At 43.9% G+C, this 43,544-nt stretch carries 31 protein-coding genes and 11 pseudogenes (1 of these 42 cut by a window edge); 20 read left to right on the top strand and 22 right to left on the bottom strand.

The genetic code is table 11. From position 1 onward, the window contains the following. From UA76_RS07865 to UA76_RS07880, 4 genes and pseudogenes are all read left to right on the top strand, one after another. On the top strand, positions 1-417 hold the 3' end of the coding sequence (locus UA76_RS07865; RefSeq protein WP_157617602.1) for a bifunctional metallophosphatase/5'-nucleotidase. Its footprint begins 1,332 nt before the window's first position; the window shows 417 of its 1,749 coding nt (coding positions 1,333-1,749); its start codon lies off the left edge, out of view; its stop codon occupies positions 415-417. A 438-nt stretch (positions 418-855) separates the two neighbouring features. Beyond that, positions 856-1,805 (top strand): annotated as a pseudogene (locus tag UA76_RS07870) (TerC/Alx family metal homeostasis membrane protein). A 294-nt stretch (positions 1,806-2,099) separates the two neighbouring features. After that, on the top strand, positions 2,100-2,291 hold the full coding sequence (locus UA76_RS07875) for a DUF1127 domain-containing protein (protein ID WP_047044678.1): 192 nt from the start codon (positions 2,100-2,102) through the stop codon (positions 2,289-2,291). Between the two features lie 136 nt (positions 2,292-2,427). After that, positions 2,428-3,126: a DUF1223 domain-containing protein gene (locus UA76_RS07880; RefSeq protein ID WP_047044681.1), complete on the top strand. Its 699-nt coding sequence runs from the start codon at positions 2,428-2,430 to the stop codon at positions 3,124-3,126. Between the two features lie 59 nt (positions 3,127-3,185). Here the strand turns inward: UA76_RS07880 and UA76_RS07885 are convergent. Further along, positions 3,186-3,742: pseudogene (locus UA76_RS07885) on the bottom strand (PhnA domain-containing protein). A gap of 214 nt (positions 3,743-3,956) precedes the next feature. Here UA76_RS07885 and UA76_RS07890 point away from each other — a divergent pair. Then, on the top strand, positions 3,957-5,039 hold the full coding sequence (locus UA76_RS07890) for a site-2 protease family protein (protein ID WP_047044684.1): 1,083 nt from the start codon (positions 3,957-3,959) through the stop codon (positions 5,037-5,039). Positions 5,040-5,077: 38 nt separating this feature from the next. Here UA76_RS07890 and UA76_RS07895 read toward each other — a convergent pair whose 3' ends face one another. Beyond that, positions 5,078-5,869 (bottom strand): M48 family metallopeptidase, encoded by a 792-nt coding sequence (locus UA76_RS07895; RefSeq protein ID WP_047044686.1) that lies wholly within the window; start codon positions 5,867-5,869, stop codon positions 5,078-5,080. An 84-nt stretch (positions 5,870-5,953) separates the two neighbouring features. Here UA76_RS07895 and UA76_RS07900 point away from each other — a divergent pair, with 84 nt between their 5' ends. The 5 genes and pseudogenes from UA76_RS07900 (at position 5,954) to UA76_RS07915 (ending at position 10,040) form a co-directional block, all read left to right on the top strand. Further along, complete coding sequence (locus UA76_RS07900) at positions 5,954-6,379, top strand: hotdog fold thioesterase (protein WP_047044687.1); 426 nt, start codon at positions 5,954-5,956, stop codon at positions 6,377-6,379. A gap of 8 nt (positions 6,380-6,387) precedes the next feature. Next, positions 6,388-6,617, top strand: a pseudogene (locus tag UA76_RS22950) (DUF3389 family protein). Between the two features lie 159 nt (positions 6,618-6,776). Then, a pseudogene (locus UA76_RS07905) lies at positions 6,777-8,479 on the top strand (SgrR family transcriptional regulator). Then, positions 8,472-8,723, top strand: coding sequence for a hypothetical protein (locus UA76_RS07910; protein ID WP_047044689.1), 252 nt, complete (start codon positions 8,472-8,474; stop codon positions 8,721-8,723). The pseudogene UA76_RS07905 and the gene UA76_RS07910 overlap by 8 nt, the downstream one beginning before the upstream one ends. Before the next feature lie 429 nt (positions 8,724-9,152). Then, entirely contained in the window at positions 9,153-10,040 is an 888-nt protein-coding gene (locus UA76_RS07915; protein ID WP_047044690.1) for a LysR family transcriptional regulator, read from the top strand. A 51-nt stretch (positions 10,041-10,091) separates the two neighbouring features. On the opposite strand, the pseudogene UA76_RS07920 reads toward UA76_RS07915, so the two are convergent. Beyond that, positions 10,092-12,775: pseudogene (locus tag UA76_RS07920) on the bottom strand (bifunctional acetate--CoA ligase family protein/GNAT family N-acetyltransferase). A gap of 219 nt (positions 12,776-12,994) precedes the next feature. Here UA76_RS07920 and UA76_RS07925 point away from each other — a divergent pair. Both UA76_RS07925 and UA76_RS07930 read left to right on the top strand, forming a co-directional pair. Further along, a complete protein-coding gene (locus tag UA76_RS07925; RefSeq protein ID WP_047044694.1) occupies positions 12,995-13,552 on the top strand; it encodes an SPOR domain-containing protein in 558 nt (185 codons plus the stop codon). A gap of 167 nt (positions 13,553-13,719) precedes the next feature. Beyond that, positions 13,720-14,709 (top strand): D-alanine--D-alanine ligase, encoded by a 990-nt coding sequence (locus UA76_RS07930; RefSeq protein ID WP_047044696.1) that lies wholly within the window; start codon positions 13,720-13,722, stop codon positions 14,707-14,709. Here UA76_RS07930 and UA76_RS07935 read toward each other — a convergent pair. After that, positions 14,706-15,662, bottom strand: coding sequence for a tyrosine-type recombinase/integrase (locus UA76_RS07935; RefSeq protein WP_047044699.1), 957 nt, complete (start codon positions 15,660-15,662; stop codon positions 14,706-14,708). The genes UA76_RS07930 and UA76_RS07935 overlap by 4 nt on opposite strands. Positions 15,663-15,767: 105 nt before the next feature. Here UA76_RS07935 and UA76_RS07940 point away from each other — a divergent pair, with 105 nt between their 5' ends. Then, complete coding sequence (locus UA76_RS07940; protein WP_047044701.1) at positions 15,768-16,142, top strand: DUF3319 domain-containing protein; 375 nt, start codon at positions 15,768-15,770, stop codon at positions 16,140-16,142. Between the two features lie 6 nt (positions 16,143-16,148). Next, positions 16,149-16,460, top strand: coding sequence for a stress response translation initiation inhibitor YciH (yciH, locus tag UA76_RS07945; protein WP_047044704.1), 312 nt, complete (start codon positions 16,149-16,151; stop codon positions 16,458-16,460). 237 nt (positions 16,461-16,697) lie between these two features. Here the strand turns inward: yciH and UA76_RS07950 are convergent, their stop codons facing one another. The 10 genes and pseudogenes from UA76_RS07950 to UA76_RS07990 all read right to left on the bottom strand — a co-directional run bounded on the left by UA76_RS07950 (position 16,698) and on the right by UA76_RS07990 (position 26,223). Continuing rightward, positions 16,698-17,189: a tetratricopeptide repeat protein gene (locus tag UA76_RS07950; RefSeq protein ID WP_047044706.1), complete on the bottom strand. Its 492-nt coding sequence runs from the start codon at positions 17,187-17,189 to the stop codon at positions 16,698-16,700. 396 nt (positions 17,190-17,585) lie between these two features. Further along, positions 17,586-17,738, bottom strand: coding sequence for a YoaH family protein (locus UA76_RS22955; RefSeq protein ID WP_075202551.1), 153 nt, complete (start codon positions 17,736-17,738; stop codon positions 17,586-17,588). A 79-nt stretch (positions 17,739-17,817) separates the two neighbouring features. Further along, positions 17,818-19,022 (bottom strand): annotated as a pseudogene (locus UA76_RS07955) (conjugal transfer protein TraF). Between the two features lie 60 nt (positions 19,023-19,082). Beyond that, positions 19,083-19,955 carry a DUF2861 family protein gene (locus UA76_RS07960; protein ID WP_047044709.1) on the bottom strand — a complete coding sequence of 291 codons (873 nt, stop codon included), beginning with the start codon at positions 19,953-19,955 and terminating at the stop codon, positions 19,083-19,085. Then, a complete protein-coding gene (vxrB, locus tag UA76_RS07965) occupies positions 19,955-20,614 on the bottom strand; it encodes a response regulator transcription factor VxrB (RefSeq protein ID WP_047044710.1) in 660 nt (219 codons plus the stop codon). The genes UA76_RS07960 and vxrB overlap by 1 nt, the downstream gene beginning before the upstream one ends. After that, a pseudogene (gene vxrA, locus UA76_RS07970) lies at positions 20,589-22,065 on the bottom strand (sensor histidine kinase VxrA). The gene vxrB and the pseudogene vxrA overlap by 26 nt, the downstream one beginning before the upstream one ends. 178 nt (positions 22,066-22,243) lie before the next feature. Further along, the gene (gene pntB / locus UA76_RS07975; RefSeq protein ID WP_047044713.1) at positions 22,244-23,650 is read right to left on the bottom strand and encodes a Re/Si-specific NAD(P)(+) transhydrogenase subunit beta; all 1,407 of its coding nucleotides are present in this window, start codon (positions 23,648-23,650) and stop codon (positions 22,244-22,246) included. Between the two features lie 11 nt (positions 23,651-23,661). Then, positions 23,662-25,215, bottom strand: a complete 1,554-nt coding sequence (locus UA76_RS07980) for a Re/Si-specific NAD(P)(+) transhydrogenase subunit alpha (protein WP_047044715.1) — start codon at positions 25,213-25,215, stop codon at positions 23,662-23,664. Positions 25,216-25,556: 341 nt separating this feature from the next. Next, a complete protein-coding gene (locus tag UA76_RS07985; protein WP_047044718.1) occupies positions 25,557-25,835 on the bottom strand; it encodes an HlyU family transcriptional regulator in 279 nt (92 codons plus the stop codon). Between the two features lie 22 nt (positions 25,836-25,857). Continuing rightward, the gene (locus UA76_RS07990) at positions 25,858-26,223 is read right to left on the bottom strand and encodes a late competence development ComFB family protein (protein ID WP_047044721.1); all 366 of its coding nucleotides are present in this window, start codon (positions 26,221-26,223) and stop codon (positions 25,858-25,860) included. Between the two features lie 226 nt (positions 26,224-26,449). Between UA76_RS07990 and UA76_RS07995 the strand changes: the two genes are divergently transcribed. Then, on the top strand, positions 26,450-27,685 hold the full coding sequence (locus tag UA76_RS07995) for a GGDEF domain-containing protein (RefSeq protein WP_047044723.1): 1,236 nt from the start codon (positions 26,450-26,452) through the stop codon (positions 27,683-27,685). 123 nt (positions 27,686-27,808) lie between these two features. On the opposite strand, the pseudogene UA76_RS08000 reads toward UA76_RS07995, so the two are convergent. Next, positions 27,809-28,725, bottom strand: a pseudogene (locus UA76_RS08000) (Solitary outer membrane autotransporter beta-barrel domain); the annotation flags it as partial. A 119-nt stretch (positions 28,726-28,844) separates the two neighbouring features. Further along, positions 28,845-29,792 (bottom strand): GGDEF domain-containing response regulator, encoded by a 948-nt coding sequence (locus tag UA76_RS08005; protein WP_047044725.1) that lies wholly within the window; start codon positions 29,790-29,792, stop codon positions 28,845-28,847. 140 nt (positions 29,793-29,932) lie between these two features. Between UA76_RS08005 and UA76_RS08010 the strand changes: the two genes are divergently transcribed. Then, complete coding sequence (locus tag UA76_RS08010; RefSeq protein ID WP_047044727.1) at positions 29,933-30,370, top strand: DUF3069 domain-containing protein; 438 nt, start codon at positions 29,933-29,935, stop codon at positions 30,368-30,370. Positions 30,371-30,416: 46 nt separating this feature from the next. Here UA76_RS08010 and modC read toward each other — a convergent pair. From modC to UA76_RS08030, 4 genes and pseudogenes are all read right to left on the bottom strand, one after another. Continuing rightward, positions 30,417-31,531, bottom strand: a pseudogene (modC, locus tag UA76_RS08015) (molybdenum ABC transporter ATP-binding protein ModC). Next, positions 31,524-32,219 (bottom strand): molybdate ABC transporter permease subunit, encoded by a 696-nt coding sequence (gene modB, locus UA76_RS08020; protein WP_075202552.1) that lies wholly within the window; start codon positions 32,217-32,219, stop codon positions 31,524-31,526. The pseudogene modC and the gene modB overlap by 8 nt, the downstream one beginning before the upstream one ends. An 11-nt stretch (positions 32,220-32,230) precedes the next feature. After that, positions 32,231-33,040: a molybdate ABC transporter substrate-binding protein gene (gene modA, locus UA76_RS08025; RefSeq protein WP_420340905.1), complete on the bottom strand. Its 810-nt coding sequence runs from the start codon at positions 33,038-33,040 to the stop codon at positions 32,231-32,233. Positions 33,041-33,083: 43 nt separating this feature from the next. Next, positions 33,084-34,558, bottom strand: a pseudogene (locus tag UA76_RS08030) (cobyric acid synthase). Positions 34,559-34,709: 151 nt separating this feature from the next. Here UA76_RS08030 and UA76_RS08035 point away from each other — a divergent pair. The 3 genes and pseudogenes from UA76_RS08035 (at position 34,710) to glgC (ending at position 37,132) form a co-directional block, all read left to right on the top strand. After that, on the top strand, positions 34,710-35,075 hold the full coding sequence (locus UA76_RS08035; RefSeq protein ID WP_047044732.1) for a YgiW/YdeI family stress tolerance OB fold protein: 366 nt from the start codon (positions 34,710-34,712) through the stop codon (positions 35,073-35,075). 99 nt (positions 35,076-35,174) lie between these two features. Next, a pseudogene (locus tag UA76_RS08040) lies at positions 35,175-35,689 on the top strand (hypothetical protein). Positions 35,690-35,917: 228 nt separating this feature from the next. Then, positions 35,918-37,132 carry a glucose-1-phosphate adenylyltransferase gene (glgC, locus tag UA76_RS08045; RefSeq protein ID WP_047044734.1) on the top strand — a complete coding sequence of 405 codons (1,215 nt, stop codon included), beginning with the start codon at positions 35,918-35,920 and terminating at the stop codon, positions 37,130-37,132. Positions 37,133-37,195: 63 nt separating this feature from the next. Here glgC and UA76_RS08050 read toward each other — a convergent pair whose 3' ends face one another. Beyond that, positions 37,196-40,342, bottom strand: coding sequence for a chitinase C-terminal domain-containing protein (locus tag UA76_RS08050; RefSeq protein WP_047044736.1), 3,147 nt, complete (start codon positions 40,340-40,342; stop codon positions 37,196-37,198). A gap of 922 nt (positions 40,343-41,264) precedes the next feature. Here UA76_RS08050 and UA76_RS08055 point away from each other — a divergent pair. Beyond that, complete coding sequence (locus UA76_RS08055; protein ID WP_047044739.1) at positions 41,265-42,413, top strand: iron-containing alcohol dehydrogenase; 1,149 nt, start codon at positions 41,265-41,267, stop codon at positions 42,411-42,413. A gap of 73 nt (positions 42,414-42,486) precedes the next feature. On the opposite strand, the gene UA76_RS08060 is transcribed toward UA76_RS08055, so the two are convergent. Next, positions 42,487-43,428 carry a response regulator gene (locus tag UA76_RS08060; protein WP_337588520.1) on the bottom strand — a complete coding sequence of 314 codons (942 nt, stop codon included), beginning with the start codon at positions 43,426-43,428 and terminating at the stop codon, positions 42,487-42,489. Positions 43,429-43,544 lie beyond the last annotated feature (116 nt).

Here is a 43,544-nt window from a genome sequence, read left to right on the forward strand (position 1 = left end):
ATCGGCATGTATCAAGTCACAGGGGCAACACTTGCTCTGGTACTAGAAGGGGCCATTAATAATGCATTTAACAACGGCGTCGAAGGTACTGGGTCTGGTTCTTATCCTTACACACACAATCTAAACTTCGAGTATATCGCCGATGCGCCAATGGGCAGTCGCGTCACTAACCTGAAGATTTATAACGAAGAAACGGGTTGGGAACAGGTTCAACCAGAGCAGATTTATCGTGGCGCTTCATCCGCGTATACCATGAAAGGTAAGGAAGGTTACGACGCAGTTGTAAATGTGGAGTCTGATCCCGTGGTGACTAACTTATCCATGGCTGACTGTTTCATTGAACTGCTCACAGACCAGCCAAACAGGCTCAACCAATCTTCTCATATGGTAAATAGTATATGGCATAAAGGTTGCTAGTTTTTTCTTCGATTAACTTAAATCGGAGACAGACACAATGTGGAGTAAAGATTGGTTAGATATCGGAGTCGTTTTTCTTTGGATTAGTGTTTGGGCGTTACTCGTCTATTTCATGCCCTTAGCTGGCGTTTAGGTTTCAAATGGAGCAATTATTTTGCTCCATTTTTATTTTTTCACTAGACGAACTCAAAAAGCAGGAATAGAATCGCGCCTGTTTGGGGAGTAGTCGCCTTTGGTTTACTTATCGTCATCTCGTTAAGCGTTCGCTTATCCGGTAAGTATAAGGTAAGAAGTTGTTCTTATCTTCGACAAGACCAACGCAATCATGGTTTCGTTTTGTTCTCATCCTGCATTAATGCAGCGGGAGTACGATGCGAAGCGCGTTATGTTTGCGAAAGGTCTGACTTACCAAAATAGATCTTTCGCCTTGGAGGATCTATGACTCTAACTCATTACCTATTATTTGCTGTCTTCACTTTCTCTTTAGTTTGCATTGATATTTGGCAAACAAGAGGCGGCGCTATCTCGCTAAAAAAAGCTATTACTTGGAGTGTATTCTGGTTCGGTCTAGCGTTTGTATTCGCCGGAGTACTTTACCTTTACTGGGATTGGTTCGTACCTGGCAGTGATTACACGCCGCAAGCAGCTACCTTGTCGTTTGTTACTGGCTACCTGCTAGAGAAGTCTCTGAGCGTGGACAACTTATTTGTATTCGCAATTATCTTCCATCAATACGCAGTGCCAGAACATTTGCGTCCGAGAGCGCTACTTTGGGGTGTAATTGGTGCTTTGGTGCTAAGAGCAATCATGATCGCAGTGGGGGCACAACTGCTAGAGCAGTACCATTGGGTACTCTATGTGTTTGCTGCATTCTTGATTTGGACTGGTATCCAGTTAGCGACAGATAAAGCGATAGCCATGTAAGCCCGCTTCCTGAAAAGCTTGTAAGACGTTTAATGCCAGTGTCTGAGAATTACGATGGCAACAAGCTGTTTAGTAAAGAGAACGGTAAACGTGTCGCAACGCCAATGTTTATCGTGATTGGTGTTATTGCTTGTATGGATGTCATGTTTGCATTGGACTCAATACCGGCAATATTTGCTGTAACCCGTGAACCATACTTAGTACTCGCAGCTAACGTATTCGCACTGTTAGGTTTACGTTCCTTGTACTTTGTACTTCAAAACATGATGGATAAGTTCGTTTACTTAAAGCCAGCACTGTCCTTCATCATGGTATTCATCGGTGTAAAAATGTGTTTGATAGGCACACCATATGAAGTACCAACTTGGTTGTCCCTGTCAGTGCTTCTACTGACTATGACAGTTGCGGTTATCGCTTCTATACAAAAACAGAAGTCATTAAAACAATCACCTGACTTAGGTTAACTCAGCTAATGGAAGCCCTCTAGTCATTGGAGGGCTTTCCTGCATTTTCTTGTAAAATATTTGTATCAAACTCAATCTATAATGTCTTTCGTATGTATATAAATTCACTATTTAACGAGTTTTAGTCGAAAATAACCCTTAAGAATGAATATAGCAAAACTGCATGAGTTAATAGATTGTAAAATAAGAAAATCTAATTCGAATATCCAAGATTTGTCATTATTTAAACGTAAAAAAATGGCCTAATATTCATTCATCAAAGCGAATTACGAAAAGATTTATAGAGAGGCAATCATGGCACAAGCAATGCACATCGAAACAATCGCTGCACCAACCTCTATGGATAAGAAAACCTACTCGGTTAACTTCAAAGGACTGATTGCACACTTATTAGATATTCTATTTGTCGACAATAGTCAGCCTCGCGCTTACTACTCAAGCGACCTATCTGATCACATGCAGAAAGACATTGGCCTAACACGCTAATTGAATATCAAGAATTTGAAAAGCCAGCTTATCTAAGCTGGCTTTTTTGTGTCTGCAGTTTTTAAACACAACGAAAGTAAATCTAATTTGGTGCGGTCAATATCTTTAATCGTGGTAAGACGGAAAGGATGCACCAATGACAGCTTTACTCGCTCTCTCTGTTGTTAGCTCAATATCGACAGGTCAAATATGGACGAATCAAGGACAGCCCGCTCAAGTGATCGAGCTATTTACCTCTGAAGGATGCTCAAGTTGTCCGCCTGCCGATAAATACATCTCCAAACTTCAAACCAACAGTGGTCTGTGGTCGGAAATAATCCCAATTGTCTATCACGTGGATTATTGGGACTATTTAGGCTGGAAGGATGAGTTCGCCAAGCCAGAATATTCACAATTACAGCGGCTTTATCAGGCGTATGATGTAGTAGGTAGCGTCTATACACCGGGATTTGTCGTAGACGGGCAAGAGTGGCGAGGTTTTTTCAATTGGATAAACCGAGATCTTCCTGCAAATAAGCAGAAGGAAGCTCATCAACTGACCTTAGTGCGAAAAGGCAACGAGTTCGAATTAAAGTACAATGCAGATGCTACGCTAGATGCCACCATCGTTTTCATTGTGAATGACCAAACAACGATAATTAAAGCTGGCGAAAATCGCGGTAAAACCTTAGAGCACGATTTCATTGCGTCATCGAGAAAGCAGGGGCGCTCCAATGAAGGCCGATGGACGTTTGAATACAATGGAAACTTAAGTGACATCGATGCGGTTGCCGCGTGGGTTTCGCCAGCTGGCAGTTTTGAGAGAATTCAAACGGTAGCAGGGCGCATTGAATAGAAGTAACAAAAAGGCGCTCTATTGAGCGCCCTTGTCTAATTAGTTCGGGTAGGATGCCGTTACTTCTTACGACAGAACTCAGCGATTACGTACATAGACTGACCGCCGTTTGCTTTACCTGAAACCAGTTTAGGGTCATCACCAATGCTGATACCACGAATTACCGTGCCTTGCTTGATTACTTGGTTAGTACCACGAACAGGAAGGTCCTTGATTACCGTTACGTCATCACCTTTTTTAAGTTCAACGCCGTTGCAATCGAATGGTTTGTCGTCTGCAGACATACCTTTCATTGCCCAGTTCATTTGTTCTTCTTCCATGTACATCATGTCTAGCGCGTCTTGCGCCCAGCTTTCTGCGTTTAGACGAGTCAACTGACGCCAAGCCGTTACTTGAACTGCTGCTACTTGGCTCCACATGCTGTCGTTAAGGCAGCGCCAGTGGTTGATGTCTTGAGCTCATCGATTTCGCCCAAGCATTTGTCACACACCATGATAGCTGTATCTACCGTTACGTGACTATGCGGTGGTACCGCGTAAGCCGTTAGTGGGTTATCCGAACCACACAATTCACATTTCGATCCACAGCGCTCTAGCATAGTTGCTTCAGAAGACATAAAAGACTCACAATTATTAGGTTTAAATTACGCGCCTATTATCCACTTTCTCTTATGAAATAAAAGTAATAAAGGCAACTGAATTGGAATAAGAGTAAAACAACGTCACACTGTCACCTACTATTTGCACGCGTTTATGGATATCAGCCCTTTATCACTAATCATAGACATAGGATAATGCGCAGCAAGTTAATCTCGCTTACTTGGTAGCACATTGGAATTACTCGCAACACAACTGTTTGGAAAACCCCTCAGATTAGAAGGCTCTTTGGCTGGCTGGCAGCAACTGTATTGGGACAATACCTTAGTCTCTCAAATCGATGAATCGGACAATAGCACCGATAGTACTCTACATGCTTTTAGGCTATTGCAAGGGGAAACACCTATTGAGTGTCATCTAGAAGCTCAGCTATCTTGGCAGCCATTCCACTTAGGATACAGGGTGATGGTGAATGGCGAGCAAGTTGAAGATGGGGTAAGGGTTGAAAAGGATATCGAGAGACAAACACCGACGGTAGAACCGAAAGCTGAGCGCCGATTTAGCCTGATAGGACTCGTTTCATTAGGACTTAAGGCACTAAAGAGTGCCAAGATGATCAAAGTGGTTCTCGCTTCAGTGAGTCTTGCGGCGTATTCGTGGCTATTCTCGTTTCAGTTTGCACTGGCGCTCATTGCTTGCCTGGTATTTCATGAATATGGGCATATCAAAGCGATGAAGTATTTTGGTATGCGAACAAAGGGGATTTACCTTGTTCCTTTCGTTGGCGGACTCGCATTAAGCGATGAAAAGATTAACACTCGTTGGCAGGACGTCGTTATCTCAATCATGGGGCCATTCTTTGGGTTAATGCTCTCTATTGTATTGATGATTCTTTATTGGATAACGGGTTCTATGTTCTTTGCGGGCTTAGCTGTATTCAATGCGTTCTTAAACTTATTCAACCTATTACCAATACTGCCTTTGGATGGTGGCCACATTCTCAAAAGTATCAGTTTCTCGATGAACAGTGTCACTGGTATCGTGCTTTGTACAGCTGGTGCCGCGCTGGGTGTAGCAATAAGCTATTGGCTTGGTCTGACACTATTTGGATTTTTGCTAATCATGGGGACAATTGAAATCGTTTTAGAATGGAAGCAAAGGTATTTTAGCCATCTGTTGCCGTTAAACCGATATGCTCAACTGGTGACTGTTGGGTGGTATTTAGGTACGGTAAGCGCGCTAATTGGCATTATTTGGTACTTTGCATCAAAGGGCGACACCCTGTTGCAACTGCCGCTGATGATTCTCGGTACCTAATGAAACGAAGATGGGGAGCTAAATAGCTCCCCATTTAATTAGGCTTTGCAGTTTGGCCTAGATTCATCTGAATTCGGTAGTACCGTCATCTCTTGTTCTAAGTCAGAAATCCGAGTGCTATGAGAAGGGTGGGTCGAAAGTAGTTCAGGCGGTTGTTGTCCATTGGAAGCTTTCGCCATATTCATCCAAAGTGACACGCTCTCACGTGGGTTAAACCCAGCTTTTGACATCAACTGTAACCCAATGATATCGGCTTCTGATTCTTGCGTTCGGCCATACGGAAGTATAACGCCGTATTGCACACCAACTCCAAGCGCTGCCATTGTCATGTCGCGGTACTCGGCATAATCGGAAGCACCAAGCGCGACACTTGTGATCTGCAGGCCAGTACTGGCAAGTTGCGATTGCGACAATCGTTCATTACTGTGATCCGCTAGAACATGTGCAATTTCGTGGCCAATAACGGTTGCGAGCTGATCTTGGTTAACCGCTACGTTCAAAAGCCCCGTGTAAACGCCTATCTTGCCACCTGGCAAAGCGAAAGCATTAACTTGATCACTTTCAAATACCACCACTTCCCACTCGTCAAAAGCACTTTGTTTTGGAACATGTGCAGTGATTGTGTCAGTTACACATTGCACGTAGTTAATCACCGCTTTATCCTTGCTCTGCGGTATCTCCTTTTTCATCTCTTCGAAAGATTGAGCGCCCAAGTTACTCATATCTTGATCAGAAAAAAGGGTGAGTTGATTTCTTCCTGTTGGCGATGAACTGCATCCAACCAATGCTGCGCAAAGAGAAAGGGTAAGTAATTGAATTTGAGGCCGCATTTGATACTCCATGTCTTACTACAGGCTCGTCAGGTTTGCTTTATTGTATAACTTTATCTGTCGAGAACTAAAACGGAAACCACTATGTCAATATGGAAGCGTGAATTCGATCTCGCGACACTTAACGCTACATCAAAGAATACGCTCATTGAGCACTTGAATATCGAATACTGTAACGTCACCGAAAATAGTATTTCAGCAACCATGCCCGTGTGCAGTTTTACACATCAACCTTTAGGCATGTTACATGGCGGCGCTTCCGTCGTATTAGCAGAAACTTTGGGCTCTGTTGCCGCTAATATGTGCGTAGAAGACGGCGCTTTTTGTGTGGGCCTTGATATTAACGCCAACCATGTTCGAGCTATGAAAAGCGGAACTGTGATTGGAACAACGTCGCCGATTCATTTAGGCGTATCGACTCAAGTTTGGCAGATAGAGATTACGGATGAGCAAGAGCGTTTAGTCTGCACGAGTCGTCTAACCATTGCCGTCAAGCGACCAAAGAAGTAGGGCACATTATGGTCATCGAGTTTGAATACGGAAAAATCATCGTCACGCCACATGAAGTGGTGGTGCGCCTTTCTGCCCCTCACAGCGCTAGTTTGCATGCTCATCCAGACGCGCTAACACTGATAGGCAAGGGGCCAATGTACTATTGGCAAATGCCAATGATACCAAATGGTCGATTAAATTGTCAGAACAACAGCTACAAACACTATCCGACGAGCTATGTATCCCTTTTGAATAAACTCCTTTCGAATAATTTGCTATTGAATGGATTGTTGTCGAGTAGAAAGCCATTGAGTAGCTTTTCTCCATAAAGATCAAAGTTTCGATCGTATTGCTTGCTCTTATTTCAAAAATGGGGAAACTATCAGTATATCGCAGTTATTGAGATTTCCCCTTTATGAGCAGTCCTCGTCTTCGCGTTCAATTTGAAACCTTATTCGAACACTACAATGGTAAAGATTCTGGAGCCCAGCTCGATGATATTACCGAGATTCTGTTTTGTACTCGCCGTAATGCTCGAATCGTACTCAATAAAATGGAAGAAGAGGGCTGGATTGAGTGGCATCCCGCAGCAGGCCGAGGCAAGCTCTCGCAACTGATTTTTAAGCGAAGCCGGAGTGATGTCAGTGAAAATCTGGCCCGTCGTTATTTAGAAGAAGGCAAAATTGAGCAAGCGCTGAACGTTTTAGATCGTGATACCGCCAAGTTATCACAAGTTGTAGAAAGCTATTTGGGTGTATCGCATCACCATGGTGAACAGGTTGTCAGGCTGCCTTATTACCGTGCGCTTTCAATGCTTAACCCACTTAAGCCGATGCGCCGCTCAGAGCTCCATATTGCACGACAAATATTCAGTGGTTTGACACGACTCGATGAAAACGATCAACTGGGCCCTGACTTAGCTCACAGCTGGGAAAGTCTCTCTCCGCAGCATTGGCGTTTTTACATTCGACCTGGTGTACGCTTTCACAACGGCCAACCTTTAACGGTTGATGACATCATTGAGAGTATCAAAGAGTTCTCCTCAACACGGTTGTTTGGGCACATCGAGAGTTTAAGTGAACCAAGTGATTGGGTGTTGGATATCAAGCTTAACAAGCCAGATTTACAGTTACCGCTCTTGCTGACGGAATCTTGCGCAAAGGTATTACTGCCTAAAGCTGACCGCAGTGACCAGTTCGATACATTTCCGATCGGAACTGGGCCATACAAAGTTATGCAGAACGATGAGAAACGCCTCGTAATCCAAGCAAACGACAATTACTTTGGCTTCCGTCCGCTTATCGACCGCGTAGAGGTATGGGTCATTGACGAAGTGCACTCTTCAATTGTATTCCCTAGTTTATCGGCCCGATAAAGCCGGACACAACCACTGTGACTGAAGATGTTGCCCTCGATCCGGGTTGCACGTTCTTGTTATTGAATAGACGCTCTGGATTAGCCAAAGACTGTCGTTGGGCAGAATATTTTTCACAACAGCTCAGTTCATTGAATCTCTTTAGACATATCCCATTCGATAAGCTCAATGAAATAGGTGTCATCCCAGCTCACGGCTTAAAACCCGGATGGAATCACCACCAGCAGTTCGGATTACCTAAGTCTGCGCCACACAAAGCGAAAGTGACGGTGGCCTACCACGGGCAACATCCGACGTTCCCGACACTGGTAGATACGATTAAGACCATTTTGAAACAGGATCAACTAGAGGTTGAACTGATCAAGTACGATCTCACTATAGAAGAGCCAGATAACGTGGATATATGGGTGAAACCGATGGGCATTGCTACCGATAGAGACGATGCCTTAGCTGGCTGGCTACTCAACTACAGCGATATTGAGCAACTGAGCCAGCCGGACACGTTCGAACAAATGGTTACGCTAATCGACGAATGGCGAAGTGGGGATATCGAAACATTCCCAGCCACGCAAATCGGAACGACGCTCGCAAATACGTATCAAATCATTCCAATGTTCCATTGCTGGCTAGGTGTGAGTAAAGACCAATGCGGTTCGTTACAAAACGCAAAGTGTAACGCGCTTGGATGGTTCGATTTTAGTCAGATTTGGGTTAAACCTGAAATCGGAGCCTTAAATGGCTAAACCAAACAAGAAGGGGCCAAGTCGTACCGTCGATATATTCTGTAAGAAGTGTCGAACTCAGCTATTCAAATATCGAAAAGGCGGAAAAGGCGCACTCGTTAAGTGCTTTATCGAACGTATCGTCACTGACTACACAAGCGGTGAATGCCTATGCCCAGGCTGTGAGAGTGAATTTGGGCGTAAAACATTAATAAGAGGCACAGCCGCCATTAAGTTCTCAGGTGGTAAAGTCACCATGAAGTGAATCTGTAAATTAACATTAATGCAACAAAATCAGCGCCCTAATCCTCACGATAAATGTTGATTTTGTGGCCTTTGATCTAGATCCATTAATTCGCGCAATTAATAAATAAATTGTATCTTTCATCGCTACAACTGTTACAATTTGTTTCACTTGATACAACTTATGTTAATGATTGATTTTAAATAGGAGAAACTCATGGGATCCAGTTTGGTAATTGCATTTATTATTGCTTCAGTAGTAATGATTAAAAAAGAGATGGCCGCAGCCAAATAGCATTCCATACAGTCTCCAATTGTTGTAGATTTGGATAGTAGAAGCAAAAGTCAGCGATTATGCTGACTTTTTTATTTTTAGCGGTTTCTCGACGGTTCGCTTAAGAAATTGATTTAGGCTACGCTTTTTATAACAAACCACGGAATAAGGTTCGGCATGCAAAGTCCCATTACGTTAGAAGCACTTCATATCATTGATGCCATTGATAGACGTGGCAGCTTTGCCGCGGCAGCGCAAGAACTCAATCGCGCCACATCTTCATTAAGCTATCAGATTCAAAAGCTCGAACAAGATTTAGACATCACGATTTATGATCGCTCTGGGCACAAAGCTACTTTGACTGAAGCTGGTCAATTGATTCTAGAGCGTGGGCGCATCATTCTTTCCGCCACTGAAAAGCTGGTCACCGACGCGAGTATTCTTGCTAACGGTTGGGAACTAGACTTAACGATTGCGTTCGACGGCATTATTCCTGTTAACAATTTCTTTCCATTAGTCGATGCACTTGGCCAACTGAGTAAAACACGCATCCGTCTGCAAGAGGAGATATTAGCGGGTTGCTGGGAATCTCTTGCGACAGGTCGTTCTGATCTACTTGTTTGCCCGCGGGTCGATTCCATGCCACAGGATGTCAAAGCCGAAACGATAGGCAGCATGTCTATGATGTGGGTTGCTGCTGAATCTCACTATGTACATAAACGCAGTGGTGAGTTTAATGAGCAAGCTAGAGAGAAGTATCGAGTGATAGCGATTGCCGATACGGCTATCGATCAGCCCGCCATTTCGATTAACGTTATGCAAAAACAGCCTAGGTTAACCGTGACCAACTTCGCTGCCAAAGTTGATGCGTTAATTGAAGGGTTGGGGATAGGGACGTTACCGATTCAAATTGCAGAGCCTCTCATCGCATCTGGAAAACTCAAACAAATAACAGATACCGATCCACAGCCTATTGATATTGTCTTGGCCTGGAAGCGCAATACCATGGGTGAAGCGAAATCTTGGTGCATTCAGTATCTAAAGAAAAATTGGGCATTAAAATAGCCAGCGTGTGCTGGCTATTATCAGAAAACGAGATTGTTTGACTGCCGCTGATCAATCGTTGAGCGGTAAAACCATATCTGCGGTCCCATCTTCAAACTGAATGTCGAGCTTAAAACCGAGTTTTTGTGCCAGTGTAAGCATGCCTCGGTTGTTAGGCATTGTCATTCCTGATAACTGCTTGGTACCTTTCGCCTTACAGTAGCCGATGATTTTACTCATCAGAACTTTACCTAACCCTTTCCCTTTTAAGTCAGAGCGAATCAGAATCGCAAATTCCGCATCTGAGTTGTCCGGCGTGATCAGTGCCCTTGAAACGCCAATGATCTTATCTTCTCCATCCTCATTGATAACGGCGACAAACGCCATTTCGCGGTCATAATCTATTTGAGTGAGGTTGGCTAGCGCTTCATGATTGAACTCGCCCACATCGCTAAAGAAGCGCTTGTACAAATCTTCTTTAGAGACGTTATTGATAAAGTCAGCGTGATTAGGTTCATCCTCAGGCAAAATAGGGCGAAGCAAGGCAACATCGCCATCCTTGAGTACGACTTGTTCTTCAAACTCAACGGGGTAAGGGCGTATCGCTAAGCGTTCATGAGCATGACCTTCATATTTTCGTAAAGTCAGGTCGGCATCAATTATCGTAAATTTGCCGCCATTAGCGAGTACTGGATGTATATCCAGCTCATGCATTTGGGGGCAACTTACCACCATTTGTGAGATACGCACTAAGAATTCTGACAGCCCTTCAATGTTCATTGGATCAGGCAATTTCTGTGGACGAATCTTGCCACCTTTAATCGCTCTTACAATTAGGTAGCGTGCGAGCGTCATGTTCAGTGGTGGCAGAGCAGAGGCAGCGTCAATGGATTCATCCCACTCTGAACCACCCTGACCAATGAGTATGATGGGGCCGAACGTATCGTCAGTTTTTACCTTGATACGGATCTCTTCGCCACCGGCGAGTTTCGCCATTCCTTGAACCAATAGTCCATGAATGTTGGCTGACGGGTAGGAGAGTTTAGTTCTATCAATAATAGCTTGTGACGCGCTGGCAACTTCTGCACTGTTACGTAAGTTGAGCATAACACCTTGCACATCAGACTTATGAGCAATGTCTGGCGAACGCAATTTAACCGCGACTGGATAGCCGATTTCTTCGGCAATGTGTACCGCTTCACTTGCGTCAGACGCAATCCATGTTGGCAGCACATCGAAGTTAAAACACCTTAAGAAATAACCAATCTGGTGAGTATCTAAGGTTACCAGTTCGTCACCCTGTAACTTAATATCAATCCAGTCTTTAGCTTTAGTCAGCTCAGTACTGTGTATTTGTTCAGCGGTGGTCGGTGTTTCCATCAATTGCTTTTGATTTCGTCGGTACTCGACCAAGTGCATGAAAGCGACCACAGCACTTTCAGGGGTGCGATAAGTAGGAATGCCCGCTTGAGTGAATATGTTTCTGGCCGGTTTGGCTGTCAGTTCTCCAGACCAATTCGTCAAAATATTGAAGCGTTTATGACGAGGGTGAGACTTAATGGCTTCAACAATGGCTTGCGCGGTTAACTCTGAATGAGCGACTGCAGATGGGCTATGCATAATCAAAATGGCGTCTGCACAATCACTGTTCATCACTGCATTCAGTGCCATCACGTAACGCGTATGATCAGCATCACCAACAAGATCGATTGGGTTTCGGTTACTCCAACTACTCGGCAATATGCTATTAAGTTTGTCTATGAGCTCCGCATCGAGCTTGGCCATCTTACCACCGCGCTCTAGTAGCGTATCCACCGCCATAATCGCTGGGCCACCACCATTTGTAATGATCGCCAAACGTTCACCGCGCAATGGGACTGAATGAGTTAACGTCTCTACCGCAGCAAACAATTCATGGTTGTTTTTAACTCGCAGCATACCGGTGCGGCGAATCGCGGAATCATAAATGATATCAAGCGTATTGTTACCCCCGTATGCGCTTTGGCCGCTTTCTTGCCTGCTCGAGTTCGACCACCTTTTAGAACCAATATCCGTCGGTTGCGGGATGCCGCACGCGCTGCTGACATAAACCGCCGCGCATCATCAATGGTGTCGACATACAGTAGGATCGCTTCTGTTTTTGAATCGGTACTAAGGTAGTCTAAAAGGTCGGCAAAGTTGATGTCGGACGCGTTACCAATTGATATAAATGCTGAGAAACCAATGTTCTTATCATTGGCCCAATCCAATACTGTGGTACAAACTGCGGCAGATTGAGAGATAAAGGCGATCTTTCCTTGTTGAGCCGTCACTGGGGAAAACGAGGCATTAAAGTTAATCCACGGTAATATCAAGCCAAGACTATTTGGGCCAAGAATTCTCATCTTGGCTTTTCTTGCAATCTCTACACATTGAGCCTGCAGAGATAGTCCAGATTCATCGATGGTGTGCATGTCAGAGGACAGCACAATTACGTTCTTCACTTCTTTCTCTGCAAGCTGCTTAAAAAGTTCTAGATTTCTCGAAGCATGGGTACAAAGCACGGCAATATCAGGCACTAAAGGTAAGTCAGACACCTTTTTATAGGCGAGTACACCACAAACTGTGCTGTATTTGGGCGTAACAGGCATGATTGCGCCTTCAAACCCGCCTTGGAGAAGGTTTTTAATGACGATATTCCCCGCACGAAAAGGCTGAGAAGAGGCGCCAATAACAGCAACAGACTTGGGCTTAAACAGTGACGTTAATAAGTTCATAACTTACCTAGCTTAATGTTGATATAGCACTACACTAAACCAAAAATGGTTCGATTAGTGTGATTATGGATCGGCAAGCTTGTTCAATTGGCTTACTTGCCATCAGGTTTGTGCCGTGAGTCACACACTATTGATATATAATTGGTGAGTGTGCTTGATTCTATGCCGCTCTAACGGCATGATTTAAAGTAATTTCTATTCAAGGTGTTTGGCGATTTCATGAAAAAAATAACGATTATTAGCTTTTCTGTTTTACTAGGTGCTTGTGCATCTGGTGAGTACGTAACAGATGTAAGTTCAGAGAGCTACCGCGAAGACTATAAAACCGAACAAGTAGAGCAGCCTGTAATGACAGAGCAGGGTGTAGCAGAAGGAATTTCTGAAGAAAACGTGGCGATGAAAGAGATCAAAACCACAGCTAAGTCGGAACCAATGAAAAAAGAAGCGGCTGTGGCCATCATTCCACCAACTAAGAAGCAAGTGGCAATGAATCCACGTTATGGCTTTACCATCCAAGTTGTTGCGGTTGGTTCACAAGCGAAGGTAGATTCATTTGCGAAAAAGCTTCCTGTTGACGAGCAGCCAATCTGGGAAAACTACAAAGTAGTGAATGGCACTAAGTGGTATACCGTATTGTACGGTGATTACGCAACGCGTACTGATGCTCTCAAAGCAATCCAAGCTCTTCCAAGTGATTTGAAATCGCTAAAACCGTTTGTTAAGAGCATTGACTCTATTAAGAACTCTGAGTATCCAACGTTAAACAAACTGAACTAATCAGAGACTAAATTAAACGAAAGGGGCGTAAGCCCCTTTTTATTGCCTATCAATTAATCAAACTCATCGTAAATTGACATTTAGCTAGGGTTTACACGGTGTAAGCCGATAGGAAATTGATTATGATGGCTCTATACATAACGAATTTTGCCTAGGAACGTTCAACAATGACCACTATTCTTCTTTTATGTGGCGGCGGTTCATCAGAACACGAAGTCTCTTTAGTCTCTGCCAATTATCTTCAATCACAGCTATCGCTTGACCCTTCGTTCAACGTGCTACGTGTAGAGATGAAAAAAGAAGGGTGGTTTAATGACCAAGACCAATTGGTCTATTTAGATACCAATAGTGCATCAATCAACTGTGACAACACGTCGACCAAAATCGATTTCGTTGTACCTTGTATTCATGGCTTTCCAGGTGAGACCGGCGACATTCAATCGATGCTTGAGCTTGCGAACATTCCCTATCTAGGCTGTGGGTCTGAGGCAAGTTCAAACAGTTTCAATAAGATCACATCTAAGCTTTGGTATGATGCGATTGGCATCGCTAACACGCCCTATGTTTTTCTATCCAACAACGATGAAAGTTCTTACCAACGTTCGCTAAAAGCATTCGAGCAATGGGGAAGCTTGTTCGTTAAAGCGGCAAGACAGGGTTCATCAGTAGGGTGCTATAAAGTGACGCAAGAGTCTGAATTGCGCAAGGCCATCAACGATGCGTTTGGTTATTCAGATCAAGTTCTTATCGAGAAAGCCGTTAAACCACGTGAGCTTGAAGTTGCCGCATACGAATATCAAGGTAAGCTGCATATCACACCACCTGGTGAAGTCATCGCGCCTGTAGATGCGTTCTATACATACGAAGAGAAATACAGTTCAGACAGCCACTCAACGACAGAAATTGTAGCGAAAAACTTAACTCAAGAACATTTAGATAAAATCGCAGCATATTCAGAGCGTGTATTTACCCAAATGCGCTTAAGGCATCTATCGAGAATTGATTTCTTCCTAACAGAGGATGGTGATATTTATCTGAATGAGGTCAATACCTTCCCTGGGATGACGCCGATTTCAATGTTTCCAAAGATGTTGCAGAACCATGGGCCACAGTTCCACGAGTTCTTAGCTGACTGCGTTAAATCGTCAGTCGTTTAACCCCAAGGTTTAATCGTCTTAAACTGTACTTTTTCAGTCTCTGCCTTATCTTTGTTTCCTAGATATTGATAAGGCATTGCTGGACTTAACCAACGTCCAAACTCTTGAATATCTTTTACCTTGTGACCTTGGCTGGCCAACTCCCTTACCGCACCGATTCTTAACGACTGTCCTGAGAACTTAAAATCTCCTCCAATCATTTCACCCAACGTTCTTAATGCCCGATAGATTGACGAGTCATCCATAGGGGCTTCACCAATGTTTCCGTGGCGATCTATTGCTCTAAATAGTGGGCCCTGGGTCGCACCAAGTGCTGATACCCAATTGCGAACGACGGCACTTAACGTGTCAGATAACTGATAGGTTGTTGCTTCAATGTGCAAGGTTGTGCAAGCGTCTTCCATGTTGATTGAAAATACACTCAAGTTTTTGGTTTCTGAGCGTTTTAACGCGCATTCAAACATGATACCTGCCAGTGCAAGATTTCTATGATCGATACTGCGTTCACTGTTTGCCAATTTTTGTACGAGCAGCTGAAAATGTGATGAAGTAAAAGCAACAGCTTGCTTTGCATCTCCTTTCTTTTTAAGCCGTAAGTCAGCTAAACACTGCCGAATACGTGGGTTTGTTGTTGGGTCAGGTTGGCTAATGATTCGGTGGAATAGACCGATAGTGACCGCGTAACGCCTAATGGTGGCGTATTTTCGTTGCTTGGATTCGTTTTCTAAAAATAGGCGTACAGCTGTAGAAGAGGCGGGCAGTGGATGTACTCTTTTAGATAAGCAAAATTCTACAAAGAGATTCCAATCCTTGGTCATAGCAAGTAATGAGTTTCGTGAGTATAAACCGTGGGTTAGCTCGTCAACGTCTTCTAAGATAACAAGATGTGAGAACAATGTTATCGTTCGTTTAATAACATCTGGAGAAGTCAGAGGTGGTATCTCTTTTTTCATTCTAATGCACTATAACATTTTAATTTATGACAAATATACTTGATAACCATGAATTTACAATTATTATTTAAGAATATACATTGTGGACGATAAGAATAACTAATTATGGCTGTTGCGACTTACAGAGGTTTTAACCTCAAAACTGCTGCAAGCAGTACAGATGTATGGCAAGTTCAAATCAAAAACCACGTATTAAGTGGAAGCATGGCTGCTGTTAAGAAAAGTATTGATTGGTTCTGTGATACAGCAACCATCATTGACCCTCGTGAGTTCAGTTCAGTTGGGCAGAAAAAACAAGCGTCCGGCCAACCAGCACAAGAGAACTTCAATGGCTTTGCGCTCAAGAATGATACCGGTGAAGCAAACGCCTGGTATTGTTTCTTTAACGGGCGCCTAATAAAGGGAAGTAAGCTTGGACTGCAAAAGCATATCGAGGCATACTTGCTTGCTAAACAAAAAGCCGAGCAACAGAAGAAGTAGATAACCATGACTCTCGTATACTCAACCGATGTTGGTAGAATCAAGCCAGAAGAAGAAAAAGTTGAACGTCCTAAGGGCGATGGCATTGTCCGTATCTTAAAGCAAACCAAAGGCCGTAAAGGAAAAGGCGTATCCATCGTTACCGGTTTAGACCTTGATGATGCACCATTAAAACTTTTAGCCGCTGAACTTAAGAAAGTATGTGGCTGCGGCGGTTCTGTAAAAGACGGTACAATCGAAATCCAAGGCGATGCGAGAGATAAGATCAAAGCGCTCTTGGAAAAGAAAGGCTACACAGTTAAGTTAGCTGGCGGCTAAGCCAGATTAATAAACAGCGTTTGAATTTATTTAAATAGCTGTTTATTAAGTATTTTATGGTAAATTACATATGTTAAATAGAACATCTCAGATTCAGCCATAGTAAAAGTAGAGCACTCACGTGCTCTATATTTGGAATGTTGCATTTACCATAAGATAGATAATACGCACTGTGATAGTAATTCAACAGGGCTGTCAATAGCCACCGCCAACCCAAACACAGCCGCATATCGACAGCTATTTTACAGCCTTAGACACTCCAAAGAACTGTTCTGGTGCTTTCTCTTGCCCTTGATCGATTACGTGGCGTAGTTCTTTAGCTAAATCCGAATCTAACTGGGCTAGCGTGTCGAGGTCTTCCTTGGCTAGATTGGGCTTATCCATCTGCACATAAAGAACGCCGCGATACATATACGGCTCCGCTAACTTTGGCTCCAGTTCGATTGCACGGTTGTAATGGCTTAAAGCTTCTTCAAAGTTAGCGCGTCCTTGCTTGCGTAACGTGTAAGCAAGATTGTTGTGCGCCTTTGCGAAATCTTCATCGCGTTCTATAGCCTTCCTAAATTTTACTTCTGCATCCTCAAATTGTTTGTTGAGCATTAGCTTCACGCCAGAGTTGTAAGTTCTTTCTGCACCAGAAAGATAACTTGACCGACTTGCCCCAGAACCTGCAGCAACCACCGTATTGACCACTAACAGTGCTGATAACGCAATCATCCATTTAGACATCTAACTACCTCGTTTATTACTGACTCGTCATCACTACGCAGTTCGACAGTAACAAGTTCATTAACCGATAGATAATGTTTAGAGGAAATATTTAAAAGTGACAATGTCTAGCCGCAGAATATATAACTGGCTCTTTATGACCAAAATATAGAGACTGTAATTAAATTACATAAGCATGCAAAGTAGCAATCCAGACAGAAGATTATTCTTCAGTAACATGTTGTAATAACAATGCATATTTCGCTTGAGACCTTGTTTTGACCCTACAGAGAGGCGTGGATTAACAGGCAATTTTCACAAAGTGTATGCTTTCTGATGTGTGAGATTATCAAATGATAATTTTGTTATAGTGCGTCAATAGACAAAAGAAAAGGCAGCGATTGCTGCCCTATCCTTTTAGTCTTTTTTTGCTGCGGCTTCTTCTCGAATCTTGGTGGCAACGATTTTGATGGCTTCGGCCGTACTAATACCTTGCGCCATCAATTCTTGAATTTGCTCTACAGCTTTTTGCTGCTCTTCATGGCTTAGCGGTGGTAAATCATCAAACATAAAAATGGCTCCTGTAATGAGGAGCCAACTATATAACGAATTTGATACCAGATGCTACTTTAACTTAGCGTTTAAAGCTTTAGTAACTACCTAAGAAATTAATGTAGGCACCCATTGAGTTTTCGTTCTTGTAACTTGCGCCAATATCAAGCTGGAACAAGTTCAAAGGTGAGATACCCACGCCAGCCGTGATTACGCCGTCGGAATCATCATACGCTAAGTTTGTTTTGTAACCCGCTCTTAGTTTGAGTTGGCGCATGATGTCAATCTCGCCCCTACCCTTAGCATCTGTACGTTGTCGTTGAAACTGGTGAACTTCTTCTCTTCGTTAAGATCGTAGTCAACGCTGATAGCAGCGTAATCGCCAATTAAACCAACACCGACTGTGTATTGCGGTTTCATTTGATATGAATGTTGTAGGTCGAAATCCCGACTTTGAGTTGGGTCTATCTCAGATTGAACACTATAAGAAAGGCGTTTGGTTTGGATGTCTCTGGAAACTAAGTTCGTGGCTGCAAAACCAACACGTAGCGGACCATGGAACCAAAGAAAGCCTGCGTCGAAGTTAAGCATGGTTTCACCCGTGCCATTTTCACGAATATCCGTGATGTCGTAGCTTTCTAAATTCGCTGAGTAGACATACGTGTAGATACGCTGAAGTTTTGGTGTCACACCGAACGCAATATGTTGACCTAAAAACGTTTGGTATTTCGCTAGCGAGATACCGACTTCAGTCACACCGATAGCAACCGCATTAACCGCACTAAGTTCTGCATTGACTGCTGTATTAATACCGTCAATTGGGATAACAGAATTTGCACCAGTGTAGATATCGGCTTCAGCAAAAGACTCTGTGTAAGCTTTGCCGAAAACGTTAGCAGCAATATATTGGTTTGGGATAGCGAATGCGATAACACCGCCTAACTCAAGCCCGGCTTTATCACCTTCCAATGAGTCAAGCGCGCCTTGCACCTCACCGATATTACTGTAGTCGCCACCACTGATTTGATCGATCAAACCTGCGGTATAGTCTAAGTCGTCAACTAAGTTATGTTCATCACTGTAGCTCAAACCAAAACTTGGAATGATCATACCTACATCATCATTACGACGGTAGATTGCGACTAAAGCTGGATTGTAAAAAGGAGCAGTCAGAAAATTGGCAGAAACGACACCGGTTCCGCCCATCGCATCGCCACGAGCTTCAATAGCGTAGTTGGCTGCGTAAGAGGATGAAGCGGCAAGTGCGACAGAAAGCGATAGTAATTTTATGGTATTTTTCATAACGATATAAACGTTTATTTCCCTATATGTCTATATCGGTATATTCTGTATGATCTTTAGTTATTCCTCTACAGAAACATCATAAGTTTTACTAATTATTTGGGATTGTTCCACAATTATGGCACCCTGCCATCTTTGGTGCGTCATGGAGATGGCCAAAACGTATCGACCTGGATCGAGTTGCGCCATATCTAACGAAGTTGGATAGTCCGATTCGTACACTTCACTCCAGATTCGTTGGTATTTTCCATCGACGTAATCGTATAAACCGATTTCTAGTTTTGGAAGCGTACAAAAACTATTAAGCAGAGCATTTTTTTCAATAACCCACTGATCTTTTGACGACCAACGAACGGTTTGACGCGCTTTTGGATCGCCAAGCAGTACCCAAGAACTCCAAGACTCTTGATTTTTGGTAGTGACATCAAGTCGATATAGCCCTTTAGGTACTCGGCTATTAACGTTATAACGCTTAGTAAACAAAGATTTATCTGTGCCTTCGATAGCTTGTATCGATTTGGTTTCGTCGGCAGAGATTGGACGGTCGACCCAGCGTTTCAATGTGAGATCTGAGATTTCCTCATCCGATGTCGCTTCTAGCACGATACGAAACGCGTCGCGTCCAGGGCTTTGAATATCGGTTCGGCGAATAACAACTTTTGAGAGCCAGTTCGGCAGAGTTTTAGTGTCGAGCCCTTTGCCGCAATCGAGCTCGAACGACTGTAGTAGCAAATCATTGAGGTGTTCTGCATTTACACGCGGTTCTTCTTGCTGCCAGACTTCCACCAATGAGTTAAACATTGATGGTAAATCATCGTTAAGAAGATGATGGTGTGCTTGTGTAAGCGGCGTGTTCTTTTCGAACCACTCCACTTTATTTGCTAGAACAGGTGCGCTAACTAGCGCACCAATCAATAACCAGCTTCTAATCATTAAGCTTTCATCTTGTAGCCGACGCCACGTAGAGTTTCGATCTCTAAACCTGGCAGTTTCTGGCGAAGCTGAAGAACATGAGTATCTACTGTACGCGTCGTTGGGAAATGGTTATAGCCCCAAACATGGTCAAGCAGTTCATCACGGGTAAACACACGACCAAGATTACTCGCCAAGAAGAGCAGTAAGTCAAATTCAGTACGCGTTAACGTAATACTTTCTTCTTTATAGAATACTTCACGCGTTGCTTTATCAATCACCAAATGCTCTGTGGTCACTTTTGACTCATCGGCCGCATCAACATCTGGCAAGCGAAGTTGCGCGCGGATGCGAGCAAACAGTTCAGCTTCAGCGAACGGTTTGGTTAGATAGTCGTTGGCACCGGCATCAAGACCAGTCACTTTATCTTTAACGGTAACAAGAGCTGTAAGAAGAATAACAGGCACATCTTTGATCTCTTTCCAGCCTGCTAGATGTTCTACCGAATCGCCGTCCGGTAACTGTCGATCAAGAATAACCAAATCCGCTTTGTCCCAATATTGCGCAACATCAGCAATACGCTCTGAATGGAAACATTCGTACCCAGCTTGCTCAAGGCTAACTAAAAGTCCATCGGCTAGGTTTTTATCGTCTTCAACTAGAAGCAGTGTCTGTTTCACAAGGTATCTCCAAAATAAATGTTGTAGGTGGGCCAATTAAAGTCATCTTGCCCCCATACGACTAACCATAGATTCGACTATGGTTAAGCCAAGTCCAAGACCGCTTTTACTTACAAAAGGCTTACGCAAGTTACGCCAGTCCTTTTGAGTTAGTGATCCTTGGTCTATGACTTTGAAAGTAATCATGTCTTTAGCGGTAATAACTTCGAGTGTGATAGGTGCTACGCCATATTTCACTGCGTTTCGAATCAGGTTATCAACACACGTACCTAACCAATAGACATTCAGTTTCGCAGCGATATCGGCATTAATATTTAATTCGATATCGCCATTAAATTCTTCTTCAATTTTATATTCTAGCCATTCTGCAACTGATGGAACCCAATCTGTTGCAAGAGGTTTGTTATCTGACTGTAAATAATCTTTACTGGCCTCGGCTAATTGCCTTAAGCGTCGTGAATCTTCGCATAATCGACGAAATTCATCGTACACACTTTCAGGCAGTCGTTCGAACTCGCGTCGAAAGCCTTCCACTGTTAGAGACAAACTTGCAATAGGAGTTCTGAGTTCATGTGTAAGAATCTGTAGAATCAACATGCGACTCTTCATTTCTTGGCGTTTTGTGTTCCAGCGATAAACCGACCAACCGAGTACAAGCAAAATATTGGCGATAACAAGGATAACCATGCTGATTCTCAAGAAATCAGAATGATCTTCTACGTCCCAACACAAGTTACCGCGTTGCACGAAGCAACTTGAAGACTTATTAGAAAAGGTAAAACTCAGCCCAGCAGTGTCGACATTTTTACGCCAATCCGCTTCTGGATAGATGAAATAGCTATCGTTCTTTCTTAGCCAAAGTTCACCTTGCTCAACGAACATAGATGCTCCAGAAATAAGCGCGTCTAGAGCGTACTCATCCATACGTTGTAGACGGCCAAGCAGACTGTCTGCTTCTGCAATCGGGCGCTCTTGAATATGCATAAATTGCTGCAGTTCATCAGATTTTTCTGGGTGAAGCAGTGAATAACGATGGGCATACGTACCGCCGCCTGGGTGAATCATCCACTGCGTGCAAACCAACGGGTAGTCAGTTTTGTGCCCTTACAAGTAGCACGGGTGAAAACGAGCGGCTCAGTAATTAAAGGGCTTAACGGGAGTTTGCCTGTACAATTTTGTGCAAGGCTATAGAGTTTTTGAACATCTTTGATCGGGTAAGATGACGTTTGCGGCAGCATGCTTGATGGTGTTAACAAGCGTGTCGGGTAAACAGACTGAATGACGCGGATATCATAAGCGACATCAGCCGCTGACGAGTCGAATAAATTGACAAAAGTATCGATGCGTTCTGGTAAGGACTCGGCGTTCGCAGACAATGAAGCCGTTACCAAAATAAGCCCGATGATTTTATTAGCCGCTTTTAACAATGGGAAAATAGTCTGTTTTTGTATGATTCACGAATATATCGCATTATTACAAAAATTTATACTTGGTCTGTTATGTAAAAGTAAGAAGTGATACCTCATGGCACAGCTTACGGTTTATAAAATGACGTTACCTTGACATTGTTTTATTCAGGTCAAACAAAAAGGGCCAGCTATTAGCCGGCCCTTGTGTACTAAGTCTTGGTTAGATTGCTTTTGAAATCGCATCTACTGACTCTTTCGCATCACCAAAGAGCATTTGTGTATTCTCTTTGAAGAACAACGGGTTCTGAACGCCTGCATAACCAGGGTTCATTGAGCGCTTAAATACGATAACGTCTTTTGCATTCCAAACTTCAAGTACTGGCATACCCGCGATTGGGCTTGCTGGATCGTCTTGAGCGGATGGGTTAACCGTATCGTTCGCACCAATAACAAGAACTGTATCGGTTTCAGAAAGATCATCATTGATCTCATCCATTTCTAATACGATGTCATACGGAACCTTGGCTTCTGCAAGCAGAACGTTCATGTGACCTGGAAGACGACCCGCTACTGGGTGAATTGCAAATCGCACTTCAACACCTAGCGCACGAAGTTTCTCAGTAATCTCATGAACTGGGTACTGTGCTTGTGCAACTGCCATGCCGTATCCCGGAGTGATAACTACTGACTTCGAGTTTTTCAGCATTTCAGCAACGTCTTCAGCCGTTGTTTCACGGTGCTCACCTTGATCAACCGCTTCGCCAGACGAAGCCACTTCCTGACCAAAACCACCTGCGATTACACTAATGAACGAACGGTTCATCGCTTTACACATGATGTAAGACAGAATCGCACCTGACGAACCGACTAACGCACCCGTGATGATAAGTAGATCATTCGCTAGCATGAAACCTGCTGCCGCTGCTGCCCAACCAGAGTATGAGTTAAGCATTGATACCACTACTGGCATATCAGCACCACCGATGGATGCGACCAAATGGTAGCCAAATGCAAACGCGATCAACGTCATAATGATCAATGCGAACATGCTGCCATCAACTTTAACAAAATGAATCATCAATAGTGTTGATACAACGATCGCAGCTAGGTTCAACTTGTGCTTATGAGGCAACATTAGTGGTGAAGAAGAAACAACGCCGCGAAGTTTACCAAAGGCAACCACAGAACCTGTGAAAGTCACTGCACCAATAAATACGCCAAGGAATACTTCCACAAGGTGAATCACATGGTGAGCATGAACCTCAGCTTCGGCTAACGCTTCTACATTAGGAATCGCTGGTGGATCAATAAAGCTATTGAAACCAACTAACACCGCTGCCATACCTACGAAACTGTGTAGAATCGCAACAAGCTCCGGCATTTCTGTCATCTCTACTTTTTTCGCATAGAAGATACCAATAGCGGCACCGATCACCATAGCAACGATGATCCAAGCGATACCAGAAGTCTCCGGGCCTAAGATCGTTGCAATTAGCGCTATCGCCATACCAGCAATACCGTAGTAGTTACCTGTACGAGCTGTTTCTTGCGCAGAAAGTCCCTTAAGACTCATGAAAAAGAATATTGCAGCAACAATGTAAGCTGCTTGTACTAATCCTGCAGACATTTGCTACTCCCTTAGTCTTTACGGAACATTTCTAGCATACGTTTGGTGACGGTAAAGCCACCGAATATGTTAATGCTAGCGATAAGAACGGCGATAAAAGACAAGAAGGTAACAACACCATTACCCTGCCCAACCTGTAAAAGTGCACCAACGATGATGATGCCCGAGATAGCGTTCGTTACCGACATCAATGGCGTGTGCAATGCGTGAGTAACGTTCCAAACCACGTAGTAACCCACAATACAGGCAAGAATGAACACAGTGAAATGAGATAGGAATGCTGCTGGAGCAACACTTGCAACCCAACCGAAAGCGCCTAAACCAATCGCAAGACCTGCAACTTTTTTCCAAGGAGAAGTCGGTTCTTCTACTTTCGGTTCAGGTTTCACTTCTGGTTTTTTCTCAACCGCTGGTTGAGCAGAAACTTGAATTGGAGGTGCTGGCCAAGTGACCTCACCTTCTTTAACGACAGTCACACCCCGCAGAACGACATCTTCAAAATCGATATTGATATTGCCGTCTTTCTCTTTACAAAGAAGCTTTAGAAGGTTGACGATGTTTGTCGCGTACAGTTGCGATGACTGTGTAGGTAAGCGGCCTACCATGTCAGTATAACCCACCACTTTCACGCCATTTTCTGTCGTGATAACTTGGTCTGCTACCGTGTATTCACAGTTACCACCGTTGGCCGCGGCAAGGTCAACAATCACGCTACCCGCTTTCATGCTATCAACCATCTCTTTGGTGATTAGCTTAGGTGCAGGTTTACCCGGAATAAGGGCAGTTGTGATGATAATATCAACGTCTTTGGCTTGTTCTAAGTAAAGCTCAGCAGCTTTCTTATTGAACTCATCAGACATTTCTTTTGCGTAGCCATCGCCTGCGCCTGTGTCTTCTTGGAAATCCACTTCCAAGAACTCAGCGCCCATCGATTGCACTTGCTCTTTTACTTCTGGGCGCACGTCAAATGCACGCACGATAGCGCCTAAGCTACCCGCCGCACCGATAGCAGCAAGACCTGCTACACCTGCGCCAGCAACCAATACTTTGGCTGGTGGCACTTTGCCTGCAGCGGTAATTTGACCTGTGAAGAATCGGCCGAACTCATGAGCAGCTTCAACAACCGCACGATAACCCGCAATGTTCGCCATAGAAGAGAGAGCATCAAGCGCTTGCGCACGAGAGATACGAGGAACGGCATCCATCGCCATTACATTGATCTTCTTGCTTGATAACTTCTCCATCAATTCTGGGTTTTGAGCGGGCCAGATAAAGCTGATTAGGCTCGCGCCTTCTTTAATGAGAGAGATTTCATCGATAGACTGAGACTCATCGACTATTGGGGCATTTACTTTGAAAATGAGGTCGCTATTCCAAACCTCTTCGGTAGAAACCACCCTCGCACCCGCTGCTTCAAAAGCAGCATCGTCGAAACTTGCGAGTGCGCCCGCTTGCGTTTCTACAATGACATCAAACCCCAGTTTGATTAGCTGTTCGACTGATTTAGGCGATGCAGCCACTCGCGTTTCTCCTGCGAGTATTTCTTTTGGTACACCAATTTGCACTATATACTCCTTGTGGACAATTTCTGTGCATAAACCACTGATTTTGAATAAATTAACCCTACCACAACTAGGCTTATTTCCTGTGATGAATTAATTCGATGGACCCAGTGTAAATCAATTCCTTTTAGCGATTGCTTGATTTCAAACAAGAAAATCAGCCAACTCTAAGTTGTCATACCTCTTATGGGTACTATGTCTAACTATCATGACAGTTTCATGTGCCACAAGTAACACAGTATTCATTTTATTTGGTTCTATGATATTCCAAGCATACGAAAAAGGGCAACAAGCATGAAAACTCGTGGCCCTTTATAAAAAGTAGCAATTAGGATGATTGAAGTTTAACCAAATATACCATCACCCATTTGATCAATGAACATTTGCGATTTTTTCAGCATAAGCTCATTCGCATCTTCTTTTATTGCCAAGACATCAGATCGTATAAACCGATGTGATTTTAGCTCCTCACCAAAATGCTTAGTGATTCGGCCTGCAATTCGGTACTGACCATTTTCAGCAATGGGTTCTTGATAAATTAGAAAACCTTTGTATTCAACAGGTTCAACTTCAACGGGTTGGTGGTCTTTCTTACCTCCAAACAAGCGAGAAAACAGCCCCACAGGCACTCCTTATTGTAGCGATTTATTTTTTAGTTTTTAGGATAGGTGTTTCAAACCAATCTAACTCATCTTCTTCATTTAGCCGAGGGTGTGAAAAGATGATTGGCACATCATCTTCGCGGTTTTCTCGGCGATCTTCAAGGATCATACCCAGTGCCGACTCGACGGCTGTTGAAGCTGACTCTTTGAGTGCAACTAACTTTGTCTCAGGCAGAGCCGATAGAAAATCGATATCATGCCGAATATAGACAGGGCGTAATTGAATAAGAGCAAGACAAGCCAAGTCGGCCATTTGATCTTGGGTTAGCACGCTACTGTATTTACTTTCAGCGAGTACGTGTCCAACCAAAGTCTCCATATAGTTGTGAACATCAACACTAATTTGCATAGACCCTACTCCCTTGAGCTCCACCTAATCATGATTGATAACGACAATTTTAGACAAAATGTATTCCGTTCTACAAAAAATATCTTGTTTATTCATCGGTTTGGATACACTCATCCCTTTTTTATTGTTAAGTTTAGCAAAAAGCTTGGAAATTGATGAAATCAAAGTATCCTAAACGTTAAATTGTTCGTCATCTCCATTTATAGACAGTAGGCCTAATCGATACATGTCCACTTCGTTAGTGACTTCTAACTGGTTTCGCGTTTTCTTCCCTTTGTTACTCCTCGCTATGCTTTGGCTTGGAATGACGAATGTGATTTCAATAACTCAAGCAAACTTGGGTTTCGTCTCCAATCTTCCATACATTTTGTTCACCGTTGTCATTGGCTTAAGTCATACATTTAGGCAAAGTCGCATTGGCATGGTCTCTTTGGCTATGCTGGTCGCATATTGGTACATTCAAACTTATCTTCAAACGTCTCTGTCTGAAGGTACAACTCTTTTAGAACTGTCTTTATTGGCGTTTTTGCTCCCAGTCGCTTGCCTTATCGTCTACCGTATTAAAGACTCCAGTGTTAATAGCCGATCTTTTGCTCTCTACATAGTGACGCTGTCACTAATGTTTGTATGGTCGTATGTTATGCTCACCTACATTTATGAAGGCGGGTTTGACGACATAGATGATAGCTTTCTGTTTGTGTTGCCAAGTATCTCTCGGCTGCCATTTATATTGGTTATGTACCTTGCTTCTTTGATTGGCATTTGTTCAATTCTGATCATGGTTTACAACCGAATTGTTGATGTTGTGATCTACAGTTCAATCATTCTTGCATCCACAACATTCATCTTTTTCCACATTCCGTATATCTCATGCACCATGTTCACACTGGCTGGGATACTACTGTTATTGCATTTAATATCAGCAAGCTACGAGCTGGCATTTACTGACCGTCTCACTGGCATCCCCGGTCGTCACTCTCTTGAGTCTGACATACGTCATCTGGGCCGTCGTTATTGCATCGCCATGCTTGATATTGACCATTTCAAATCCTTCAATGACACCTACGGACACGATACTGGCGACGACGTCTTAAAGCTTGTGGCTAGTAAGCTGACTGAAGTCGGCGGCCGAGCAAAAGTCTATCGCTATGGCGGAGAAGAGTTCACGGTTATTTTTGGGTCTCGTCATTGTGAGGACGCTAAAGAGCACCTAGAAGATCTGCGCATCGCCGTTGAAGAGTATGAGATGACTATACGTAACAACGAATCTCGGCCAAAGAACAACAAAGAAGGCAGTAAGAAGCGAGGCAAAACTAAGCCAAAAGATGTGGTAAACATTACGATCAGTATCGGTGTGGCTTCAAGTCGCAATTACCGAACACCACACGAAGTGCTAAAAGCGGCAGATGAAGCCCTTTATAAAGCTAAGAAAGGTGGGCGAAACCGTGTGGCAGTTGATTAGCCCTTATTACCCATAAACACAAGCTGAGTTCAACTGGATACGTGGCGAAGTATAGGTTTACTCTTGATTAAAGAACAAGACAATACTGCCTCCTTTTAACGCACTCCCATAGTTAAAGCTCAGCCCTATCCCAACATTTTCTACCCAAGGCATTTCGAAAGGTGGCGTCATCAGCCACCCGACTGATGCTTCATAGTAATGCGTCGTGCCAAATGGACGTCTTGTATCTCCACCTAGATCTATTCGTTTAATACTAGAATATATAGATTGAACCGCTCTTCCCCACTCTTGAAACTCGTAGAATGCCTCGACGCCATTCGCAATGTACCAACCTTCTGGAGTACCAACATCACCATGGTTTGCATCCCCCATCCTCGGCCGATAAAGTAATGTCCGCTCGACGTGGCGTTCCAAGAGCCCCAATCAGTTAGTTGTTTATACATTAATGTGGCATGGGGTTCGATTGAAACAGCATAAGCGGATGTATTGAGCACAACACCATCTAAATAGGGTTGCAGCTGACGGGCGTAGTCACTCTGGTACTTGTGGTCATTTCGATAATATTGGAGATGGCCGCCTACCCCTGGAGTGATCGACCAAGTTTCGTCAATTTGATATTGATACCGATAAGCCAGAAAACCACCAAGAACGATATCTTCATTTCTATCTGGCGGATCTTGCGGCCTGATATCGATATCTCGTCTCGATGCTACTGCGGAAAGACGAGTAAACAAAAGATGCTTATGTGTGGCTTCTTCGTCACTAAGTTCAAAGGTAAAAGGTAATGTAGAAACGGCGATCTGTTTACGTAGCTCTATTGAATCTTCAGAGCCAATGTCTTCGTTATCTAGGTTGAACCAATCATTCGGGTCGAAGTCATGAATACCAAATGCGAACACTTCAGTGTCTGTAAGTACCATGGATACGGCCAGCGTTTGCTCTAAGTATTTCTGGAAGTTGTCGCTTGACTGGTTGGCCATAACGTTGTGGCTTAGAGCAAACGCTGAGGTGGCCAAGACGAATAGCGCTCTCACACTCATTCCTTTTTAAAGGTGGGACGTAAAAGATAACAATGAAATTGTTTTAATAGTAAGAATCAACATTAATGATACTGTTCTTCATAGGGATAAGCACTGCTTACTCTACTTTGCCCGAGCGCCTAAGTCACCAATTTGAAACAGTTTCGACCACTTGATTTTGCTCGGTATAGTGCTTCATCGGTTCTTGTGTACAGTTCATCAATCGTTTCTTTGCCAGTGGGTATGATCGTTAACACACCTTGTGACACGGTAACATGACCAACATTACAATTGTAGTTATGTGCGATCGCTAATGACTCTAAACCATGATGAATTCTTTGCGCATGTGACGAGGCCGAGTCTGAATCAGTATTTGTAAGTAAAATGACAAATTCTTCACCACCATAACGCCCTACGTATTCTCCGCTTCTACAGAACAGATCTTTCGCCATCTGACCTATGCTAATCAGACACTTGTCACCTTCAATATGGCCATAATTATCGTTATAAGCTTTAAAGTTATCGACGTCGAGCATGATCAGTGACAAGGGTAAGTTATGGCGACCGTGCCAAGTAATTGCTTCAGATAACGTGCTGTCGATAAACCGACGGTTATACAGATTCGTTAACCCGTCTTCATCTACTTGCTGTTTCAGCACTTCGTTGACTTTAGCGAGCTCCGCTGTGGTTTTTTTGAGCTCGCGACGCATAAACGCGATACGCTGCATTGCTATCAACTTGGAGTTAAGAACCAATTTATCTACGGGTTTAATCAAGTAATCATCGCCACCAGCATCAATCGCTTTAGCAATCATTGACGGCTCTTCGTGACCACTTAAAAAGATAAATGGTATCCATTCTGTATATCGCTGCCTGAGTTTTTGAGACAACTCAAACCCGTTCATACCGGGCATGGATATATCAAGAAGAACAAGTTCGGGATCAAAATCGCTATAAATATCTAGCGCCTCTTGGCCACTAGATACCGCTTCCACCATGTGCCCCAACTGCTTAAGACGAATGGCGAGCTGCATTCTATCGAGCTGTACATCGTCTACCAGAAGAATGCGCATTGAAGATCCTGTCATATTCCATATCCATAACTTACTGATTCTACGTTAATATATAGCACACAGAATTGGATGTTGCATGACTAGTTTTTCGTAATTTAATTGACATTTCGCCACAAAAAACTAGTATCGCGTTTTTGACTACTGAGATTTTTGTCATGTCTGATACACAAAACACAGAACAACCACAAGTGGATCTAGAAACCATTTCACCAGAACTTCGCCAAGTTATTGAATTTGACCAAGTCCCGGAAGCCATGTTTAACATGGTTGTATCGATTCACGAAGTCTCTGAAGAAGCTGTCCGCGAAGCATGGGATAGCCTACCAGCAAGCGCACAGAACGTACTGGATAACTTTGAGCAGTTCCACGCGCTTATCTCTGTTAGTCAAGCTTTTGCCGGCATTAACGTTATGGAAGAGTTTTCGACATTGAATTTGCCAGAAGGCATGTCAGATGAAGAAAAAGAAGAGTACAGAGCTCAACTTCTAGACCAAGTTCTACACAACTGTGTAAAAGACATGGTTAAGCAAATTAAGAAAGCACGTCGCGATGCAATCTTAAAGAAAGACTTCAAAGAAGTGTTCATCAAATAATAAAAACCACCGCAAGGTGGTTTTTTTATGTTCTCGGTATTTCGGTTCAATCAGTACTGTGCGCTATCGCGATATCTCGCTGGGTGACACTCACCCCTTTAATTTGCGCATACACTGGCATTCCTTTCTTAAGTTCAAGCTCATCTCTTGCCCAAGTGGTAATGGTTGCCCACAAATAACATTGAGGCGCTATCTGTAGTTTAACTGAAACACTTTGGCGTTCATTGCCACTGGCATAGGATTCAATCGACTCAATCGTTGCTGGAATGACATTTCTAAACGAGGTTTTAGTTGGCTTATCACAACAAATCGAGACATCGTTAGACCTTACTTGGACCCGAACATGTGTCCCAATATCTGCCGATACCTGCTGCACCCACATTGGCGTTTCAGGTGCTAATAGAATACGAGTGAGACCGTATTCATGGTTGTTTTCCGCAACTTGAGCTTCAAACACTGAACTTTGCTCGGAGAATGACTGCCAAGGTTTCATTGCTTGAGAGGCCCAAACGTCTTCCAACTTGCCATTCGATACGAGCTTGCCTTTATCCAACACTACTAAATGGCTCGCCAATCGAAGAATTTCACTCAAACTATGTGAAACATAAATAATGGGAAGCTCTACTTTATCCGCTAGCTCCTCAAGGAACGGCATGACTTCACGTTTACGCGGTAAGTCGAGCGACGCCAAAGGTTCATCCATGAGTAAGATGTCAGGTTTTGATAATAATGCGCGACCAATTGCGACACGCTGTTTTTCACCACCAGACAAATCAACGGGTAAGCGTTCTAGCAAAGGTAGAAGCGCTAAAAGAGAAATAATCTCGTCAAAATGCGCTTGGTCAAATGCTCTTACCCCATAAAGCAGATTGCCTTTCACGCTGTAATGAGGAAATAGTCGGGAGTCTTGAAAAACATAGCCGACTTTGCGCTTATAAGTCGGTAAATTTATTTTGGTTTGCGAACAATACAGTACTTCCCTATTAACGACGATCTTACCTTGGTCTGGTGTAATTAAACCGGCAATCATGTTTATAACGGTCGTTTTGCCCGCCCCGAACGTCCAAATATCGCGGTAATACCTTTACGTGGGAGTTCAAGATTAAGGTCGAACTCAGCTTCGGTAAATTGATGGGCGATGTTTACGTGGATCTTATCCATGTTTCGCTCCTAACTTTTTAGAAGTCCGTTTGGATAACCATTCAGAAAAGAGCAGTGAAGACAACGCAATAACAATTGAGATAACACATAAACGCGCCGCTTCGAGCTCTGAGCCGGGCGTTTCGATAAAGTTATACATCGCTAAAGGGATAGTTTGAGTTTCTCCGGGAATATTGGACACAAAGCTAATGGTCGCACCGAACTCTCCAAGACTTCGAGCAAAAGACAACATTGTACCGGTTATGATTCCAGGAAGAGTTAATGGCAAAGTGATTGTGAAGAAGATCTTGATCGGAGATGCACCAAGCGTTGCTGCCGCCTGCTCTAATTTTCTATCCACTAAGTCTAAGCTCAGCCTAACAGAACGAACCATTAAGGGGAGCGAAACGATAATGCACGCCAGAACCGCGCCTTTCCAATTAAAGCTAAAGACCAAACCAAAATGAGCGTCTAACCATTTACCTATCCACCCATTTCTGCCCATAGAAATCAAGAGCAGATATCCAATCACCACAGGAGGCAATACGAGAGGTAAATGAATCATGCTATCGAGTAAAGACTTGCCCATAAACTCGCGTCGTGAAAGTAACCACGCCAAAACTATACCTAAGGGAACCAACCACACAATTGTATAGCCGGAAACTTTTAAACTGAGCATTAAAGCCTGATATTCAAAATCGGTTAGCACTGAGTTCTCTCTTATGGACGTGAAAAGCCGTGTTTAACGAGTACTTTAGTGACAGCGTCACCCTGAAGAAAGTGATAGAACGCCTGCGCTTGGGGTTGGTCGCTCAACAATGCCATAGGATAAGCGATCGGTTCATGAAGTTCAGTCGGAAAAGATTGCACAACATACACGTCTTCGCTGTATAAAGCATCCGTTCGGTACACTACTCCCAAAGGTGCCTCTCCCTGTTCAACCAGTGCTAAAGCCATTCGAACACTGTTGGTTGGTGCAATCTTATCATTCAATTCCGACCAGACATTCAATGATTCAAATGCTTGTTGCGCATACATGCCCACTGGGACGGCTTTTGAACCCGTCGCTAAGCGAGAGCCCCCTAATGCTGCCTTCCAGCTATCAATACTGTTTAAAGTAACGTTAATATCGGGATTTGAGCTCACTAAAACTAGCTGATTAGACGCTAGAACTACCATGTTAGAAGGCTCAACCACAGACTGCTCGACTAAATAATTCATCCATAGACGGTTGGCCGAGATAAAGATGTCTGAAGGCGCGCCCCGTTCGATTTGACGAGCTAATGACGATGAGCCGCCGTAAACTGGTGTAATACGAACTCCGCTTTGACTTTCATAGTTCTCAATGATTTCATTCAAAACATTGGTCATAGAAGAAGCCGCGTAGATGCGAAGATGATCATCAGCGCTCGCTTGAGCTGCAGTAAATAGTGACAAGCCTAAAGCAACTAAAGTCACCGCACGTCTTCTCACTTTCGATAAGCTGACGAACTTAATAAAGCTGTTGATTCGAAACACTACCCATTCCACTTAACTTTGCTCTTTTAACATATCTACTTACCATGCTTAGCCATTAATTTGTTCTGCCGTTTATATTTAGTTCTGGCCATAGTAAGTCTAGCTTCATATGTTCCTCAATGGCATCAGCGATGCGGTTAATCGCCTCTTCTTTCTTAGCTTGATGGGACTCACCCGTAACTTTAGCGCCAGCCCAATCGAAAATTAGCTCTAATGCGTCTGTGTTATCAAATAGACCATGAAGGTAAGTGCCTAGGATCTGATTGCACTCGCTAATTGCGCCATCTGACTTGCCATGAGTTAGGTTTATAGGTTGTTTTTCACTGACTTTAGAAACGCCAACATGAATTTCATAACCTTCTACGACCGCACTTCTACCCTCGATCGCAATGGTGCCTTTGCTATTGAGAAGTGCTTTTTGGTTAGTCAGTGTGGTTTCAACATTTAGTAGCCCCAACCCTTCGCTAGAGCCTGGAGCGCCCTCTACGCCATTTGGGTCATGTATCAATGAGCCTAGCATTTGGTAGCCGCCACAAATGCCAATAACTTTACCGCCGTATCTTAAATGACGTTGCAAGTCTTTATCCCAACCTTGTGAGCGAAGATAATCGAGGTCCGATCGCACGGATTTACTGCCCGGCAAAATCACAAGATCTGCATTATCTATCCGCTCCCCTTTACCCACGTAACGTAGGTTGATAGAAGGGTTAAGACGAAGGGCATCAAAATCTGTATGGTTACTGATTCGTGTAAATACAGGCACAACCACATTAACAACATGCTGGTCATCAAGGTTTTGGCTCGCCGTGATCGCATCTTCCGCTTCTAGGTCGAAACCATGCAAATACGGTAATACACCGATTACAGGTTTTCCGGTTTTCTCTTCTAACCAATCCAAACCAGATTCTAACAATGAGATATCGCCACGGAATCGATTGATTACAAATCCTTTTACACGGTCCTGCTCCGACTGAGATAACAAAGCCAAAGTCCCATAGAGATGTGCAAATACGCCGCCACGATCGATATCAGCGATAATAATCACGGGCACATCAGCTTCTTCAGCGAAGCCCATATTGGCAATGTCATTTTCTCTCAGGTTAATTTCAGCGGGACTGCCCGCCCCTCAATCATGACAGAGTCATAATCGTTGGTGAGCCGTTCGAACGAGTCCATTACAATTGGCATAGCGATCTTTTTATAGTTCTGGTAACCAGCGGCTTGCATATTTTCAATCGCTTTGCCTTGCAGTATAACTTGAGCGCCCGTATCTGAATTGGGCTTAAGAAGTACTGGATTCATATGAACACTCGGCTCTACACACGCCGCTAATGCTTGTACCGCTTGCGCTCTACCGATTTCACCACCATCTTTCGTCACCGCACTGTTGAGCGCCATATTCTGCGGTTTGAACGGAGCAACTTTGATTCCTTTGCGCTGCAGAACGCGGCACAAACCTACCACTAAAACGCTTTTTCCCGCGTCTGAAGTGGTCCCTTGCACCATAAGTGCAGACAGTGGTTTTTTCATAGTTAATTCAAATTAATACAATTTTCCACATAATAACTCTATCAGTTATGCAGACTCAACTGATGAACCAAATATGAATGTTATCCTCACCAATAATTCAGAGTGGCAGTGTTCTAATAACCATGTCGAATCACACATGAGAACACTTATTATGAAAAACACTGTTATTGCTATTGCTGCTTCAATCATCATCGCTCCAGGGGCTGCCCTTGCTCACTCGGATAACGAACAAAGCGTAAGCTACCAAGGACCAACCGACATCACGTCAGTACAAAGCCTAATCGATGACACCAGTTTCTTTGGCGATCGCGATATCGTCTTAGAAGGTTACTTAGTTAAACAAGTTAGAAAGGACACTTTTGTATTCAGCGACGGCGAAGCTGAGTTCGAGGTCGAGCTTGATGATGATATTAATATGACAACACCAATCGATCACACCACCAAGTTAAGACTGTTTGGTGAATATGAGGGCGGAATGAACCCTGAGGTTGAGGTCGATCACGTTCAAGTGCTTTAAAATCAGACTGTTTCCCTATATCCTTGCGTATAAAAGGCCTGCATTTTGCAGGCTTTTTCTGTAACGTCAAAATAATATCCAAGGATTTGGGGAGCACCCATGTTAAATAAAAAAGTCATTGCTGGTCTTTTATGCTGTCTTCCACTGACCGCGAATGCAAATAACTTCAGCTATAACTATTTCGAAGTTTTTACGGGTATCAACCATCAATGACTGGGGTCGAATTAAGTACTCAACTTGCAGAAAACGTACATGTTGTTGGTCGCCTTAACAGTCAGTTTGAAAGAGACTTTGGCGTGGCAGGTGGTATTGGGTTTAACGGCCCTCTTAACCAATTTATGGATATCTATGGTCAACTCTTAGTGCACCACAACAACTTCCCAAAAGAGGACAATGTAAGTTCAGTCACGCAAGCAGAAATGAACATTGGCCTTCGCGTATGGTTAATGAACCAATTAGAAGCGACAGCACGTCTTGGTAAGAATGACGAATCTTCAGTGTTCCATGCCGGTGTCAGGTTCCATTCTACAGATCAATTGTCCTTATCTGCTGAGACTCGTAATAATGGCTTTTATGGCCCACAGATAATGATGTCAGTTCGCTTCCAGTACTAATTCGCTTCAGATCCTTACTGACTATTACCGCTCCACAATAGAATAAACAAAACAAGCGCACCATCTTGGTTCACTAAAATGCTAGCGAACCAAGATGGTGCGTTTTTTTGATTACATAAACTATAACTCACTGATTTCTCTGCTCTCTAACTTTGGTACAAAGATTGTAATAGCTCTAGTAGGCACTTTCTTCGTCACATTGCATGCACATATATAGGGAGCGTATTTATGCAAGATACTCTAACGGTAGTACTGGCAGGCGGAATGGGATCCCGCTTAAGTCCACTGACAGACAATAGAGCAAAGCCTGCGGTCCCTTTTGGTGGAAAATATCGAATCATAGATTTCACCTTAACCAATTGCCTTCATTCTGGTATGAGGAACATTCTTGTCCTCACGCAATACAAGTCTCACTCTCTACAAAAACATTTGCGCGATGGTTGGTCTATTTATAATCCGGAACTTGGCGAGTACATTACAGCGGTTCCACCGCAAATGCGCAAAGGCGGAAAGTGGTACGAAGGGACGGCTGATGCTATCTATCACAACATGTGGCTATTGAGTCGAAGTAGTGCTGAGTACGTGGTCGTACTGTCTGGGGACCATATCTACAAAATGGATTACGCTGCAATGCTCGAACAGCATAAAAAGACTGATGCGGAGCTGACGGTTGCTTGCATGACAGTTCCAAAAGAAGAGGCAGCGGCATTTGGAGTGATGGCGATGGACGCCAACAACATGGTGACAGAGTTTGCTGAAAAACCGAGTTCACCCGCTACGCTAATCGATGACCCAACCCAAAGTTTGGTCTCGATGGGTATCTACATTTTTAGCATGGAGACATTACAGCAGGTTCTAAATGAAGACGCATGCAACGAGCACTCTAGTCATGACTTTGGTAAAGACATCATTCCAAAGCTCATTGATAATCAAACCGTGTATGCCTATGAATTTGGCCGCAGTAGAGGACGCGTTGCTAAGGATAAATACTGGCGCGATGTAGGTACCATAGATTCTTACTACGACGCTAATATGGATCTTTTAGAGCCAGTACCTCAAATGAACCTGTATCAACCCGATTGGCCTATTCGTACCTATGAAGCTCAGTTTCCTCCTGCGCGGACAGTTCCTTCCGCTACAGGCAATGAAGGTATTTTTATTAATTCCATGATTGCGAATGGCGTCATTAACTCCGGTGGATCGGTGCAGCATTCGATCGTCTCTTCAAACGTACGCATCAATGATAGCGCCACGATTGTGGACAGTATTATTTTTGACGATGTCACTGTTGGAGAGGGATGTCAGCTTGTTAATTGCATCATCGATAAACACGTGAGTATTCCACCGCACACCCAAATTGGCTTAGACAAAATAGAAGACCAAAAACGTTTTCACGTTTCTGAGAAAGGCATAGTGGTCGTCCCAGAAGGTTACGAATTTTAGCGACTAATCAAAAAGCCTAGCTATGTTGCTAGGCTTTTGTCGTTACGGTAGAGGACTAACCTCTTAAGGACATGCTACTTCATCCCAGAACCAGTTACTTTGCGTTGGTGACTCCCAAGAACCTGGATTATTCTTAGCAACAAAGCATTTTCCATTGTAGCTGTATGTATCACCATTAGTTGCCTGAGTTGAACCCGGAACCCATGGTGTTACAGTGCCAGAACCGCCACCAGTATCGCCGCTATTGCCACCGCCGTTGTTACCACCTTGAGATAGATCGCCAAGCGGTAAATCCGGCTGTTCAAACGCGAATGCGTAGTCAATACCGTTGATGTTTACGCTGTAGTTAGCAGGACCAGAGATTGGCAAGTAATACACCATGTCTAACTCATACGTACCACCAGCTGGCAGATCTTTCCAAGAAGGTAGCGAGAAAGCGACTCGGTGCATAGGGCCGTCTAAGCCACCAATGTTATTGGCACGCGTGTGTCCAGATGCAATTACTGCTAAACCACCGCCCGACTGATCTTTCGCATTATCTGGTGCTGATACAGGAATATCGAATTGGAACTCAGTACCCCCAGGAATCGCCTGTCCTGTATTGTTTGTAAACGTGACTTTTGGGTTGATTGGATAGTTTTGATCACCGACTTTAAAGCCGCCGATACTCACTGCAATATCCACCGCTTCTGTTGGAATTGCACCAGTAGCCACCTTGTTACCATACGGCGTCGCTGACTTAAACTTATCGTAGATAGCTTTTGTCATCGAGTTGCCCATATGGAACTCCCCGTTACCTGTCGCACAGGCTTGCTCTGTTTCATCGATTGCACCACGTTGACCGTTTGCATCTAACACATAACAGTTGTAGTCACCCGCAAGCTCCCAGAACATGATACCGCCGATCTCTTTATCAATAACGTAATCCGCCTTAATTGACACCGAGTCTTTGTCTTCTGTTGAAAGGAATACGCTCTTCTCTGCATTCCACAACCATGGGGCAACGGCTACGCTGTCAAAGTGACGAGTATAAGTTCCTACAAACTGATCCGTTGGATCATTGACTGGATCAAGCAGATAAGCCTCAGCGTATGAACCCCATATGCCCTTCTCTAAGTTTTTCGCATGCCACATTGGGTTTGAGCCAGCGCCCATTTCGTTACCCTGTGGATCCAAATCGTGCCACATATTGTCGATACCAATTGCACCATGGCCACAGTTATTCTTCTCACCTTCACCCGTGCCTGGTTGACATTCTGCTTGATTAGGAAGCGCCGCACGGCCCCACAAGCCGTTTTCACCACCGGTTACACCTTGCCAACCACGCGTGTAGTAAGGCACACCAATGTTAATTCGACCTGCCGGCATAGAGCCACGGAAGTAGTGATAAGCCCAGTCAGTGTTAAGGTAACCGATACCGCCATAAGCCGCTGTACCATAGACATTCCACTGAGCAAGCTCTGAATCCTTACCTGTATCGAATAACGCTGCGTTATGCCCTACGTGGTCGTTCCACGCACCGTGTAGGTCGTAAGACATAATATTCACGTAGTCGAGGTATTTGGTCACATCAAACGTTTCCATACCACGCAGTAAGTAGCCCGATGACGGAGCCGCAATCGTCAGCATGTAGTGAATACCATCTTGAGCAGATGCCGCATCCAATTTCTCACGTAGAACTTTCATTAGCTCTTGGTAAGATGCCCATAGGTATGCGCGGCGTGGCTCCATGAAGTCTTTATCATAAGGGTTGCCGGCGCCAGCCATCGACGTTGGATACTCATAATCGATATCCAGACCGTCGAATTGATATTGACGCATCATTTCTACTGCAGATGTAGCAAAGGTTTCGATACCCGCATGATTGATTGATCCATCGGCATTAGTTGTCATGGTGTAGAAACCACCGTCGGCGATACGCGTACCATCTGGACCAAAGTGACCACCAGTTTCCGCCCAACCACCAATAGAAATTAGAGTCTTAACGTCGTGCTTTTTCTTCGCAGTCGCTAGTGCACCAAAATGCCCTTTAAACCCAAGTGTTGGGTCAATTTCAACGCCAGGCCACTCTTTGCTCACTGCAACGTTGTTTGGATCGTTAACATCACCCACATTTACTTTGCCATCTGAACCGATGCTAACAAACGCGTAGTTGATATGGGTAAGTTGTTCCCACGGAATGTCATTTACCAAGTAAGCAGATTGCGGATCGTCTCCTGAACGCCAACTTGTAAAGTAACCAATGACACGACGTGGGTGGTCAACACCCATCTTCTCACGGCCTTCTTCATCGTAAATAGAACAATACGGTACGTCGACACCTTGCGTTTGATATAAGCCATCAGGGCGACAAGTAGCGACAGTAGGAAGACCATTAACTACAAGGCTAGCTAACGCCGAATCTGTTGTTGCGCCAAGATTATCAGTCGCTTTCGCGTATACCGCTAATGTGCCCGCTAATGTTGTTGTGTAATCTAACGTGTAAGGAGCGGTAGCCACCGTTCCAACTAGCGTCCCAGCTACATAGAAATCAACTTTATCAACGGTGCCATCCGCGTCTGCAGCATTTGCAGACAAGGTGACAACAGTTCCAACATCAACGGTTGATGCCGAAAGTGCCACATCAACTGTTGGCTTTTCATTGCCTCCTTGAGCCGCATCTACAGTTATAGTCACACTGCTCTCTAAGCTCGCTGCACCTTGGTCATCGTAAGCAATAGACGTGACAACGTAGCTACCAGAAACGGAAGGAGTCCAGCTTGCCGAGTAAGGTGCAACCGTCGACGTTGCAACCACCGAACCATCAATTAAGAAGTCAACGCTCGTCACAGAACCATCCGAATCCGCTGCTGTTGCAGACAGTACGACAACATCACCTTCTGTAATTGATTGAGTTGCGGTTGGTGAAGTAAGTGTAGAGGTCGGTGCTTCATTGACACCACCACCTGTAGAACAGGTATCAATGACTTTCCATGTGCCCCATTCACTCGAGTTAGTCGCGGGGTCGTTGTTCTGTGTCCAATAATTGGCTTTGTATGCAGTGCCTTGGTGATGAACCTCATCGCCACCTGTATAAACAGTGCTTGCATCCCAACTTTCAAGGGTCGAACAATCTATAGCGGCATAACTGTTCATTGCAACGAGACACGAGGCTGATAAAGTGCTGAGCTTGAACGCTCGGCTAGCCAACTTTCCGTCCTTAAATTTCATTTGTGATGTTCCTTCAAGTTTTAATTTCACGTATATTAAGAGAGACGCTATGACTCATAAGACTTAATATCTAGCGCAAAACAACCATAGAACACCCTTTTGGTTTAACACTATTTTGATCGTCAAATTGAACAATTCCTCGCACGATCATGTTACTGCAATGTAATTTCAGTATACTTATTTTGCATCAACAACTAATTTTTTGACTAAATGTATTTTAAAAAAAACCTGCACCCTTTAGAGGGGTACAGGACCGAAAAAATAGAGAAAATCTCTATTGGGGGAATGACATATTGGCTCAGACTCACATTCTAAAAAACAGACAAATTTCACTGTTACATTTTCCCCTTTCATTCTTAATCTGGTCTGTCACCTAAACCCTGTAATCTTCCTCACATTTATTAACTACGTGAGCTGATTTTCTAGTCAATTAGTTATTGAGCTATTGTTTATCGAATATGCATCCCAATATCCCTTTATGTTTTTTTTGAAAAAGCATGTGGTTCTATACTCAAGTAACCTCAAGATGCGTGGTTCAGCGAGAATTGCCTAGTTTGCAAACGCGGCAACGATGCGACAATCTAGTGGTTCTAAATTGAGAATCGTTAACAAAGTATGCAGGCTAGGCAAACTCGCCCTTCGGGAGCGGTTCACGGATTCAATTTCTACTTTAAATGACTTGGAAAGAACCCGTTATTCCGCTGCGTCATCTGCCTGGAACTTGAACCCATGACAACGCTCTGAATCCTGCATCTTGAAGTCACTTGGGTATAAATGATCCTAAAATACAACAAGCACGTTTTTACTTTGACTCAAAAGACGTCACATTCACTTAGGTCTATCGATGAGTTGCGACGGATTTTCAACGTTTCAAGTCATTTCATAACAACATACTTCTCTACTTCGCAGCTGGAGCAACATTATGCAATTCACGTTTCACAACCCTACACAGATCCACTTTGGCCAAGGACAAATTAATGCCATCGCGAGCGCTGTGCCGCAGGGAGCTACCGCATTGGTGATTTATGGTGGTGGCTCAATCAAATCTAACGGTGTTTATGACCAAGTTAAATCCGCACTTTCAAACCATAAATGGCTAGAGTTTTCTGGGGTAGAACCTAACCCAACCAAAGAAACACTCGATGGCGCAGTTGCGCTGTGTAAAGAACACAATGTTGACTTCATTATCGCTGTAGGTGGTGGCTCGGTGATTGATGGCTCTAAGTATGTCGCTGCATCAGCACACTATGATGGTGACGGTTGGGATATTTTGACTGGTAAACATCAAGTGACAAGTGCCATTCCGATTGGCGCTGTCTTAACATTGCCAGCTACAGGCTCTGAATCAAACATGGGCGCCGTTATTACTAAGAAAGAAACCAAAGACAAACTGGCGTTTTTAAACCCTAACGTTCAGCCTAAATTTGCTGTCCTTGACCCAGATGTCATGAAGTCCCTGCCTGAAAAGCAATTGATCAACGGTATTGTCGACGCATGGGTTCACGTATGTGAACAGTACATTACGGCGCCAGCAAATGCGCTTGTTCAAGACGGTTACTCAGAAACGCTATTACGTTCTCTCAAACAGCTAGGGAGCGAGTTCTCTGAACGTGATAACGACGCATGGCGCGCAAACCTTATGTGGTCTGCTAACCAAGCCCTCAACGGCTTAATTGGTTCTGGTGTGGCTCAGGATTGGGCGACGCACATGATTGGTCATGAGCTTACAGCTCTATACGGTGTTGACCATGCCCGCTCATTAGCTATCGTTCAACCTTCTCTACTTCGAAACCAAATCGGCACCAAACGTGGGAAGTTAGAGCAAATGGGCAGAAACGTATTTGGGCTTGAAGCAGGTAGCGATTTGGCTGAGCGAACCATTGACGCTATCGAAGCTTTTTACCAATCACTCGGAGTCTCCACACAGCTAACTGAGCATGGTGATGACAAAAAAGCTGCAATCGACGCGGTAGCAAGTCAATTGGAAGCTCATGGCATGACAGCACTTGGTGAATCGCAGGCGATTGGCATAACACAAGTTAGAGAAATACTCTCTCAAGCGGTTGCTTAATCCACTCATCTATCCGCATACTTAAATTTAAAGAGTCACCATAGGGTGACTCTTTTTCTTACCTTTACCTTTACTAGAACTCAGACAAAAACACCCTCGCCTCGTCTAAAGCGCCAATAAGTGCTTCTTTGCTGTTCATATACGCTTCCAAAGGTTGACTGGCTAATTCAATGTCCCGACATAGTTCGTACATTCTTGTGAGGCCAAGACTGGCACAGGAGCCCTTCAATTTGTGGGCATAGCTTTTAACACCATTGGCATCTTCATTCGAAAAAGCAAGCTCAAGGTCATCCAATGTTTGCTTACTGCTAGTGTTAAATAGTCCAATAATTTGGCGCATTTTCTCTCGGCCTAAAACCTTGTTGTCAGCTTCAATTATGGAAGGATCAAATCCAATTTTAGTGCCTTGAGAAGTAGGTGCTTGTTCAATAACCTGTTTATCACTCGATTCAATATCCGATAACTTGAACAACTTCGAACTCTGACTTTCTTTAGTCAAATCCACACCATCTATATTATTGCTACGCATTCGTGGTGCTAACTTCTCATTCAAGATTTCTGCTAGCTCCGATCTATTTAAAGGCTTTGCAAGATACCCGTCGAAGCCCGCGTTTAGATAGCTTTCAACTTCTTCGGCAAACACATGAGCCGACACGGCGATATATGGAATATCTTTTTGTGCTTCACACTTTAAGCTGTGTAGCAAATCGACACCATTGCAGTCAGGTAGATTAATATCCAGCAAGGCTATGTCGTAACTCCCATCTGCAGCCTTTATCTTTATCTTTGCCTCTTCTCCACTCATTGCAATGTCAACGCTGTGGCCTAAGGAGTTTAAGAAGCCTTCGGCTACAAGGCAGTTTACGGGATTATCTTCAACTAAAAGGATGTGAGCGGCGAAGTTAGCATGTTGAACAACTTCTCTTGTGTAGCACGTATCAGCACTATCGGTGCGCTCAAGAGGTAACGTAAAATGGAATCGACTGCCTTGGTTTGGCGTAGACTCGAAAGCCAGTGAGCCCCCATGGCTTCAATCAAACGTTTACTGATCGCAAGCCCCAGGCCTGTCCCCCTTTACGGCTGATACCTTCGCTGGCTTGACTAAACGCTTCAAACAGTTTGCCCTGCTCA

The sequence above is a fragment of the Vibrio mexicanus genome (genome assembly GCF_001012815.1).
Taxonomy (GTDB): Bacteria; Pseudomonadota; Gammaproteobacteria; order Enterobacterales; family Vibrionaceae; genus Vibrio; species Vibrio mexicanus.

Excerpts from the sequence above, each read along its gene's own strand:
- UA76_RS07875 (WP_047044678.1), top strand. The coding sequence starts at position 2,100 with ATGGCACAAGCAATGCACATCGAAACAATCGCTGCACCAACCTCTATG.
- UA76_RS07880 (WP_047044681.1), top strand. The coding sequence starts at position 2,428 with ATGACAGCTTTACTCGCTCTCTCTGTTGTTAGCTCAATATCGACAGGT.
- UA76_RS07895 (WP_047044686.1), bottom strand. The coding sequence starts at position 5,869 with ATGCGGCCTCAAATTCAATTACTTACCCTTTCTCTTTGCGCAGCATTG.
- UA76_RS07900 (WP_047044687.1), top strand. The coding sequence starts at position 5,954 with ATGTCAATATGGAAGCGTGAATTCGATCTCGCGACACTTAACGCTACA.
- UA76_RS07910 (WP_047044689.1), top strand. The coding sequence starts at position 8,472 with ATGGCTAAACCAAACAAGAAGGGGCCAAGTCGTACCGTCGATATATTC.
- UA76_RS07915 (WP_047044690.1), top strand. The coding sequence starts at position 9,153 with ATGCAAAGTCCCATTACGTTAGAAGCACTTCATATCATTGATGCCATT.
- UA76_RS07925 (WP_047044694.1), top strand. The coding sequence starts at position 12,995 with ATGAAAAAAATAACGATTATTAGCTTTTCTGTTTTACTAGGTGCTTGT.
- UA76_RS07930 (WP_047044696.1), top strand. The coding sequence starts at position 13,720 with ATGACCACTATTCTTCTTTTATGTGGCGGCGGTTCATCAGAACACGAA.
- UA76_RS07935 (WP_047044699.1), bottom strand. The coding sequence starts at position 15,662 with ATGAAAAAAGAGATACCACCTCTGACTTCTCCAGATGTTATTAAACGA.
- UA76_RS07940 (WP_047044701.1), top strand. The coding sequence starts at position 15,768 with ATGGCTGTTGCGACTTACAGAGGTTTTAACCTCAAAACTGCTGCAAGC.
- yciH (WP_047044704.1), top strand. The coding sequence starts at position 16,149 with ATGACTCTCGTATACTCAACCGATGTTGGTAGAATCAAGCCAGAAGAA.
- UA76_RS07950 (WP_047044706.1), bottom strand. The coding sequence starts at position 17,189 with ATGTCTAAATGGATGATTGCGTTATCAGCACTGTTAGTGGTCAATACG.
- UA76_RS22955 (WP_075202551.1), bottom strand. The coding sequence starts at position 17,738 with ATGTTTGATGATTTACCACCGCTAAGCCATGAAGAGCAGCAAAAAGCT.
- UA76_RS07960 (WP_047044709.1), bottom strand. The coding sequence starts at position 19,955 with ATGATTAGAAGCTGGTTATTGATTGGTGCGCTAGTTAGCGCACCTGTT.
- pntB (WP_047044713.1), bottom strand. The coding sequence starts at position 23,650 with ATGTCTGCAGGATTAGTACAAGCAGCTTACATTGTTGCTGCAATATTC.
- UA76_RS07990 (WP_047044721.1), bottom strand. The coding sequence starts at position 26,223 with ATGCAAATTAGTGTTGATGTTCACAACTATATGGAGACTTTGGTTGGA.
- UA76_RS07995 (WP_047044723.1), top strand. The coding sequence starts at position 26,450 with ATGTCCACTTCGTTAGTGACTTCTAACTGGTTTCGCGTTTTCTTCCCT.
- UA76_RS08005 (WP_047044725.1), bottom strand. The coding sequence starts at position 29,792 with ATGACAGGATCTTCAATGCGCATTCTTCTGGTAGACGATGTACAGCTC.
- UA76_RS08010 (WP_047044727.1), top strand. The coding sequence starts at position 29,933 with ATGTCTGATACACAAAACACAGAACAACCACAAGTGGATCTAGAAACC.
- UA76_RS08035 (WP_047044732.1), top strand. The coding sequence starts at position 34,710 with ATGAAAAACACTGTTATTGCTATTGCTGCTTCAATCATCATCGCTCCA.
- glgC (WP_047044734.1), top strand. The coding sequence starts at position 35,918 with ATGCAAGATACTCTAACGGTAGTACTGGCAGGCGGAATGGGATCCCGC.
- UA76_RS08050 (WP_047044736.1), bottom strand. The coding sequence starts at position 40,342 with ATGAAATTTAAGGACGGAAAGTTGGCTAGCCGAGCGTTCAAGCTCAGC.
- UA76_RS08055 (WP_047044739.1), top strand. The coding sequence starts at position 41,265 with ATGCAATTCACGTTTCACAACCCTACACAGATCCACTTTGGCCAAGGA.